The organism is Rhodosalinus halophilus (genome assembly GCF_003298775.1).
GTDB classification, from domain to species: domain Bacteria; phylum Pseudomonadota; class Alphaproteobacteria; order Rhodobacterales; family Rhodobacteraceae; genus Rhodosalinus; species Rhodosalinus halophilus.
The window spans coordinates 273,904-319,403 of sequence record NZ_QNTQ01000004.1 but is presented as its reverse complement, the minus strand read 5'-3'; the positions used below and the strand labels follow the sequence as shown (position 1 = coordinate 319,403).

Genomic DNA, 45,500 nt, shown 5'->3' with positions numbered 1-45,500 from the left:
TGCCGATCACGGTCATCCTGACGCTCTCGGCCTCGCTGGCGATGGCGCTGGTCTTCATCCCCGTCCTGGGCGGGGTGATCGGGCGCGCGCAGCCGCAGAGCGCGGCGGCCAAACGCCTGCTGCACGAATCCGAAGCGGGCGATCCCCGCCGCGCCGGCGGCTGGACGGGACGCTATGCGCAGGTCGTGCAATGGGCCGTGGTTCGGCCCTGGGCGGTGCTGGGCTTCGCGCTGGCGCTGCTGATCGGCTCCTTCGCGAGCTACGCCGAATACGGCCGCGGCGTGATCTTCTTTCCCGAGGTCGAGCCCGACTTCATGCAGGTGACGGTACGCGCGCGCGACAACTTTTCGATCCACGAGCAGGATACGCTCGTCCGCGAGGTCGAGCGGCGGCTCATGCGCTTCGAGGGGGTGGATTCGGTCTACGCCCGCACCGGCAACTCGCAGCGGCAGAACGAGGAGATCATCGGCACGCTGCAGCTCGAGCTCGCCCCCTGGGACACGCGCCGCACGGCCGAGCGGATCGGCGCGGACATCCGCGCCGAGATGGGGCAGATCCCGGGGATCGAGGTGCAGGTGCAGGCGCAGCAGCAGGGACCGACGCAGGGCAAGCCCGTGCAGCTCGAACTGCGCGCGCCCGGGGCCGAGACGCAGGCGCAGGCCGTCGAGACGGTCCTGGCCGAGATGGAGCGAGTGGGCGGCTTCACGGACATCACCGACACCCGGCCGCTGCCGGGCGTGGAGTGGAGCCTTCGGGTCGACCGGAGCCAGGCCGCGCGCTTCGGGGCCGACGTGACCCTGCTGGGGCAGGCGGTGCAGCTTCTCACCCGCGGCATCACGGTCGCCGACTACCGCCCCGATTACGCCGACGGTTCCGTGGACATCCGCGTGCGGTTCCCCTCCGAAAGCCGCAGTCTGGAGGAGTTGCGCAGCCTGCGCGTGCCCACGGCACAGGGGCTCGTGCCCATCGGCAACTTCGTCGCCTTCGAGCCGGTGCCGCGCACCGGCACGATCAACCGTATCGACCAGCGGCGCGTCGTCACCATCGCCGCCGACGTGGCGCCCGGGCTTCTGGTCAACGACCAGATCGCGGCGCTGCGCGGCGCGCTGGAGGAGGCGGATCTGCCCGACGGCGTGAGCTGGAGCTTCGCCGGCGAGGCCGAGGAGCAGCAGGCGGCGGCGCAATTCCTCTCTGTGGCCTTCGCTGTGGCCGTGGCGCTGATGTTCACGGTGCTGGTGCTGCAGTTCAACAGCTTCTTCCAGGCGCTGGTGGTGATGTCGGCGATCGTCTTTTCGGTGGCGGGGGTGCTGCTGGGCCTTCTCGTGACCGGCCGGCCCTTCGGCGTCGTCATGGGCGGGATCGGCGTGATCGCGCTCGCCGGGATCGTGGTGAACAACAACATCGTGCTCATCGACACCTACAACGCGCTCCGCCGCGAGGGGCAGACGCCCTTCGAGGCCGCGATGCGCGCGGGTGCGCAGCGTCTGCGGCCGGTGGTGCTGACCTCGGTGACGACGGCGCTGGGGCTCATGCCCATGGTGATCGGCGTTTCCATCGACTTCTTCCGGCGCGAGATCGTCTATGGCGCACCCTCCACCCAATGGTGGACGGAGTTGTCGTCCTCGATCGCGGGCGGCCTGATCGTGGCCACGGTGCTGACGCTGGTGGTGACGCCCGCGCTGCTGATGCTGGGCGAGAAGCGCGCAGACCGCCCGGCGCGTTCGGCGGTGCCCGCGCCCGCCTGAGCCTGCCCGCTCCTCCGGCCCTTGCGGGCCGTCCTCGCCGCGCCGCCGCGAAGAGGCCCGCAAGGGCCGATGAGCGCCGCCCGATCTAGCGGCGCTCTTGCCCGCCACCACAATGCTTTGCCCGAGTCACGAAAATATCGCTTTACAGCGCGGCCCCGGCACAGCACCATATCTTGTAAGGAGCGGGGCAACGACCCGCCGCTCCTTGAGCAGGCACCAAGCGCTTGGGGCGCGCTTTCGCCCCTCGCGCACAGGCAGAGAGGTGGCGCCAATGTCCCAATCCGAGCAGTATCTTGTGGACGACCTGCACCCGATCGACATCGTCGAGCATCTGGCCGAGCACAACGCGTGGGACTTCGACCGCGTGGGAGACGACCAGATCGCGATGGCCGTGGAGGGGCAGTGGCGCACCTACTCCCTCACGCTCGCATGGTCCGCGCATGACGAGACCCTGCGGCTGATCTGCACCTTCGAGATGGAGCCGCCGGCAGAGCGGGAGGCGGCGCTCGTCGCGGCGCTGAACGCGGTGAACGACCGCTGCTGGGCGGGTTGCTTCACCTGGTGGGCCGAGCAGAAGCTGATGATCTGGCGCTACGGCCTCGTGCTCGCAGGCGGGCAGGTGGCGATCCCCGAGCAGATCGACACGATGATCGCCGCCGCGGTGCTCTCGGCCGAGCGCTACTACCCGGCCTTCCAGCTCGTCGTCTGGGGCGACCGGACGCCCGAGGAGGCGCTGCAGGTCGCCATTGCGGAGGCCTACGGCCGCGCGTAACACTGGCGCCGATCGCGCACAGCGGGAGGGGCCATGCCATTCGACGACATCGCCCGGCGCGGGCTCGTGCTTCTGGGCTGCGGCAGGATGGGCTCGGCCATGCTCGAGGGCTGGCTCGCCCGCGGGCTGGCCCCGGGAGCGGTCTGGGTCACCGATCCCCAACCCTCCGACTGGCTCGCCGCGCAGGGTGTCCATCTCAATGCGGAGTTGCCTGCGCAGCCCGCCGTGGCGCTGATCGCCGTCAAGCCGCAGATGATGGCGGAGGCCTTGCCGCGACTCGCGGATTTCGCGGGCGGACGAACGCTGATGCTCTCCGTCGCCGCCGGCACGACGCTCGCCCGTTTCGAGGAGGCCTTCGGAACCGCCACGCCGGTGATCCGCGCCATGCCCAACACGCCCGCCGCGGTCGGCAGGGGGATCACCGCCATCGTCGGCAACGCGGCGGCGACGCAGGCGCATCTCGCGCTCGCCGAAGAGCTGCTCTCGGCCGTGGGGCAGGTCGTCCGGCTCGAGAGCGAGGACCAGATGGACGCGGTCACCGGCGTGTCGGGCTCCGGCCCGGCCTATGTGTTCCACATGATCGAGGCCCTGGCCGAGGCGGGCGAAGCCGAGGGGCTCTCCCCCGAGCTCGCCCTGCAACTCGCGCAGGCGACCGTTGCCGGCGCGGGGGCGCTGGCCGAAGCGGCGGACGAGAGCCCGGCGCAGCTCCGGCAGAACGTCACCAGCCCCAACGGCACGACGCAGGCGGGGCTCGAGGTGCTGATGGACGCGCAGAAGGGTCTGCGCCCGCTCATGCGCCGCACGGTGGCCGCGGCGGCCGGCCGCTCGCGGGAACTGCGCGATGGCTGAGATCGGCCTCGACGACTTCCTGCGGGTCGATATCCGCGTCGGCACAGTGGTGCGCGCCGAGGCCTATCCAGAGGCGCGCAAGCCCGCGATCAAGCTCTGGATCGACTTCGGCCCCGAGATCGGAGAGCGGAAGAGCTCGGCCCAGATCACGGCGCACTACGAGCCAGAGACGCTCAGGGGCCGGCAGGTGGCTGCGGTAGTCAATTTCCCGCCACGCCAGATCGGCAGGTTCGTCTCGGAGGTTCTGGTCCTTGGATTCGCCGACGAGAACGGCGAGATCGTCCTTGTCGGGCCGGACACCCGCGTGCCGGACGGGGAGCGCCTGAAATGACCCGCGTGCTGATCACCCGGCCGCTGCCCGAGAGCGTCGCAGAGCGCGCGCGGGCACATTTCGACGTGGAGCTGCGCGAGAGCACGCGGCCCATGAGCGTCTCCGAGATGCGCTCTGCGCTTGCGCTCTACGATGGTGTTCTGCCCACCCTCGGCGACCGCTTCTCCGAAGATGTCTTCGCCGAGTTCGAAGCTCCGCGCTGTGGCATCCTCGCCAATTTCGGGGTGGGCTACAATCACATCGACGTTCCGGCCGCGCGGGCCCGTGGAATCACGGTGACCAACACGCCCGGCGCCGTGACCGACGCGACGGCGGATATCGGCATGATGCTGATCCTCATGGCCTGCCGGCGCGCGTCGGAGGGCGAACGGCAGGTGCGCGCAGGCACCTGGGAGGGCTGGCACCCGACGCAACTGCTGGGCTTGCATGTGACGGGCAAGCGCGCCGGCCTCGTCGGCTTCGGACGAATAGGGCAGGCGATCGCCCGTCGCTGCCATTTCGGCTTCGGCATGGAGATCGGCTATTTCAACCGCAGCGCTAAGGAGGTTGACTTCCCCGCCACGCGGATGGAGCTTTCCGAGCTCGCGGCCTGGGCCGACGTGCTGGTCGTGGCGCTGCCGGGCGGCGCGGAGACGCGGCACATGATCGGCATGGAGGTTTTCTCTGCGATGCCGCGTCATGCCCGCTTCGTCAATGTCGCGCGCGGAGACATCGTGGACGAGACAGCGCTCATCGCCGCCCTGCGCACATCAGAAATCGCAGGGGCCGGACTCGACGTCTACGAGCACGAACCCGACGTTCCCCAAGCCCTGCGTGAGCTCGAGCAGGTCACGCTGTTGCCGCACCTGGGAACCGCGGCGCTCGAGGTGCGAGAGGCGATGGGACACATGGCCGTGGACAACCTCATCGCGTTCTTCGAGGGGAACGAGGTGCCAAACCCGGTCTGAACGGGCGAATTATCTTACGAAAATTCGCCCGGGCATGCGTGGCGCTCCGAAGAATTTTCGGACGAAAATCCTTCTCGCCGGTCACACCTCGGGGGAGTCGCGCGGCGGGACGTAGCCGTAGTCGCCGGGCTCCGCGTCCGGATCCCATTTCGGATCCTCCTTCTTGATCCGCTGCGAGATCACGTAGGCCACGGGCCAGGCCAGCACGAAGCCGACCACGGCGGAAATCGCGACGGCGACCCAAGTGTAATACCCGAGGCTGAAGGCACCGATGGCAAGGCCGCCGGTGAGAACGGCGCCGGTGAGAAGGCTGAGATAGAGGCTGAGCCGGTCCATGAACGTCCTCCTTGGCTTTAAGGGGCAACGTTCGCGCCCCAGGCGCGGTTCCCGCCTCAGCCAGGCGGCCGGTCTCCCATCTCCTCGCGCCAGTGACGTCGGCACAAGGAGACATAGGTCTCGTTGCCGCCGATCTGGACCTGCGCGCCCTCGCGCAGCGCCCGGCCGTCCGGGCCGCGGCGCACGACCATCGTGGCCTTCTTGCCGCAATGGCAGATGGTGCGCACCTCGCGCATCTCGTCCGCGAGCGCGAGCAGCGCGGCGGACCCGGGAAAGAGCGCCCCGCGGAAATCGACGCGCAGCCCGTAGCACATCACGGGCACGTTCAGATCGTCCACCACCCGCGTGAGCTGCCAGACCTGCTCGCCTGTCAGGAACTGCGCCTCGTCCACGAAGACGCAGGCGAGCGGCCCCTGTTTGACTCGCGCCTCGATCTTGCCGAAGACGTCTTCGCCGGCGGAGAAGCTTTCGGCCGCGGCGCCGATGCCGATGCGCGAGCCGATCCGCCCCGCACCCGCCCGCGTGTCGAGCGCGGCGGTGAGCAGATAGGTCGCCATGCCCTGTTCGCGGTAGTTGTGCGACGCCTGCAGCAGCAGCGTCGACTTGCCGGCGTTCATCGTGGAGTAGTGGAAGTAGAGCTTCGCCATGGCCGCTTCCTGACGCGGCGCGGTGGCGGGCGCAAGGGTCAGGCCCGGGCGCGGGCCTTGCGGCGCCGGTGCCAGCGGTAGATGGCAGGCGCGAGCGCGCGGTCGTAGATAACTGCAGCCAGCGGCCGGATACCTGGTAGGCCGACGACGCGGGCGAGCCAGCGATAGCGCGGCATCTCTCGCCACAGGACGAGGAAGCCGTCGATGCCGCCGTAGAGGGCGCCGTCCTTCTCGACGTAGAGCCGCCGGGCGGCCTCGTCCTCGGAAAAGCCCCAGCCGGTGCGGTCGGGGCCGTTGAGATCGTCGAAGCGGATGGGAAGGCCGCGGCGCTCGGCATAGGCCTTGTAGTGCCCGATCTCCGTGGAACAGATCGGGCATTCTCCGTTGTAGAGCACGCGGATCTCGTCGCTGGCCATGAGCCTTGATCTAGCCGTGCGCGCCGCCCGGTCCAGCGGCGCGCCGTCGCAGGCTCACAGGCGCGAATGCGTTCCGTCGCACATCGGCGAATTGCCGGTTGCCTTGCAGCCGCAGAAGAAGACCTTGCCGTCCCTTTCCGCCGTGTAGCGGATGGGTGCGAAGTCCGTGCCTTTGTGGCTGCCGTCGCAGAAGGGCTGCCTGGCCGAGCGTCCGCAGGCGCACCAGAAGTAATTCTTCCCTGCGGCCACCTCGACGGGGTAGGGGGCTTTCTGCGCGATCCGGGGGGCGTCGGACATCTGGCTCTCCTTTGCGATGGCTGGTCCACATGCAGAGGTAAGCGCCCCGCGCCGCGCGAAAAGGGTCAGACGCGCCGCCCCCAGAGGTCGTAGTCTCCGGCTTCGTCCACTTCGACGGTGACGATGTCGCCTGGCGTCAGACCCTCGTGGCCCCCGTCGATGAAGAGGCAGCCGTCGATCTCGGGCGCGTCGGCCTTCGTGCGGCATGTGGCGGCGTCTTCGTCCACCGCGTCCACGATGACCTCGAGCCGCGTGCCGACCTTTTCGGCGAGCTTCGCCTCGGAGATCGCCTGCGCCTTTTCCATGAAACGGTGCCAGCGCTCCTCCTTGATCTCCTCGGGCACGTGGTCGGGCAGGGCGTTGGAGCGCGCGCCGGCGACGTTCTCGTACTTGAAGCAGCCCACCCGATCGAGGCGCGCCTCCTCGAGCCAGTCGAGAAGCGTCTGGAACTCCTCTTCCGTCTCGCCGGGGTAGCCCACGATGAAGGTGGAGCGCAGCGCGATCTCCGGGCAGATTTTCCGCCAGGCCGCGATCTCGTCGAGCGTCTTCGCCGCCGCCGCGGGACGCGCCATGCGCCTGAGCGTGTCGGGGTGCGCGTGCTGGAAGGGAATGTCGAGGTAGGGCAGCACCAGTCCCTCCGCCATCAGCGGGATCAGCTGGCGGACATGCGGGTATGGATAGACGTAGTGCAGCCGCACCCAGGCGCCGAGGCCGCCCAGATCGCGGGCGAGCCGGGTGATCGGCGCCTCGTCACCCAGCCGCTCCCGATCGGTGAGATAGGCGGAAGTGTCCTGGCTGATGACGAGAAGCTCCCTGACGCCCGCCTCCACCAGCTTTTCCGCCTCGCGCATGACGGCGCGGTGCGGGCGGGAGGCGAGCTTTCCGCGCATGTCGGGGATGATGCAGAAGCGGCACTTGTGGTTACAGCCCTCGGAAATCTTGAGATAGCTGTAGTGCCGCGGCGTGAGTTTCACGCCCGACGCGGGCAGCAGGTCCACGAACGGGTCCGGCGCCGGCGGCACGGCAGCGTGCACGGCGTCGAGCACCTGTTCGTACTGGTGCGGGCCGGTGACGGCCAGCACCTTGGGGTGCGCGCCGGTGATGTAGTCGGGCTCGGCGCCGAGACAGCCCGTGACGATGACGCGGCCGTTCTCCTTCAGCGCCTCGCCGATGGCCTCCAGGCTTTCGGCCTTGGCGCTGTCGAGGAAACCGCAGGTGTTCACGATAACCGCGTCGGCCCCTGCGTAGTCGGGCGAGATGCCGTAGCCCTCGGCCCTGAGCCGGGTGAGGATGCGCTCGCTGTCCACGAGCGCCTTGGGGCAGCCGAGCGAGACCATCCCGATTGTGGGCTGGCCGGGGCGGCGCGCCTCGGTCAGCGCAGGGGCCGCGCGGTCGGGGCGCAGATCGGGCGGGTTCGCAGTCATGCTCGGCATATAGGCCGCGGAGGGCACGGCGCACAAGGCGGCCTGAAAGGCGCTTCCTCGCGCCTGGGCGCGAACTTCCGGTTCAGCCGCGCGCGACGGATCAGAAGACGGGGCCGTTGCCGAAGGGGGCCTGCAGCGCAACCTGCCGCTCGCCCCACGGCATCTACGCCACCCCCGGGTTCAGCCGCGGGTGGCCGCGTTCGTGGATCTCGGCGAGGAAGGCTCGGTGTCGGGCACCTGCCTGCGCAAGACGGCCCCGGGGACCGCGTCCCCGTGATGCTCGGAGACATGCAGCATGCATTCGCTGCGCCGCCGCGTCATTTAGAGCGGCATGCCCTCCGCGAAGCGGTGTTCGAAGCTCAGATCCCGCGCCTCCGCCTCGGAGGAATTGCGCGGGATCGGGCCCCAAAGGGCCTGTCACGCCCTCAGCGCCGGCGGTCGCGCCGCGAGCTCATCGGCTGGAAGGCCACGCCGACATGCGCCTCGCAATAGGGCTTTCCGGGCTGCACCGGCAGACCGCAGAACCAGAAATCCTCGGTCGCGGGGTCGCCGACGGGCCACTTGCAGGTTCGCTCGGTCAGCTCCATCAGCGTGAGCTTGCGGGCCTTTTTCTCGACCTCCGAGACCTTGGCGAGCGCCTCGGGGCTGATCTCGTTCGCCGAGGGCTGCGGGGGCAGCGGCTGACCGGCGGGCACGATGGTCTTGCGCGCCGGCGCGGTGGCAGGCTCGTCCATCTCCGCGGCCGGGGCCTCGGCCATGGCGGGCTCGGCCGGCTCCGCCGGTTCAGGCTGGGGTTCGGGGGCGGGCTGAGCCTCCGGGCGCGGCGCCTCCGCCGGCTTGGCGGGCTTTTCCTCGGACTTGGGCGCCGGGTTCCCTGCGGGCGTCGCCGCGCCGCGGTTGGACAGACCGAGGCGATGCACCTTGCCGATCACCGCGTTCCGGGTGACGCCGCCAAGCTCCTTGGCGATCTGCGAGGCGGATTGCCCCTCGTTCCACATCTTTTTCAAAAGCTCGACGCGTTCCTCGGTCCAGGACATGCAGCTTCCCACGTGTTCTTGAAAATCCCGCTTCGCGCGGGCATTGAGCGGCACACCGCGCGGCGCCCGCGTGGACATCTCTCAAGGTTTCATTCTAAGCACTCGCCCCGAAGGTCACAAGGCCGCGACTCGACTCCGTCGCGGCGCAAGGAGGCAGGCGATGGCGACAGGCGCGGGGCAGGGCATGGGCGTGCGCCGCTTCGGCCGGGTGAACTGGCTGGGGCTTCAGACGCTGATCGAGCGCGAGGTGATGCGCTTCGTGGCGGTCTGGACGCAGACGCTTCTGGCGCCGCTGGTGACGGCGGGGCTCTTCGTGGCGATCTTCACGCTGGCCATTGGGCCGCGGCGCGGCGACGTGATGGGCGTGGATTTCACCACTTTCATCGCGCCCGGCATCCTGATGATGATGGTGATCCAGAACGCCTTCGCCAATTCCTCCTCCTCGATCATGGTCTCCAAGGTGCAGGGCAACATCGTGGACACGCTCATGCCGCCGCTCTCGGCGGGCGAGCTGGTGATCGGCTACCTGGCCGGGGCGATCGCACGGGGCCTGTTCGTGGCACTGGGCATCGGCGTCGGCTTCCTGCTGGTGCTGGGCATCGGCGTGGCCCATCCGCTCTGGGCGCTGGTCTTCGTGCTTCTGGGGTCGGCCTTCCTCGGCGCGCTCGGCGTGATTGCGGGCATCTTCGCGCAGAAGTTCGACCAGATGGCCGCGATCACGAATTTCGTCATCACGCCGCTCAGCTTCCTCTCGGGCACCTTCTACTCCGTCGAGGCGCTGCCCGACGCGATGTGGACCGTCACCCACGTCAACCCTGTCTTCTACCTGATCGACGGGGTGCGCTTCGGTATTCTCGGCGTCTCCGACAGCTCGCCCTGGCTCGGGCTCGTCATCTGCACGGCCTCGACCGCGGCGGTGAGCCTCGTCTGCTGGGAGCTTTTCCGCAGAGGAACCCGGCTGAAGGCCTGAACCGACGTCAGCTGCGGGCGGGCAGAAGCTGCTGCGCCATCCCGGCGACGAGAAGGTAGATCGAGGCGAGGCCGAGCGCCCAGGTCGCGGCGATCCCGGCCTCGAACTGATGCCAGGCCGCCCAGAACACCAGCGCTGACCAGAGCACCGCCACCGGCAGCGACAGCGCCCGCCAGCGCGCCGTGCGCACCGGATGGATGAACTTCAGCGGCAGGAACATCGCCACGGCGAGCGCCGCTACGAGCCCCAGTATCAGCCAGAAATTGGGCTCCACCACGAAGAGCACGGGCACCACCATGTTCCAGCACCCGGGAAACCCGTTGAAGGACTTGTCCTCGGTCTTCATCCGCGTGTCGGCGAAATAGAGCGCCGAGGCGAAGGTGATCAGGATGATCGCCACCCAGCCCGTCCAGCCGGGCAGCAGGCCGGACTTGAAGAGCGCGAAGGCGGGAATGAAGACATAGGTGAGATAGTCGATGATGAGGTCGAGCAGATCGCCGTCGAAGCGGTCGCCGTGCGTCCGGACGTGGTAGCGGCGGGCGAGCGGGCCGTCCACGCCGTCCACCGCGAAGGCCACGATCAGCCAGAGCACCATCATCGGCCAGTCGCCGTCGGCCGCCGCCAGCATGGCCAGCATCGCGAAGACGGCGCCGGTCGCCGTGAAGAGGTGGACGAAGATCGCCTTCAGGGTCGGAGTCATGCCGCCCCTCTTGGCGGAAAGGCTGGCCCGGTTCAACCGGAACGGGCCGGCGCGCCCCCGAAGCGGCCCGGCCCCGCACTGCCCGTATCGCCGCCGGTCCCGCGCGGAGCGAACCGGTCTCTTCTCTTGCCCGAAATACCCCGGGGGAGTCGCCCGGAACGGGCGACGGGGGCAGCGCCCCCCTTTCGCGGCCGCCGCCCGCCCCGCGCGACGTCAGCCTGCGCGCCGTCCCGCCTTGGGATGCGCGGCCTCGTAGACCTCGAGCAGGCGCGTGGTGTCCACCGCCGTGTAGCCCTGCGTCGTCGAGAGCGAGGCATGGCCCAGCAGTTCCTGGATTGCACGGAGGTCGCCGCCGGCGGCGAGCAGATGCGTGGCGAAGCTGTGGCGCAGGGCGTGCGGCGTGGCGGAGGGCGGCAGGCCCAGCTGCGCGCGGGCGCGCGCGGTGGCCTTCTGCACGAGACGCGGGTTGAGCGGCCCGCCCCGCGCGCCGCGGAAGATGGGCGAATCGGCCGTTGCCGGATGGGGGCAGAGGTCGAGATAGGCCTCGACGGCCTGCCGCGCCGCCGGCAGGAGCGGCACGAGGCGCGTCTTGCCGCCCTTGCCCGCGATGCGCAGGGTCTCGCCCGCAGGCCAGTCGCGCAGCCGCAGCGCCAGCGCCTCGGAAATCCGCAGCCCGCAGCCGTAGAGAAGCGTCACCACGGCCGTGTCGCGCGCGGCGATCCAGGGCTCGGCGTGCTGGTGCCCGACGGTCTCGAGCATATCGCGCGCGGCGTCCTCGGCCAGCGGCCGCGGCAGGCGCGCGGCATGTCGCGGCGCGCGGGCGGCGAGAATGGCGGAGGCGTCGAAGCCGTCGGTCTCGGCCAGCCAGCGATAGAAGCTCTTCACCGCCGAGAGCCGCCGCGCGAGGGTGCGCGACCCCGCGCCCTCTGCGCGGCCCCGCGCGAGCCAGGCGCGGATGTCCGACAGCCCCGCCCGCGCCAGCGCCGTCCGCCCCTGCGGCCCGCCATGATGCTCGGCGAGAAAGCCCAGAAATCCCGCGACGTCGGCGCGATAGGCGGCCTCGGTATTGGGCGCAGCGCCGCGCAGCGCCCGCCGGGCGGCGAGCCACGCCTCGAGCGCCTCCGCCGCACCTGCCGAGATCACGCCAGCCAGCGCCGCATCGCGCGCTCGAAGACCCCGGCGAAGAAGGTCAGAAGATCGGTGCCGTGCTGCGGGCTGAACTGGTGCGGATCCTCCGCACCCATCAGCAGCAGTCCCGGCAGCCGCCCCGCGCCGAGATCGAGCCGCAGGCAAGCCTCCGAGCGGAGCTCGGCGGCGCGGTCGCCATAGATGCGGGGCTCTCCGGCGTCGATCTGGCGCAGCGTCACCGGCCGAACCGCCTCCTCGCCGGCGCGGGCGGAGACATGGCGGCGAACGAAGCCCGGCTCGACCACCCGAAGCACGCCGCCCAGCCGCTCCACCGCCGGATCCTGCTCGGCCTGCGCGGATTCCAGAACCAGGCGGATCGCGTCGACGCGCAGGATGGCCGCCACCTCGCCGTCGAGATCGTCGAGGAAGGTCTCGAATTCGACGGGATCGAGCATCCGCAGGATCGCGCGATGCACCTGGTTGGTGCCGGCGAGGTTCTCGTAAGCGGCGGCGATCACGCTGCGGTGCGTCTCTTCGAGCCGGTCGAGCCGGGCCTCGAGCCGTTCCATCGCGATGCCGCGCATATCCACGATGTTCGCGCCCATGGAGCGTTCGTTCGCCGCGACCAGGGCGCGCATGACCTCGGCATCCTCGAGGATCGACTCGGGTTCGGAGATGATGCGCGCCCGCAGGGACGCGTCGATCAGGGCGGTGCTGCTCATGCCTGTTGCCTCGGTGATTTTTTTGCGAGCCTAGCACGGGGTCAGAGAATTTTCTGCCCCGTTTTTTCCCAGTCGGCGAGGAAGGCGGCGAGGCCCTTGTCGGTCAGCGGGTGCGAGGCCATCGCCTTGATCACCGCAGGCGGCGCGGTGGCCACATCGGCGCCGATCTTGGCGCATTCGGTCATGTGGTTGACCGAGCGGATCGAGGCGGCCAGCACCTCGGTCTCGTAACCGTGCGCGTCGTAGATCTCGCGGATGTCGGCGATAAGCTGCAGACCGTCGAGGTTGATGTCGTCGAGCCGGCCGATGAAGGGCGAGATGAAGCTGGCGCCGGCCTTGGCCGCGAGCAGCGCCTGCGCGGCGGAGAAGCACAGCGTGACGTTGACCGTGCGGCCCTCGTCAGAGAGCGTCTTGCAGGCTTTCAGACCGTCCCAGGTGAGCGGCACCTTGATCGCGATGTTGTCCGCGATCTTCGCCAGTTCCCGGCCCTCGGCCACCATGCCGTCGGCGTCGAGCGCGACGGTCTCTGCGCTGACCGGGCCGTCCACCAGGGCGCAGATCTCGGCGGTGACCTCGCGGATGTCGCGGCCCGATTTCATGATGAGCGAGGGGTTGGTGGTGACGCCGTCCACGACGCCCAGTTCGTGGAGTTCGCGGATGGCCTCGATATCGGCGGTGTCGACGAAGAATTTCATGGGATCTCTTTCGGTGAGCGCGGTTGCGGCTTGGCCTCTGTCGCCCTCGCGTTTACTCCGGTTGCGGCCATGAGCAAAGCCCCGACCACGCGTTCCGATCCGCCCGCCTTCTACCCCGAGGGCGCTCGCGTCGCCGTGCTGACGACCCAGCCTCTGGGCCGGCCCTTCGACTATCGCGCGCCGGAGGGCGGCGTGCGCGCCGGCGCCTTCGTCGAGGTGCCGCTGGGGCCGCGCCGCGTCCTGGGCGTCGTCTGGGGCGACGGCAGCGGCGAGGTGCCGGAGGCGAAGCTGCGGCCGGTCTCGCGCGTGCTGGAGGCGCCGCCGATGCGGCCCGAGCTTCGGCTCTTCGTCGAGCGCGCGGCCGCCTACACCTTCACGGCGCTGCCCGCGATGCTGCGGCTCGCCACGCGGGCGCCGGGGCTGGGCGACCCGCCGTCGATGCGGCGGCTCTACCGGCGGGCGGACGCGGAGCCCACGCGCATGACGGAGGCGCGCGAGCGCGTTCTGGAGGTGCTGGAGGCCGCCGGGTCCGGTCTGACGCTGCGCGAGCTCACCGAGGAGGCGGGCGCGTCGGCCTCGGTGGTCAAGGGCCTCGTGGCGCAGGGCGCGGTGGCCGAGGTGGAGACGCCCCGCGACGCGCCCTTTCCGCGGCTCGACAACGAAGCCTCCGGCAAGCCGCTCACCGCGGATCAGGCCGAGGCCGCACGGCATCTCCGCGCGGGCCTGCAGTCCGGCAGCTACGGCACCACGCTGCTCAAGGGCGTGACCGGCTCGGGCAAGACCGAGGTCTATCTCGAGGCGGTGGCGGAATGCCTTTCGCAGGGGCGGCAGGCGCTGGTCCTCTTGCCCGAGATCGCGCTGACCGCCGAGTTCCTCGCTCGAGTCGAGGCGCGCTTCGGCGCGCGCCCGGCCGAATGGCACTCGGGCCTCACGATGACGGAGCGGCGCCGCGTCTGGCGCATGGCGGGCGAGAGCGGCGCACAGATGGTGGTGGGCGCGCGCTCCGCCCTCTTCCTGCCCTTCGCGGACCTCGGCCTGATCGTCGTCGATGAAGAGCACGACAGCTCCTACAAGCAGGAGGACGGGGTGCTCTACAATGCGCGCGACATGGCCGTGCTGCGCGGCTCGCTGGCCGGGGCGCAGGTGGTGCTGGCCTCGGCCACGCCCTCGCTCGAGAGCTGGGCCAACGCCGAGGCCGGAAAATACGCCCGGCTGGACCTGCCCGCCCGCTTCGGCGCGGTGCTGCCGGAGATGCGGGCCATCGACATGCGGGCAGAGGGGCTGCCTTCCGGGCGCTGGATTTCCGAGACGCTGGCGCGCGCCGTCGAGGCCCGCGTCGCGGCGGGGGAACAGGCCATGCTGTTCCTCAACCGTCGCGGTTACGCCCCGGTCACGCTCTGCCGCGCCTGCGGGCATCAGATCGGCTGCCCGCACTGCGACGCGCGGCTGGTCGAGCACCGGTTCCTCAAGCGCCTCGTCTGCCACCAGTGCGGCGAGTCGATCCCGGTGCCCGCCGCCTGCCCCGAGTGCGGCAAGGAGGACAGCCTCGCCGCCATCGGCCCCGGCGTCGAGCGCATGGCCGAGGAGGCGGCCGCGCGCTTCCCCGAGGCGCGGCTCGCGGTGCTCAGTTCCGACCTCTTCGCCTCGGCCCGTGCGCTCAAGGCGGAGATCGCGACCATCGCCGAAGGCGGGGCCGACATCGTGATCGGCACGCAGCTCGTGGCGAAGGGGCACAACTTCCCGCTCCTGACGCTCGTCGGCGTGATCGACGCCGACCTCGCGCTGCACGGCTCGGACCTGCGCGCGGCCGAGCGGACCTTTCAGCTGATGCGGCAGGTGGCGGGGCGCGCGGGACGGGCCGAGAAGCCCGGCGTCGCGATGCTGCAGACTCACCAGCCCGAGCATCCGGTGATCCGCGCCATCCTCGCCGGCGACGAGGAAGGGTTCTGGCGCGCCGAGGCCGCGGCGCGGCAGGCGGCCGGCATGCCGCCCTACGGCCGGCTCGCCGGGATCATCCTGTCAGGCCCCGATCCACAGCCGGTCTTCGATCTGGGGCAGGCGCTCGCCCGCGCGGATGCGCCGCTCACCCGGATCGGGGCGCAGGTCTGGGGCCCGGCGCCCGCGCCCATCGCCCGCATCCGCGGCCGTCACCGGGTGCGCCTGCTGGTCAAGGCCGCCAAGGGCGCGCCGCTGCAGGGCGCGCTTTCGGAGTGGCTCGCGCAGGTCGAGGTGAAGCCGCCCCTGCGCCTCGCCGTGGACATCGACCCGCAGAGCTTCCTCTAGGTCCTTCAATGGTCCTGAAATACCCAAGCCCGTCCCGTGCCGCAGCGCTGGTGCCGGGGCCGGAGCGCAGAATGGGTATTTGTGGACCATTGAAAGGAGACGGTCAGGCCGCCTGCGCCGCCGCGCGCTGATCGACAAGGAGATCCGTGACCATCGCACCCACCCACATGCAGAAGAGCGCCATCAGCGCCGTGCCGGCGAAGATCGACCCGCCGGTGACGCCCGCGCCGATCGCGCAGCCGCCGGCGAGCATGCCGCCGAAGCCCATCATCGCCGCGCCGATCATCGCCTTGCGCATGTTGACCTCGCTCTCGAAGCCCTGGAATTTCAGCTCGCGGCTCCACCAGGCGGCGAGGAAGGCGCCGAGGAAGACGCCCGGCACCAACCCGATGTCGAAATCGAGAATCGCGGCCCTGTCGAGCGTGAACATCAGCGTGCCGGCGGAGGGGCCGGTGAAAGTGACGCTCTCGATGGTCACCGGGTCGAAGGCCACCTGCGCCAGCGTGAAGGTCAGGTAGTAGCCGACGGCCACGGAGAAGCCCACGCCGGAGGCGAAGATCAGCCGCGCGGGGCCGATCCGGTTGCGTCGGGACAGCTCGAGCGCGAGCACGGCGATTCCGAGACCCAGCGCGAGACCGCCCCACTGCGGCAGGCCGGCCCAGGTCAGCAGGTTCAGGTTCTGCCCGCCTTCGGTGACCCATAGCCCCGCGAGCCGGTCGCGGGCGGGCGCGAGCCAGCCGGCCAGCGCCATCTGGGCGACCACGGCGAAGATCAGGCCCGAGACCACCGAGCGCAGGTTGCCGGTCGCCGCCAGCACCAGCAGGCGGCCCGAGCAGCCCCGCGCCAGCACCATGCCCGCGCCGAACATCAGCCCGCCGATGATCGCGCCCGACCAGCTGCCGGGCACCGCCATCATGCGCGCGTCGTCGGGGCGCATCAGCCCCGTCAGCGCGGCCGCCTGCACCCAGACCAGCGCCGTGGAGAAGGTGAGCAGCCAGACCGCGACCTTGTCGCCCATCCGGCCGCGCGCGAATTCCACCGTCGCCGCGCGCAGACAGAAGCGCGACCGCTGCGCCGCCACGCCGAAGACCAGGCCGGTCAGAACGCCGAAGAGCGCCGCCGCGGGCGCCTCGCCGATCCGCTCCAGCAGGGGGATGATGTCCATGTCGCCGCCTCCCTCGCACAGGGTCGGACAAGCGGCTCACTGCCACGGCCGTCGGTGCCGCGCCTTGATGCAGATCACGTCGCGCGAAAACGACCCGGAGCGTGTCGCGCGCAGGCGCGAGCCCGCTCGCGCGCGGCCCTATCTGCATGCCAGCCCGCGGATCAGGAGCGCCGCCATGACCGATATCACCGACTGCGACCCCGCCACGCTGTGCATGGCACACCCCGAAAGTCTCCATCTCGCGCCCGTGGTCGTGGATGCCACGCAGGTCGCGCTTGAGGGCGGCGCCGATCCGGCCTTCGGCACGGTGCGCTGGCGCACGCTGATCTGCGCCGACCGCACGCCCACGAGCGACATGGTGCTCGGGGTGGCCGAGTTCGGCCCAGGCGACCGGCTGGAGCCGCATCGCCACGCGCCCTCGGAGTTCTACTTCGGCCTCTCCGGAGACGGCACAGTGACGGTGGAGGGCGTCGCGCACCGTATCGCGCCCGGCGTCGCGATCTTCATCCCGTCGGAGGCCGAGCACGAGGTCGAGGCCGGCGCCTTCGGCCTGAGCTTCGCCTACGGTTTCCCGCGCGGCCGCTTCGCCGAGGTGGACTACCGCTTTCGCGTGGCGAGCTGAGCCGGCCGCGCCCTTGCGCTGCAGATCGCGCGAATAGCATGAAAGGCAGCGATCGAAAACGCATCTGACGGGCGGATGCTCTCCCGTTCCCGCATGGCTGATTTCTTTGCGAGCCTGCTCCTTGGCATCGTGACGGTTTCGGTGGCCGGTTCGGCCGTCTCCTGGGTGCGGGAGCGGCGCATCCGCAGAGTCCGCCGCGCGCAGCGGATCACGGATAGGCTTGAAAGAAGGAGCCAGGTCGGAAACCCGCGCGGGAGGCATCGCTGACCGCGGAGGGTCTCCGGCACGGTCCGACCGGCCTCCACCGAGCACCGTGCATGCCGTGAGGCGCATGATCCGACCCGACGCCTGTCTGCCAGCTTGACGCCCCCCGCCGTCGCTGCCACGACCCGCGATAACCCCAAGGAGTGCGCCGATGCCCACCTTTACCGCCCTGACCACGCTGAAGGGCCGCGATGCCGCCGAGGCGCTCGGCGAGGCGATGGAGGCGCTGGAGCCCGCGCCCACCGGCGTCGGCGTCTTCGAGATCGAGGACGGCTCGGGCCTGTGGGAGGTTGGCGCCTATTTCGACGAAGGCCCGGACGAGGTGGCGCTGGCGCTGCTGGCCGCGGCGCACGGCGCGGCGCGCTTCACGGTCTCGGTGCTGCCCAAAACCGACTGGGTCGCGCATGTCCGGCGCGAACTCGCGCCGGTGGAAGCGGGGCGCTTCTTCGTGCACGGTGCGCATGACGCGGATCGCGTCCCCGAAGGGGCCGAGGCGCTTCTGATCGAGGCCAGCATGGCCTTCGGCACCGGGCATCACGGCACGACGCAGGGCTGCCTGCGGGCGCTCGACCGGCTGGCGGACGAGGGGATCGCGCCCCGCAGCGTCGCGGACATCGGCTGCGGCACTGCGGTGCTTGCCATGGCTGCGGCCCGGCTCTGGCCCTCCGCGACGATCCTCGCCTCCGACAACGATCCCGTGGCGGTCGAGGTGGCCATGGCGAACCTCGCCGCGAACGGGTTGCTGGGCCGGATCGACTGCGTGGTGGCCGAGGGCTTCGATCATCCGGATATTGCAACTGCGGCGCCGTTCGGTCTGATCGTCGCGAATATTCTCAAGGGACCGCTGATCGCCCTCGCCCCGGAGATGGCGACGCATTGCACGCCGGGGGGACGACTGATTCTGTCTGGAATACTCGCGGAACAAGGCGAAGATGTGGCGGCGCATTATGCACGCCACGGCTTCAATTTGGTCCGTGAAGAGAGGATTGTCGATTGGCTGACCCTTGAATTCCGGAAGATGCCATAATTGCCCCCTTATTTTCAGGGCTTTCTGCGGAATTGCCCCATTCTTGCCACATTTCTGGCCAAACTGTGCGTCATATCGGTGGGGGCCGATATGCGGAGGCTGCCATGGCCTTTCTCGAGTTCGACAAGCGCGTGCGCCGGATTGAGCGCAAGCATCGAAAGATGGCACGCGGCGGCGTGCCATTCATCGATCGCACCGGCCTCGTTTCGATGCGACCCCGGCGGGCGCGGATTCGCGTGCCGCTGCGAGGGCTTTTGCTGCTGGCCGCCGGCTTCATCGCCTTCAAGGGGCTCGTGCTCGCAGATCTCGGCGGCGAACTCTACGCGGAGCGTCTGGAGACCCTGAGCAACGGTACGGTGGTCGAGCAGGCAGGCGCCTGGATCATGCAGGCGGATCCGGCGTCGAAATGGGTCGCCGCGCGCCTCTGGCCGCTGCTGAACTGAGCCAACGCGGCGCCGCCGCCCGGCCGAACGAGAAAGACCCGGCCGTGACGGCCGGGCCTTGCATTTTCAGCTTTCGTCCTGCTTCAGCCGATCCGGTCGATGTCGCTGCGCGTCAGGCCGATATCCTCGAGCTCGCGGTCGCTGAGCTTCGAGAGAGCCTTGCGGGTGACGCGTGCGTCGTTCCATGCCGCGAGGGCGCCAAGCATCCCCGGGAATCCGAACGACATGCGGCCGGGCACGGCCGGTTTGCCGTAGGACGTACGGGTGGTGTCGAATACAGCCATTTCCAGCCTCCTGTGCCTGCCTGGAGCGAAGCCGCTCCTGTGTCTGACACGCAGCACCTAGGCGGGTTCGAAGCCCCGCACAATGACCAAGAATGCATGGGTCACATGCAGCGGCGACATGCCTCTTGACAGGTGGCAATGATCTGAAATTGAAACAAAAATCGGGCGCCGGATTGTCGCGCGGAGACCTCTGGATGTCGCTTTCGGATCAGGGGTGGCCTGTCCGCGACACAGGTGTCGCTTTCTGACCACGTGCCGCTTTCCCATTGGCGGTTGTTCGCCTTTCGTGCTAGTGCGTCGGAAAAGCAACAGGCAGGGGCAGTCATGCGGGTTCTCGGGATCGATCCGGGCTTGCGCACCCTCGGATGGGGGGTGATCGAGGCCGATGGGGGCCGACTCTCCCATCTCGCCAACGGGCATTGCCTGTCCGGCGAGGGCGGTCTCGCGGAGCGGCTGCTGTCGCTGCACCGGCAGCTGACCGATATCGTCGCGCGTTATGGCCCGGACTGCGCGGCGGTCGAGCAGACCTTCGTCAACAAGGACGCGGCCGGGACGCTCAAGCTGGGCCAGGCCCGCGGCATCGCGCTGCTGGTGCCGGCGCAGGCGGGCCTCCCGGTCGACGAATACGCCCCGAACCAGGTGAAGAAGACGGTGGTGGGCGTGGGCCACGCCGCGAAGGAGCAGATCCAGCACATGGTGCGGATGCAGCTGCCCGGCGTGCAGCTGGCGGGGCCGGACGCGGCGGACGCGCTGGCGGTGGCGATCTGTCATGCGCACCATTCTCGCGGCCGGCGGCTGCATGCGCTTGCGGGGGCCGCGCGATGATCGGGCGGCTCGCCGGGCGGATCGAATATCGCGCCGAGGATCATGTGCTCATCGACGTGCGCGGCGTGGGCTACGTGGTGCACTGCTCCGATCGCACCCTGGGCGCGCTGCCGGGGCCGGGCGAGCCGGTGGCGCTCTGGACCGACCTGCTGGTGCGCGAGGACCTGCTGCAGCTCTACGGTTTTCTCACGCTGGGCGAGCGGGAGTGGCACCGCCTGCTGATGCGGGTGCAGGGGGTCGGGGCCAAGGCCTCGCTCGCGATCCTCGGCGCGCTGGGCGCGGACGGTGTGAGCCGCGCAGTCGCGCTGGGCGACTGGTCGGCGATCAAGGCGGCGAAAGGCGTGGGGCCCAAGACCGCGCAGCGCGTCGTCAACGAGCTGCGCGACAAGGCGCCGAGCGTCATGGCGCTCGACCATGCCGGTGCGTCGGTGCCTCTGGCAGATGCGCCGGAGCCGGCCGCGGCAGACGCGGAGGCGCCTGAGCCTGCGCCACGCCCCGCTGCCGCGGCGCCCGCGCGCGCCGAGGCGCTTTCGGCTCTCGGCAACCTGGGCTACGCCCCGGGCGAGGCGGCGGCGGCCGTCGCCGAGGCGCAGCACGAGACGCCCGAGGCCGACACCGCAACGCTGATCCGCGCGGCGCTCCGGCGCCTGGCGCCGAAGGGGTAGGAGAGATGCGCGCTCATCGGTCCCTGACGGTCCCTCTTCGCGATGACAGCCCGCACGGGCTGGAAGAGCGATGACCGCCGGCCCCGACCCCACCCTGCGCCCCGAACGACAATCGGGCGACGCGGACCGCGCGCTGCGCCCGCTGGCGCTCTCGGAGTTCATCGGGCAGGCCGAGGCACGCGCCAACCTGCGCGTCTTCCTCGACTCCGCGCGGCACCGCGGCGAGGCGATGGATCACACGCTGTTCTTCGGCCCGCCCGGCCTCGGCAAGACGACGCTGGCGCAGATCGTCGCGCGCGAACTCGGCGTGAACTTTCGCATGACGAGCGGCCCCGTGCTCGCCAAGGCCGGAGATCTCGCCGCGATCCTCACCAATCTCGAGCCGCGCGACGTGCTCTTCATCGACGAGATCCACCGCCTCAACCCGGTGGTCGAGGAGATTCTCTATCCGGCGATGGAGGACTTCGAGCTCGACCTCGTGATCGGCGAGGGGCCCGCGGCGCGCACCGTGCGGATCGAGCTGCAACCCTTCACGCTGGTGGGCGCTACGACGCGGCTGGGGCTCTTGACCACGCCGCTGCGCGACCGTTTCGGCATCCCCGTGCGGCTGGAGTTCTACGAGGTGGCCGAACTGACCGAGATCGTGGCGCGCAATGCCGCGAAGCTCGGGATCTCGGCCGAGCCCGCCGGCGCCGCGGAGATCGCGCGCCGCGCCCGCGGCACCCCGCGGATCGCCGGGCGGCTGTTGCGCCGGGTGGTCGATTTCGCCGTCGTCGAGGGCGACGGGCAGGTGACGCGCGATCTCGCGGACGGCGCGCTCACGCGGCTGGGCGTCGACGGGATCGGGCTGGACGCGGCGGACAGGCGCTATCTGCGCCTCATCGCCGAGAGCTACATGGGGGGCCCGGTGGGGATCGAGACGATCTCGGCCGCGCTGTCGGAAAGCCGCGACGCACTGGAAGAGGTGATCGAGCCCTACCTGCTGCAACAGGGGCTGATCCAGCGCACGCCGCGCGGCCGGATGCTCGCCCCGCGGGGCTGGTCGCACCTGGGCCTCGCGCCCCCCGCCCCGCCGGGCCAGCCTGGGCTTTTCGAGGATTGAGGGCAGGAGAAGGGGGGCTGTCTGCCCCCCTCTGCCGCTGACGCGGCATTCACCCCCCGAGGATATTTGACCCCAAGAAGAAGGACCGGGCGTCGGCGCCTTGCGGTGGGTCAGAAGACGGCGTCGACGGCGCGGCCCAGCTTCTCCACCAGTTCGCCGATCTGGTCGTCGGTCAGGGTGAACGGCGGAGCGAGCAGCACGTGGTCGCCCTGGCGGCCGTCGATGGTGCCGCCCATTGGGTAGCAGATCAGCCCGGCCTCGAAGGCGGCGGCCTTGAGGTGCTTGTGCAGGGCTCGAGAGGGATCGAAGGGCGCCTTGGTTTCGCGGTCCTCGACGAACTCGAGCCCCAGAAACATGCCGCGCCCGCGGATGTCGCCCACATGCGGGTGCTGGCCGAAGGCGTCCTCGAGCGCCGTGCGAAGCTTCGCCCCGGTCGCGGCGGCGCGCGCGACCATGCCGCCCTCGGTGAGTTTCGCCACAACGGCGTCGGCGGCCGCGCAGGCGACCGGGTGGCCGATGTAGGTGTGCCCGTGCTGGAAGAAGCCCGAGCCCGCCTCGATCGCGGCATAGATCGCGCCCGAGCACAGCATGGCGCCCACCGGTTGGTAGCCCGCGCCGAGGCCCTTGGCGATGGTGACGATGTCGGGGGCGATGCCGTCCTGTTCGCAGGCGAAGAGCGTGCCGGTCCGGCCCATGCCGCACATCACCTCGTCGAGGATCAGCAACACGCCGTATCGGTCGCAGATCTCGCGGATGCGGGCGAAATAGCCCGGCACCGGCGGCACGGCGCCGGCCGTCGCGCCAACGACGGGTTCGGCGATGAAGGCGGCCACCGTCTCGGGGCCGAGGCGCAGGATCTCGGATTCGAGTTCCTGGGCAACCCGGCTGCCGTAGTCCTCGGCGCTCTCGCCGGGCGCGCGGCCCCTGTATTCGTAGCAGGGGGCGACATGGGTCGTTTCCATCAGGAGCGGCGCGAAAGGTTCGCGGCGCCAGGCGTTGCCGCCTGCGGCGAGCGCGCCCAGCGTGTTGCCGTGGTAGCTCTGCCGTCGCGCGATGATGCGGTGGCGGTCCGGCTGGCCGATCTCGAGGAAATATTGCCGTGCGAGCTTCAGCGCCGCCTCGACGGCCTCGGAGCCGCCGGAGACGAGGTAGACGCGCTCGATCCCCGCGGGGGCCTGTGCGATCAGGCGGTCCGCGAGACGCTCGGCGGGTTCGGAGGTGAAAAAACCCGTATGCGCGAAGGCGAGCGTGCCGGCCTGTTCGCGGATCGCCGCGATCACCTCCGGGTCGGAATGGCCGAGGCAGGAGACTGCGGCGCCGCCCGAGCCATCCAGCCAGCGCCGTCCGTCGGCGCCGATGATGTAGCAGCCCTCGCCGCGCACCGCGACGGGCGGGCGCGATCCGGTGTGGCGGGGAAAGACGCGGGAGGAGGTGACGGTCATGCGCAGGGCGCTCCGGGCGCTGGAGCTTCGCCGGAAGCGAAACACATGACTCATTTCTTGACAAGAGCTGAAACGGAGTGAAACGGTTGACGCAAGGGGGAATGACGTGGCCGGATCGCTCGACCGGAAGCTCGCGGAAACCTACGGGACGCTGAGCGCGCGGCTGCGCCAGGCAGCGGATTACGTCGCGCAGCATCCGCTGGACGTGACGACGCGCAGCCTGCGCGCCGTGGCCGAGGACAGCGGTCTGCCGCCGGCGACCTTCTCGCGCATGGCGCGCCGGGTGGGCTACGAGAGTTTCGCGGCGCTGCGCGAGGACGTGCGCCAGGGCATCGACCGCCGCATCGGCAGTTTCCACGAACGCGCGGAGCGGCTTCGGGCGCGGCATCGCGCCGGCGAGGAGAGCTTTCTCGCGGTGCATTCGGCGGACTGCGTCGCGAACATCGAGCGCGTTTCCAGAGGGCTCGATCCCGCCCGGCTCGAAGCCGTGGCAGAGCGGCTTGGCGCGGCGCGCCGCGTTGTGCTCGTCGGCGCGCTGGGATCGGCCGGGATCCTCGAGCATGTCGGCTATGCCGCCAGTTTCCTCGCCTCGGACTGGCAGGTGGCCGGGGAGGGGGGCGTCTCGCTCGGCGCTGCCCTGGCGGGCCTTGGGCCGCAGGACGCGGTCCTGGTGCTGACCAAGCCGCCCTTCGCGCGGCGCTCGATCCGGGCGGCCGAACTCGCGCGGGAGGCGGGCGCCTTCACGGTGGTGCTGACCGACACCCACGCCTGTCCCGCGCTCGCCGTCGCGCACGAGAGCTTCATCGTGCCGAGCCGGAGCGCGCATTTCTTCTCCTCCTACACCGCGACGCTGTTTCTTCTCGAGACGATCCTCGGCATGATCGCCGGACGCGCAGGCGATGCCGCCCGCGAGCGCGTCGCGGAGGTGGAGGCGATGACCCGCCGCCTGGACGAGGTCCGGGACGGCTGACCGACGACCCGCAACCAGAAAGGGAGAGTGCAATGTTCCATAAAGCCAGACTGACCGTCGCCGGGGCGGTGGCCGCCACGCTGATGGCGCCTGCGGCCTTCGCGCAGGATTTCATCACGATCGGCACCGGGGGCGTCACCGGCGTCTATTACCCCACCGGCGGCGCGATCTGCCGCCTAGTGAACCGCGATCGGAAGGATCACGGGATCCGCTGCTCGGTCGAATCGACCGGCGGTTCGATCTACAACATCAACACCATCCGCGCGGGCGAGCTCGAGTTCGGCGTGGCGCAGTCCGACTGGCAGTATCACGCCTACAACGGCACGTCCCGCTTCGAGGAGGACGGCGCCTTCGAGGATCTGCGCGCGGTCTTCTCCGTGCACCCCGAGCCCTTCACCGTGGTGGCGCGCGCCGATGCCGGCATCGAGACCTTCGGGGATCTCAAGGGCAAGCGCGTGAACATCGGCAACCCCGGCTCGGGCCAGCGCGGCACCATGGAAGTCGTGATGGAGGCGATGGGCTGGACCACGGACGACTTCGAGCTCGCCACCGAGCTCAAGGCGGCCGAGCAGTCCGCGGCGCTCTGCGACAACCAGATCGACGCGATGGTCTATACCGTCGGCCACCCCTCTGGCTCGATCCAGGAAGCGACGACCGCCTGCGATTCGGTGCTGGTCGAGGTGGACAACGAGACGATCCGCCAGCTGGTGGAGGACCGTCCCTACTACCGCATGGCGACCATCCCGGGCGGCATGTATCGCGGCAATGACGAGGACACCACGACCTTCGGCGTGGGCGCGACCTTCGTCACCTCGGCCAACGTCTCGGAGGACGCGGTCTATACGGTGGTGAAGGCGGTCTTCGAGAACTTCGACGACTTCCAGCAGCTGCACCCGGCCTTCGCCGTGCTGAAGAAGGAAGAGATGGTCTCCGACGGTCTCTCTGCGCCGCTGCATCCGGGCGCGGAGAAATACTACCGCGAGGCCGGCCTGATCGAGTGACGGTCTGACAGGGCGGGGCGCGCGGGCGCCCCGCCGCTTTCCGAGACGGGCGAGGCGGAGGCCGGCACATGAGCGATCAGAATACCAACCGCGCGGGGCTTACCGAGGAGGAGCTTCAGGAACTGGTCGCCTCTTCGGACGCCGGCGCGCGCGATCCGGGCGGCGCCGTCGCGCTTCTGATCGCCGCCGTCGCGGTCGCCTGGTCGGTTTTCCAGGTTCTGCTTGCCTCGCCGCTCGCCAACTACATCTTTCCCGGCGACATCATCAACAACTCGCGCCAGATCCACCTGGCCTTCGCGATCTTCCTGGCCTTCCTGGCCTATCCCGCCTTCCGCTCGAGCCCGCGAAAATTCGTGCCGATCCATGACTGGGTCATGGCGCTCCTGGGGGCGTTCATCGCGCTCTACGGGCTCTTCTTCTACGAAAAGATCGTGCAGTCGGGGGGGCTGGCCGACGACACCGACAAGTGGTTCGCGCTGGCCGGTCTGATCCTGCTTTTCGAGGGCGCCCGCCGGGCGCTGGGGCCGGCGATGGCGATCATCGCCACGATCTTTTTGATGTATGTTTTCTTCGGCTCGGGCAACTGGGTGCCCGAGGTGATCCGCTGGAAGGGGGCCTCGCTCCAGAAGGCGATGAGCCACATGTGGATCACCTCCGAAGGCGTCTTCGGCATCGCGCTCGGCGTCTCCACCAAGTTCGTCTTTCTCTTCGTGCTCTTCGGTGCGCTGCTGGAGAAGGCGGGCGCCGGCAACTACTTCATCAAGATGGCCTTCGGCGCGCTCGGCCACCTGCGGGGCGGGCCGGCCAAGGCCGCGGTGCTGGGGTCGGCGGCCACGGGCCTGATCTCGGGCTCTTCCATCGCGAACGTCGTGACCACCGGCACCTTCACCATTCCGCTGATGAAGCGGGTGGGCTTCACCAGCGAAAAGGCCGGCGCGGTCGAGGTCGCCAGTTCCGTCAACGGGCAGATCATGCCGCCCGTGATGGGCGCGGCGGCCTTCCTGATGGTGGAATATGTGGGCATCTCCTACGTCGAGGTCATCACCCACGCCTTCCTGCCGGCGGCGATCAGCTACATCGCGCTGGTCTATATCGTGCACCTCGAGGCGGTGAAGCAGAACATGCCGACGCTGGGCGACCGGGTCGTCAGCCTGGGCCGGACGATCGGCGGCATGGCGGCCTTCTTCATCGGCTTCGCCGCGCTCTGCTACGGCATCCAGTATCCGGTGGGCTGGATCACCGCGCTGGTTCCCGAAGGCGCGGGCTGGATCCTCTCGGCGCTGCTGATCCTCGCCTATCTCGCGCTATTGTGGTTCGCGGCGCAGGCCCCCGACCTGCAGCCCGACGATCCCAATTCGGAAGACGTCCGGCTGCCCGAGATCGGCGAGATCTATCGCACCGGGCTCTATTTCCTGCTGCCCATCGTGGTGCTCGTCTACTTCCTGATGATCGAGCAGAAGTCGCCCGGGCTTTCGGCCTTCTGGGCCACCATGCTGCTTTTCGTGATCCTGCTGACGCAGCGGCCGCTCAAGGCCATGTTCCGCGGCGAGAGCGACCTGGCCTCCCGCGTCAAATGGGGGGTCATGGACCTGATCCAGGGCCTGATCGACGGCGCGCGCAACATGATCGGCATCGGCCTCGCCACGGCGACGGCCGGGGTGATCGTGGGCACCGTGACGCTGACGGGGGTGGGGCAGGTGATGGCCGATCTCGTCGAGTTCCTGTCGGGCGGCAACCTGATCCTGATGCTGATCATGGTGGGGGTGCTCAGCCTGATCCTCGGCATGGGGCTGCCCACGACGGCCAACTACATCGTCGTGAGTTCCCTGATGGCCGCGGTGGTCGTCGAGCTTGGCGCGCAGTCGGGGCTGATCGTGCCGCTGATCGCGGTGCATCTTTTCGTCTTTTACTTCGGGATCATGGCCGACGTGACGCCGCCCGTGGGGCTGGCGAGCTTCGCGGCCGCCGCCGTCTCGGGGGGCGACGCGATCCGCACGGGCTTCACGGCGTTCTTCTACTCGCTGCGCACGGTCGTGCTGCCCTTCTTCTTCATCTTCAACACCAACCTGCTGCTGATCGACGTGACCTGGGTGCAGGGGATCGTGACCTTCGTGGTGGCGACGGCGGCGATCCTGATCTTCACCGCCGGCACCATGGGCTGGTTCGTGACGAAGAACCGGATCTACGAGAGCATGGCGCTGATCCTCATCGCCTTCGCGCTCTTCCGCCCCGGCTTCTTCATGGACCAGATCCAGCCGCCCTTCCGCATGATCGAGCCGGCCAACCTCGCGCAGGCGCTGGAAGAGGCGAGCCCGGGCGAGGAGCTCCGCATCGTCGTCTCCGGCCCGGACTTCGACACCGGCGAGATCACCGAAACCACGCTTGTCCTGCCGGTGGAGCGCGACGCGCCCGGCGAGGAGCTTCTGGACGAGTTCGGCCTCACGCTGGTGCCGCTCGAGACCGGCGAGGTCAGCTTCGAGGAACCGATGTTCGGCACGCCCTTCTCCGAGACCTTCCTGAACTTCGACTTCTACGCCGACCGGCCGATGACCATCGACAGCGTCAAGGCGCCGGCCGACCAGCTGCCCAAGGAGCTGATGTTCATTCCCGCGCTGCTGTTGCTGGGGTTGGTGGCGCTCCTGCAGCGCGCCCGGCTGCCCCGGCGCCCCGACGAGACGGAGGTGCCCGCATGACCGGCCCGGTTCTCTGCGCCGTCGACATCTCGAACGAGAATCGCGACATCCACGTGCTGGAAGAGGCGGCGCGGCTCGCCGGGCTCTACGGCGCGCAGCTCGACGTCATCACCGTGGTCCCCGACTACGGCATGAGCGTGGTGAGCAATTTCTTCGACAAGTCCTACCACGACAAGGCCGTCGAGGAGGCCCGGCGCAGGCTCAACGACCTGGTCGAGCGCGCGCTGGGCAAGGAGGCCAACGCGAAGGTCCGCCACATCGTCGCCACCGGCAACGCCTACGAGGAGATCCTGCATGTCGCCGAGACCGACGGGGCGCAGCTGATCGTGGTGGGCGCGCACAAGCCCGACTTCAAGGACTATCTGCTCGGCCCCAACGCGGCGCGGATCGTGCGGCACTCGAACTGCTCGGTGCACGTGGTGCGCTGAGCCCGGCGCCGCGCCGATCTGCAACCCGGGCAAGGGGGGCTGTCTGCCCCCCTCTGCCGCTCGCGCGGCATTCACCCCCCGAGGATATTTCGATCCAAGAAGAAGGATGAGGTTGGCGGCGTTCGATCGGGTGGGGCGGACGCCCGGGGGGCTTGCGTCGGCCGACCGGAGACGCCCGGTCGGTGGGCAAAGCCCCGGCCTATCTCTGCGCGGTGCGCCAGTCGGGGTGACTCCAGGGGCGCAGGTTCGAGGGTGGCAGGCGGCGGCCGAGGATGTGGTCGGCGGCCTTCTCGCCCGTCATGATCGAGGGGGCGTTGAGGTTGCCGTTGGTGATGCGCGGGAAGATCGAGCTGTCGGCGACGCGCAGGGCTTCCACGCCGATCACGCGGCAGTCGGGGTCCACCACGGTGTGGTGGTCGTCCGCCCGGCCCATGCGGCAGGTGCCGCAGGGGTGATAGGCGCTTTCGGCGTGCTCGCGCACGAAGGCGTCGAGCGCCGCGTCGTCCTGTGCCGTTTCGCCGGGCTGGATCTCTGCACCGCGGAAGGGGTCGAAGGCGGGCTGCGCCACGATCTCGCGGGTGAGGCGCAAGGCGCGGCGGAACTCCTCCCAGTCGTCCGGGTGGCTCATGTAGTTGAAGCGGATCGCAGGCGGCGCGGCGGGGTCGGGGGCGCGGAGCCGCACCGTGCCGCGCGATTTCGAGCGCATCGGGCCGGTGTGGATCTGGAAGCCGTGGCCTTCGGCGGCGACCGTGCCGTCGTAGCGCACCGCGATGGGCAGGAAGTGGAACATGATGTCGGGATACGCCACCCCGGCGCGCGAGCGGATGAAGCCCGCCGCCTCGAACTGGTTCGAGGCGCCCGGGCCGCGGCGCGTGAAGAGCCAGCGCGCGCCGACCCAGGCCTTTCCGGGCAGGTTCCAGTAGCGGTAGAGGCTGATCGGCTGGGTCGAGGCGTATTGCACGTAGACCTCGAGGTGGTCCTGCAGGTTCGCCCCGACGCCTGGGCGGTCGGCGATCACCGGCAGGCCGTGTTGGCGGAGGTGGTCGGCCGGGCCTATCCCTGAGAGCATCAGCAGCTTGGGCGAGTTTATCGCGGAGGCGGCGAGGATCACCTCGGCGCGGGCGCGGATGGTCTCGACCTGGCCGCGGCGGGTGATCTCGACGCCCGTGGCGCGGCCCGCTTCGATGGTGACGCGGCGGGCGAGCGCGCGCACGAGGGTGCAGTTCGGGCGTTTCAGCGCGGGCCGGAGATAGGCCGATGCCGCGGACCAGCGGCGCCCCTGCCAGATGGTCGCGTCCTTGGGGCCGAAGCCTTCCTGCCTTTCGCCGTTGTAATCGGGCGTGTAGCCGTAGCCCGCCTGCCGCGCGGCCTCGACGAAGGCCTGCACGAAGGGATGGTCGCCCGGGCCGCGGCTGACGTGCAGCGGGCCGTGCCGCCCGCGCCAGGCCGGGTCGCCGCCGCGCCCGCCGTCGTGCCAGTTCTCCATCCGCTGGTAGTAGGGCAGCACGTCGGCAAAGGCCCAGCCGGTCGCGCCCGCCTCGGCCCAGTGGTCGAAGTCGCGGGCGTGGCCGCGGACGTAGACCATGCCGTTGATCGAGGACGAGCCGCCGATCACCTTGCCGCGCGGGCAGGCGAGGCGGCGGCCGCCAAGGTGCGGCTCGGGCTCGGTGGCGTAGCCCCAGTCGTAGCGGCGCATGTTCATCGGGTAGGAGAGCGCGCCGGGCATCTGGATGAAGGGGCCGGCATCCGTGCCGCCGTGCTCGATCACGATGACCGAGCGGCCGGCTTCCGACAGCCTGAAGGCCAGCGCGCAGCCGGCGCTGCCGGCGCCCACGATGACGTAGTCGGCCTGCATCACGCCGCTCTTGGTGATGGGTGTGCCGGCGCCGCCATCAGAAGGGCGCCTCGCAGGGGCCGTTGGCCACGTAGACGGACTTGAGCTCGGAGTAGAACTCGATCGCCGCCTTGCCGTTCTCGCGCCCCACGCCCGACGTCTTCGAGCCGCCGAAGGGGGCCTCCACCGGCGTGAGGTTGTAGGTGTTGATGTAGGTGGCGCCGGCCTGGAAGCCGGCCGCCATGCGGTGGGCGCGGGCCATGTCGCGGGTGAAGACGCCGGCGGCCAGGCCATAGGGCGTGGCGTTCGCGCGCGCCAGCGCCTCTTCCTCGGTGTCGAAGTCGAGCACCGAGAGGACGGGGCCGAAGATCTCCTCGCGCGCGATGGTCATCCCGTCCGTCACGTCGGCGAAGAGGGCGGGCTCGATGAAGAATCCTTCGTTGCCGGTGCGGTGGCCGCCCTTGACGAGCGTCGCGCCTTCTTCGACGCCCTTGGCGATGTAGTCCTCGACGATCGCGCGTTGCCGTGCGCTCACCATCGGGCCGATGGTGGTGGCCGCATCCATCGGGTCGCCGATCACGGCGTCGTCCATCCGCGCGGTCACGCGGTCGAGGAAGGCCTCGCGGATGCCGCGCTGCACGAAGACCCGCGTGCCGTTCGAGCAGACCTGTCCGGTGGAGTAGAAGTTCGCCATGATCGCGCCCGAGACCGCGTCCTCGAGCTCCGCGTCCTCGAAGACCACCAGCGGCGACTTGCCGCCCAGTTCCATCGTGACGTGCTTCATGCCCTCGGCGGCGGCGGCGTAGACGCGCTGCCCGGTAGGGACCGAGCCGGTGAGCGAGACCTTGGCCACGCGGGGGTCGGCGACGAGCGCCCGCCCGACCTCGCCCGCGCCCTGCACCACGTTGAAGAGGCCCGGCGGCGCGCCCGCCTCGACCAGGATCTCGGCGAGCTTCAGCGCGCAGAGCGGCGTCTCTTCGGAGGGCTTGAACACCATGGCGTTGCCGCAGGCGAGCGCGGGGGCGGCCTTCCACGCCGCGATCTGGGTGGGGTAGTTCCAGGCGCCGAGGCCCACGCAGACGCCGAGGGGCTCGCGGCGGGTATAGACGAAATCGCCGCCGGACAGCGGAATGTGTTCGCCCGAGAGGGTGGGAGCGAGGCAGCCGAACCATTCCAGCGCGTCGGCCGCAGAGGTCGCGTCGGCGACGGTGGTCTCCGAGATCGGCTTGCCGGTGTCGTGGGTCTCGAGCACCGAAAGGTCCTGGTTGCGCGCGCGGATGATCTCGGCGGCGCGGCGCAGCACGCGCCCCCGTTCGGCGCCGGTGCGCGCGGCCCATTCGGCCTGTGCGCGCTTTGCGGCGGCGAGCGCGCGGTCGAGGATGGCCGGCGTCGCTGTGTGCAGCCGCGCGATCTCGGCGCCGGTGGCCGGATAGATCACGGGCAGAAGATCGCCCGAGGCGTCCTCGGCATAGGCGCCGTCGATGAAGTGGCTCGCCTCCGGTTGCAGGCTTTCGGGCATCCGCGTTCCTCCCTGTCGCGGGAAGGGCCTAGCCCGCGCTTGCCTGCGGTCCTTGGCATTTCACGTCAGAAATGGCGAAAAAAGTCAGGTTGCGCCCGTGGCACTGGCGGACACCGAGCGCAGGGCCTGCGGGGCCGCTCCGGCGGCCGTCTGCATCGCGCCACATTTCGAGAGGAGAGTGGTGGGCGACCCTGGAATCGAACCAGGCATGGGTCTCCCCGGCGGATTTACAGTCCGCTGCCGCACCTTGCAGCTCGTCGCCCGACCGGCAGGCCTCGGCCCGCGTCGTGCGCCGCTGATTATCCCCCGCCCGGGGATGCGTCAACGGGAAAATCCCTTGCGGCGGGGCGGTGCGGCGCCCATTGTCCCGGCGCTTGCGCTTGGGGAGCGGAGATGGCGAAGAAGCCGGCATGGGTGATCGAGAAGGAGCGCGCGAAGCGCGCCGCCGCGGCGGAGACCGTCTGGCTCTTCGGGCTGCACGCGGTGCGCGATGCGCTGATGAACCCGCGCCGCGACCGTCTCCGCCTGATCGTGACGCCCAACGCCCGCGACAAGCTGGCCGAGGCGATCGCGGCCTCCGCGATGACGCCCGAGACGAGCGACCCGCGCCGCTTCGCCGCGCCGCTCGATCCCGGCTCGGTGCACCAGGGCGCGGCGCTCGAGGTGCGGCCGCTCGACTGGGGGCCGCTCGCCGAGGTCGCCATGGCGGGGCCTGCGCCGCTCAGGGTGGTGGCGCTCGACAGGGTGACGGATCCGCACAACGTCGGCGCCGTCCTGCGCTCGGCCGAGGTCTTCGGGGCCGCGGCGGTGATCGCGCCGCGTCACCACTCCGCGCCCGAGACCGGCGCGCTGGCCAAGACGGCTTCGGGTGCGCTTGAGCGTCAGCCCTACCTGCGGGTGCGCAATCTGGCGGATGCGCTGGCGGACCTGAAGGGGCTCGGCTTTCACGTGCTGGGCCTCGACGGTGCGGCGGAGACGACGCTGGACGCGTCGCTCGCGCCGCACCTCGACCGGCCGCTCGCGCTGGTCCTGGGCGCGGAGGGGCCGGGACTGCGCCCGCGCACGCGCGAGACCTGCGACAGCCTCGCCCGGATCGCGCCCTCGGGGCGCTTCGGGTCGCTCAACGTCTCCAATGCGGCCGCCGTCGCCCTATATGCATCGCGACGCGACTGACGGAGGGCCGATGCCCCACGGCACCAAGATCGCCACCTGCACCTATTGCGGCACGCGCGCCGCGCTGACCCTGGATGGCGGGCGGCACGAACTGGTCTGTGCGGCCTGCGGCGCGCCCCTGCACGATCTCAAGATGCTGCGCGCCGACAGGGTGGACCCGGAGGCGCATCGCGCGCCGGTCCCGGGGGCGAAGGGCCGCCGCCGCGCGCGCGTCGCGCCGAAGCCGCCGCCGGAAGTGCGCGGGCCCGACCCGCGCTGGGCCCCCCCGAAGAAGCGCGGCAAGAAGCGGAAGAAGCGCAAGTCGCTCTTCCGCAAGGCGCTGTCCGAAGCCTTCGACGCGATCGAGGACATTTTCGACTGATCCCCGTCGCGACGGCGACGCGGCATGCGCGCGCGGCGTGCAGCCGCTTGTGGCGACGTTGCGTCCCTGCCCTTCGGCGGGCCGGCCTCTGGCCAAACCCGCGCCTCTGGTCTAGATGCGCCACCAAGCAAGGGAAGGCCTGCGCATGACCTACGAACGTCCCGGCCCCGTCGAGGAGAACTGGAAGGACGCCATCTCTTCGATCGAGGAGATCCTCGAGGATGCGCGCAACGGGCGCATGTTCATCCTCGTCGATCACGAGGACCGGGAGAACGAGGGCGACCTCGTGATCCCCGCCCAGATGGCGACGCCCGACGCGATCAACTTCATGGCGCTGCACGGTCGCGGGCTGATCTGTCTCGCCCTGCCGGCCGAGCGGGTGGACGCCCTGGGCCTTCAGCTCATGGCGCAGCAGAACTCCTCGCGCCACGAGACCGCCTTCACCGTGTCGATCGAGGCGCGCGAGGGCGTGACCACGGGCATCTCGGCGGCGGACCGGGCGCGCACCGTCGCCGTGGCGATCGATTCGGCGAAGGGACCGCAGGACATCGCCACGCCCGGCCATGTCTTTCCGCTGCGCGCGCGCGACGGCGGCGTGCTGGTCCGCGCGGGGCATACCGAGGCCGCGGTGGACGTGGCGCGGCTCGCTGGCCTCAACCCGTCCGGCGTGATCTGCGAGATCATGAACGAGGACGGCACCATGGCGCGGCTGCCCGAGCTGGTGTCTTTCGCGCAGAAGCATGGCCTCAAGATCGGCACGATCAGCGATCTGATCGCCTACAGGCGCAGGCACGACAATCTCGTGCAGGTGGTCCGCGAGGACACGATCACCTCCGAGTTCGGCGGCGAGTGGCGGCGGCGTATCTATACCGACACCGCGCATGGCGACGAGCACATCGTGCTTACCAAGGGGGCGATCCCTGGCGAGGGGCCGGTGCTGGTGCGCATGCACGCCCTCGATCCGATGCTCGACGTGGTGGGAACCGGGCCGGAGGGTCGTGTGCGCGAGTTCGGGCTCGCCATGGAGCAGGTGGCGCGCGAGGGCCGTGGCGTCGTGGTGCTCCTGCGCGACACCGAGATGAAGATGACGCAGCCGGGCGAGAGCTCGCCCAAGACGCTGCGGCAATACGGGCTGGGCGCGCAGATCCTGTCCTCGCTGGGTCTGTCGAAGATGATCCTGCTGACCAATTCGCCGCAGCCGCGGGTCGTGGGGCTCGAGGCCTATGGCCTCGAGATCGTTGGCACGCGGCGGATCGAGGGGATGGGCTGATGGCGGGACAGGAAACGCATTACACGCTGCCGCGCCCGGAGTTCGACAAGCCGGTGAAGCTGCTCCTCGTCGTCGCGCCCTATTACCGCGACATCGCCGACGATCTGATCGCCGGCGCCGTGGCCGAGATCGAGGCGGTCGGCGCCGGCCACGATCTGGTGGAGGTGCCCGGCGCGCTGGAGATCCCGCCCGCCGTCGGCATGGCCGAGCGGCTGTCGAATTTCGACGCCTACGTCGCGCTGGGCTGCGTGATCCGGGGCGAGACCAAGCATTACGAGACCGTCTGCAACGACAGCTCGCGCGGCCTGATGCTGCTGGGGCTGCAGGGGCTCTGCATCGGCAACGGCATCCTCACGGTGGAGAACCGCGACCAGGCCGTGGTCCGCGCCGATCCCGGGCAGCAGAACAAGGGCGGCGGCGCGGCTGCGGCGGCCTTGCATCTGCTGGCGCTGGCGCGTAGGTGGGGCGGCCGGCAGAAACCCGTCGGCTTCGTGCCCGCGACCGAGGAATACCGACTCGCCGCAGGGCGCGACGATCCCTCCACCGCATGAGTCGCTCACCATGACTTCCGACACCGTTCCGCGCCCGAGAACCGCGCGGCAGATGAAATCGGCGGCCCGCCTCTATGCCGTGCAGGCGCTGTTCCAGATGGAGGCGTCGGACCAGGGGACCGAGGGCGTGATCCGCGAATTCCTCGATCACCGCTTCGGGGCGAGCTATGACGGCGACGAGATGGCGGAGGGCGACCCCGACCACTTCCGCGAGGTGGTCGAGCAGGCTGTGAACTGGCAGGCGCGGATCGACCAGATGACCGACCGCGCGCTCGTGGCGAAATGGCCGATCGCGCGCCTCGATCCCACCTTGCGGGCGCTCTTTCGCGCCTGCGGCGCCGAACTGGTGGCGCTCGACACGCCGCCGCGGGTGGCGATCAGCGAATACGTCGAGATCGCGCGCGCCTTTTTCCCCGAGGGCCGCGAGGCGGGCTTCGTCAACGCGGTGCTCGACCACATGGCACGCGAGGCGCGGCCCGAGGCCTTCTGAGCGGCGGGAAGACGCGCGCTGCGCGCCACGGGGGTTTTTCTTCGCGCCCGAGCCGCTACATTGGATGGCAAGGCAAAGGGGGAAGCGTGATGCCCGATCTTATCCGTCTCTACATCCGCCAGGTGGCCATCGGCTTCGTGATCTCTGCGGCCTTCGTCGCGATGATCCTGTGGTTCAACGTCGCCAATCTCTGGCATCTGGTCACCCATGATCCCGCCGGCCCGCTCGCGGTGGGACTTCTGTGGATGTTCAACGGCATCGTGTTCTCGGGCGTGCAGTTCGGGATTTCGATCATGCGCATGGCCGAGAAGGACGACGGCGACGGCGGGACGCATGCGCCGGAAGCGGTCGAGTACGCGACGATCCCGGCCCGCGCCGACGACGCGCCGCGGCGTCGGATCTGACCGTCCGCACCGACCGAATCGAAAGGCCGCGCCCGGGATCGGGCGCGGCCTTTTCGTGTCGGCGTGACGGGACCGCCGCAACCGTCGGGTTATCTCATTCCCGAGGACCTGTATGTACAGGTGGGCGCCGGGTAACCGGACCAGGGCCCGGACAGAGCCAGCTCCCTCGGAATTGCTTAAGGCCACCGGAATGCAACCGTTGACGAGAAGGGCAGTGCCCGTCACAGCCTAGAGCTAGGGCCGCGGTCCGCGCCGGGCAAGAGGGATCACGCCCCCCACGCGTCGGTAACCAGACGGAATTGCATCAACTCCTCGGGTGTCAGCAGGTAGATGTCCTCGGGCGGGGTCAGAAGCGCGACGCGCATCAGTTCCGGCTCGACCCCCATCGCGATCAGGTAGCCCATCACCTCGCCCTGCCCGCGCTGGATGTCCTCGACGGCGATGAAGGCCGGCAACAGCGTGTTCTCGCCGAAATAGTGCTGGTGGACGCCGACCAGCGCGCGCGGATGCGCGCGGCGCTCCACGCCCGCGGCCAGCAGGTAGGGACAGGCGGACATGCAGATCGCGTCGGCCCCCACTTCGGTCGCGACGCCGAGTGCGCGCAGGCGTTCGCCGATGGCGAGCGCGTCGGCGACCGAGCCGCCCGGGCTGTCGAGCGCGATGACCTCCGGCACCGGGTCGAGCGCCGCGAGGCGCCGCGCGATCAGGTCGGCATCTCCGGCCGCGATCTCGCCGCGCAGGAGCGCGCGGCCCTCGCCGTCGGGCTCCAGCGTCAGTCGCACGGGCATCGGGGGGCCGTCGGTCCGCGCCGGCCGCGTCTCCGGCGCGAAGCGGCGCGTCTGGTCGCCGGGACGGGTGGGCTGATCGAGGCCCGGCGCGTCGCGGCCGGGCGCGGGCAGGGTGAAGCCCTGGCCGAGATCGCCCAGGACCAGAAGCCCGGCGAGGCCCAACTGGAAGATCAGCACCGCCACCAGCGCCTTGCGGATCGGTGCCGGGCTGCCCTGCGTCTCTTCGCCTGCGCTCATCGGCTGCGCGGCACCGGCGCGACGCGCGGTGCCTCCTCCGCCGGGTCGGCGCGGGGCGCCTCGTGATCATGGGCATGCTGCGGCAGCGCGTCCGAGGCTGTTTCCACCTCCTTGAGCGCGCCCAGCGCCGCGCGCAACTCGGCCAGCGTCAGCGTGTCCTCCACGCGCGCACCCTCGCGGCCCTGCCGGATCGCGCCCTGCGTGATCGCGAGGATGAAGACGAGCACTGCGGGCAAGAGGTCGATGGCGATGGCCCCGGCCCAGGAGGGCACGAAGCTCGAGGCATAGAGGATCACCGCGTCGGCGGCGGAAATCGGCGTATAGCGCGTCTCGGGCGGGGGCGGCATGGCGATGACGGCCGCCGCGGCCGCCTCCAGCGTCTCGGCGCGTTGCGCCAACACCTCGAGAACCGCCTCGATCGTGGCGGCCTGGTCGCCCCGCACCGCCTCTGTCCGGCCGTCGAGTTCGGGCAGCACGGCCGAGGCGGACAGGTCCTGCGCCGCGCGCTGGACAAGCGGTGCGACCGACAGTTGCCGCAGCGTCGTGACGATGCCGGCCAGCCGCACCGCCTGTTCCGAGAACTCGACCGAGCGCGCCTCGACCGGGCCGGGCTCGACCGTCAGCGCGCGCATCCGGCTCAGGATCGCGTTGCCCTCGTCGAAGGCGGCCTCGACCTGGGCGGACTGTGCGGCGATCTGCGACTCCAGCGCGCCCAGTTCCGTCGCCTTCTGCCGCAGCAGCGAATAGACCGAGCCGCGCCCGGCGAGCCCCGAGAGCCCGCCCTCGGCCTCCTGTGCCGAGAGATCCTCGAAGCTCTGGCGCACGCGCGCCACGTCCTGTTCCAGCGCCTGGGCCGAGACCGCGATCTCGTGCGCCCGCTCCAGCGACTGCTGATAGTCCTGCACGGTGTTGGCAAGGTGCTGCTCCACCGCCGCCGAGCCCGCCAGCGCCGCGGCGTTCAGCCAGCTCGACATCGCCACGATGGCGAGGCTGCCAAGGCCCATCGCGCCCAGAAGCCCCATCCGCGCCCGCGTCGAGCGCATCGCCGGGAAGAGGCGCAGCATGTAGGACCAGAAGACGAAGATGCCCACGGAGACGGCGACCGAATAGGCGATCGCGGCGAAGGCCGACATCGCGCCGGTGTCATCGAGCAGGGACTGCACGCCGAGGTAGGTGTAGATGCCCGAGGCGGTCGCCAGCACCCCCAGCGCCGCGCCGGTGAAGCTGTCGAGCCAGCCCAGGTGCCCCTCGAGTTCGCGTGCCGCGCGCAACTGCGAAGGGGACGGCTGAGGATCGGTCTGCGTCATGGGCGGCTCCGGCGCTTCGTGCGCTCCATATAGCAGCCGCCCGGTCGGGGTGCGATATCCGCCGCTGTCCGACGGGCCGGGGTTGCGACTTGTTCACGTATTGTTCATAATTTCAGCCATGCCCGCAGGACTCTCTCCCCCCGAGTTGATGCCCGGACAACTCATCGCCCGCGGCGTAGCGCGTCACCTCGCCGCGCTGGGCTTCGCCTGTGTCGAGGAATTCGTCCCGGCGCGCGGTCTCAGGCTCGATCTTCTCGCGCTTGGGCCGAAGGGCGAGCTCTGGGTGGTCGAATGCAAGTCCTGCCGGGCCGATTTCACATCGGACCGCAAGTGGCATCACTACCTTGAATGGGGCGATCGGTTCTTCTGGGCCGTGGATTCGACCTTCCCCACCGAGCTGCTGCCCGCCGAGACAGGGTTGATCGTGGCCGACGGCTACTGGGCCGAAATCCTGCGGATGCCGGCGGAATCGCGGCTCGCCGGCGCGCGGCGCACCGCCGTCACGCGCCGCTTCGCCGCCCATGCGGCACGGCGCCTGCAGGCGCTGCGCGATCCGGGCGCCGCGCTCGGAGACAGCTAGCGTTTCCTGGGCTTGCCCTTTCGCCCGCCCGCGCCGCGCGCGGCCTCTGCCGCCGCGCGGATTTCCTCGGCGATCTCTTCGGCTTCATCGGGGTCGAAGTCCATCGGGATCTCCGCGCCATCCTCGGTTGACACGAAGATGCGCACGAAGCCCCGGTCCGTCGGTCCGATCTGAAGATTCGCGGCGATGTCGCGCTCGTCGTTGATGCCCATAGGGTGACCCGTACGCCCAAGCGGCCCTTGCGGGCCCGATTGCGTGGGCCTAGCCTCAGCGCGGGGACAAGGCAAGCCGGAGCTCGCGTGCGGGGCATTGCTTTCCGCGACTTCGCGCCTGGCGATGGCGCATGGATCAGGGCGCGGCACGCGGCCCTCTATGCCGAAGCGGACGGGTTCGACGCGCAGTTCGGCGCGGCCGTGGCCGAGGTTCTCTCGCAATTCGAAGCGACCCGCGACCCGTGCTGCGAGCGCGCCTTCATACCGCTGCGCGACGGCCAACCCCGCGGCAGCCTGTTCTGCACCCGCGAAGATGCCCAGACAGCCCGGCTGCGGCTCTTTCTGCTGGAGCCGGAGGAGCGGGGGCAGGGGCTCGGGCGGCACATGCTCGGACGCTGCGTCGCCTTCGCGCGGGAGGCGGGGTATGCGCGCATTGTCCTCTCGACGCACGAGAGCCACCGTGCTGCCTGCGCGCTTTACGCACGCAGCGGGTGGCGGCTCGTGGCGAGCCATCCCGTGCGCAGCTACGGGCGCGATCTGGTGCGGCAGGACTGGGAAATGCCGCTCTGAGGGCTTGCATTGCGCGTCGTGCGCGGCTACCTCCCCGCCACGTGCCGCCTTAGCTCAGTTGGTTAGAGCGCTGGATTGTGGATCCAGAGGTCCCCCGTTCGAGCCGGGGAGGCGGTACCATCTCTGTCAGATGACGCTTGATCCGACCCTGTGCGGCGCGGACCCTCCGAGGTGGCGTGCGCGTTGCGCGCGCAGGAGGTGAGGCATGCCCGACTACACGCTGCACTATTGGCCCGCGCCGTTTCGGGGGCAGTTCCCGCGGGCGGTTCTGGCTCATGCCGGCGCCGACTGGGCCGAGGCCGGAATGGAGGCGACCGCCGAGGCGATGGAGGCGCGGGTGCCCGAGCAGGCGGTGCCGCACATGGCACCGCCCATGCTGGTCGATCACCGCCGCGAGGCGGCGGTCGCGCAGATGCCGGCGATCATGGCCTATCTCGGCGCGCAGTTCGGCCTCATGCCGGGCGATCCGGGGCGCGACGCGCTGGCGCTGAAGGTCGTGCTGGATGCCAACGACATTCTCGACGAGATCACGCTCGATGGCGGCCGCGAGATGTGGGACGCGCAGACCTGGGCGGACTTCCGGCCGCGGCTAGCGCGCTGGATGGCGATCTTCGAGGAGACGGGCGCGCGGCACGGGCTGACGGCCGGGGGCGGATGGATGCTCGGCACCGGCAGGGCGGGGCTCGCCGATCTGGCGGCCTGGGCGCTCTGGTGTCCGATGACAGACAGGCTGCCCCCGCTCGGCGCGATGCTGACGGAAGAGGCACCGCGGGTCGCGGCGCTGGTGGACCGGCTTTCGGGCACGCCGGCCCTTTCGAAGCTGCGCCGGCAATCGGACGAGGCCTGGGGCGAGGTCTATTGCGGCGGCCGGATCGAGCGGTCGCTGCGCGCCGTTTTCGCATGACTCATGCGTAGGTGCGGTCCTCGATCGGCGTGGCCTCGATCGTCTCGAGCAACCTGGAAAGAAAGAGCGCCTCGGCCCGGTTCATCCGCGTCTTGGGGTTCCAGACCACATGCACGTCGATCGCCGGCAACTCCGAGTAGGGCGGCAAGCGCCAGAGCAGCCCGTCGCTGATGTCACGAGCCGCCACGTGCAGCGGCAGCGCGCCGATGCCGATGCCGGCCACGATCATGCGCCGCACCTCCTCGAGGTGGCTGGAGATGCCGGTCACGCGCTCGTCCATCTCGGCCTGCGCGCGCATCAGGGTGACGGGGTGCAGCACGTCGCCGAGGCGGTCGGTCTCGAAGCCCACGGCGCTGTGCCCGGCGAGGTCGCGTAGCTCCAGCCCCTCGCGGGCGAAAAGCGGATGCGGCGGGCCGCAGAAGAGGCCGAAGAACTCGCGATAGAGCCGGCGGTATTCCAGCCGCGGGTTGCGGTCGCGGACGAGGCAGACGGCGAGCGAGGCGCTCTTCATCGTCACCTGCGCTATGGCGTCGGCGCTGGAGTAGACTTCGAGCGACATGGTCGCGCGAGGGTGAGCGGCATGGAACTCGGCCAGCACCCGGTCGAAGAGCGGGCAGACCACATGGCTGGCAAGCGCGATGCGCAGATGGCCGCGCACCTCGTCGGTCACCTCGCGCATCAGGGTCGAGATGCGCAGGATCGACCCCTGGATCTCCACTGCCTCGCGGCGCAGCTTCTCGCCCGCTTCGGTCAGGCGGAAGTGCCCCGGTCCGCGGTCGATCAGCCGCTTGCCCAGCCGCTCCTCGAGCCGCTTGAGCGCGGCGGAGACCGACGGCTGCGCCAGATGCAGGCGCTGCGCGGCCTCCGTGACCGATCCCGCCTCTGCCAGCACGACGAAGGTGCGCAGCAGGTTCCAGTCCAGTTCGCGCATGAAACGTTCGGGGGCGGTGCGGTCGGGGAGCTCGCTCATAGATCATTTCAATAGTCGAGATTTTGACTATCTATTTGATCTATGTGCGCGCCTCGCGTCAACCTTGGGTCCGACTCGATGTTCCGCGAGGGAAGCACGCATGTCGGTCGAGGCCCGCGAGGCGCGACAACCCTGGATCCTGCTTTCGCCCGCGCTGACGGCGGTGACCTTCCTGCTGTTCGTGCCGCTGCTCTTCATCGTGGTCTATTCGTTCTGGCTGAGCTCGGCCACGGGCGCGGACATTCCCGCCTTCTCCTTCGAGAACTGGGAAGAGGCGCTGACCGACCCTTTCTACCGCGACATCCTGCTCAACACGCTGAAGATCGCCGGCATCACCACGATCGTCTGCGCGCTGATGGGCTATCCGGCCGCCTATTTCATCGCGCGCGCCAGGGGCAACAAGGCCTTCCTGCTGCTCTTGCTGATCCTGCCCTTCTGGATCAGCTACATCATCCGCACGATGAGCTGGATCAACATCCTGGGCGTCTCGGGCGCGGTGAACTGGCTGCTGGTGAACCTCGGGCTGACGGAAGAGCCGATCCAGATGCTTTACAACGAGACCACCGTGATCCTTGGCCTCGTGCATTTCCTGCTGCCTTTCATGGTGCTCAACGTCTTCGTCAGCCTCGACGGCATCGACACCAACCTCGAGGACGCGGCGACCTCGCTGGGCGCGACGAAATGGCAGGCCTTCCTGCAGGTGACGCTGCCGCTTTCGCTGCCCGGTCTCGCGGCGGGCGGCCTGCTCTGCTTCGTGCTCGGCGCTGGCACCTACATCACGCCCATGGTGCTGGGCGGGCCGCGCGACGCCATGTTCGCCAACCTCGTCTACGAGGCGATCATCACGCAGCTCAACTGGCCGCTGGGCTCGGCGCTGTCGCTCATGCTGCTAATCGTGCTCGGCGCGCTGGTTCTGATCTACAACCGCTATCTCGGGATGGCCCAGCTGGTGAAGGGGCTGGGCTGATGGGATGGCATCTGATCAGGCTCTGGACGCTGTTGGTCTACGGCTTCATGTTCCTGCCGGTCGCGGTGGTGGTGCTGCTGTCGTTCAACGCGAGCCAGTTCGGCAGCTTCCCCATGACCGGCTTTTCCTTCCGCTGGTTCGTGGAGCTGGCGCAGAACGACGCGATCCTGCGGGCCTTCCGCACCTCGCTGATCCTGGGGGCGCTCACGGCGCTCATCTCGACCACGCTGGGCGTTCTGGCCTCGCTCGCGCTGGTGCGCTACCGGGTGCCCGCCGCCAACATGATCACCACGCTTCTGATCGCGCCGATCCTGGTGCCGGAGGTGGTGCTGGCGGTGGCGCTGCTGCTGTTTCTGAACTTCCTCGACCTGCCCAAGAGCTTTCCCATGCTGCTTCTGGGGCACGTGATCTTCACGCTGCCTTTCGTGATCCTCGTGGTGCAGGCCCGGCTGGTGTCGATCCGGCGCGACGTGGAGGAGGCGGCGCTGAGCCTCGGCGCCTCGCCGGTGCAGACCTTCTTCCAGATCACGCTGCCGCTGATGCTGCCGGCGGTGCTGGCGGGTGCGCTCTTCGCCTTCACGATCAGCTTCGACGACATCACCGGCACGCTTTTCTGGAAGCCCGGCGGGGTCGAGACGGTGCCGACGCAGATCTTCTCGATGCTGCGCAACTCCATCTCGCCCGAGATCAACGCGCTCGGCACCGTGATGATCCTGCTCACCGTGGGCGTGCCGCTGTTGGGCCTCGCGCTCGCGCGGGCGCTCGCGACAAGGAGCGGCGGATGAAACCGCCGCCGATCACCCAAACGAAACAAGGAGTATGACGATGACGCGAAAGATCGACGACACCACCCGCTACGAGCGGCTTCTCGAACGCTATCGCAACGGCGATCTCGACCGCCGCAGCTTTCTGGGGCTGATCGGGGCGGCCGGCGTGGCCTATGGCCTGCAGACGCCCTTCGCGAAATACGCCCACGCCCAGGACGTGAGCCAGATCCGCTTCGACGGCTGGGGCGGCGTGGTGTCCGAGGCGTTCCGCGAATACGCCTTCGACCCCTACACCGAGAAGACCGGGATCGAGGTGGTGGACGGCACCTTCTCGGGCGGGGACGAATACCTCGCGCAAGTCCGCGCGAGCCAGCCCGGCGAATACAACATCGCGCATCTGTCGGGCGTCTTCGACTATGCGCGCTACAAGAACTTCGACCTGACCACCCAGCTCAACCTCGACAACATCCCGAACTTCGAGCTGGTGATGGATCGGCTCGTCGAGCCCTACCGCGCGATCACGCCCGACGCGCTTTCGGCGGTGCCCTACAACTACGGCACCACGGGCCTCGCCTACAATCGTGCCTACATCTCCGACGAGGAGATGAAGGAGAAGGGCGCGCGCAGTCTGATAGACCCGGCCTACGAGGGCAAGATCGGCGGCTGGTCCGACTGGCGCACGCGGATCTGGTACGGGGCGCTCGCCACCGATCAGGACCCCAACGACATCCAGGACATGGAGGCCGTCTGGGACGCCATCCGCCAGCATCGCGACCTCGCGTTGAAATACTGGGGCTCGGGCGCGGAGCTCATGAGCCTGCTGGCCGAGGAAGAGATCTACGTCACCGAGGGCTGGTCGGGCCGTATCGCCGCGCTGCAGGAGCAGGGCCACGACATCGGCTACTACGATCCGCCCAACGGCTTCGGCTGGCAGGAATGCCTCTTCGTCATCAAGGGCTCGCCGGTGGCGGCCTGCGAGGAGCTGCTGAATTTCATGCTGGCGCCCGAGACCTCGATCGCTGTGGCCGAGGGGCAGAACTACCCGCCCGCGCTCGACGGCACCAAGGTGGACCTCGGCGACAAGATCCCGACGCTGCCCGCCTACGACCCGACGGGCACGCTCTCGGGGCTCACCTTCGCCGATCCGGAATACTGGAACGGCAACGAGGCCGAGTGGTCCAAGGAGTTCAGCCGCGTCCAGCGCGGATATTGAGGCAAGCGGGCGGTCCCGGCGACGGGGCCGCCCCGCGCGGGAGGAGCGCGATGAAGGGCAGGACCGACGGAGTTTCGCGCCCGCGGAAGGGCAGCGCCCGACCGCGGGTGGACGCCAAAGCGCCCGCCCGGGGGGGCGGTCGGGCGCTGCCCGGGCCGCTGGCCCGGGCGGGTGAGCGGATTGGCAGCTTCGCGCGCGTGCACCAGACCAGCCTCGAGAACCAGGGGGCCACCTTCGCAACCCCCCCTCTCCACTCGGGTTGCGGTCCAGCCCGCCATGGCCCGGCGGAACCGCCGGGCCGCGCCCGACCCTCCCCCCGGGAGGGCGCACGGAGGCTCGGACGCGCTGCCCGGTCCGATCCAAAAGGGGCATGGCCGCGCACAGCCTCGCCGTCGCGGCCGCCATCCGAGGGTCGGGCGCGGCCCTCCCCGTGCGGCTCCGCGACAAGGAGGCCCGCGGCATGAGCTCCGTCCACCTCAAGGACATCGTCAAGCGCTTCGGCAGCTTCACGGCCGTCCATCAGACCAACCTCGAGATCGAGGAGGGGGCCTTCGTCACGCTCCTCGGCCCTTCGGGCTGCGGCAAGACCACCAACCTGCGCATGATCGCCGGCCTGCTCGATCCCACCGAGGGCGAGATCCTGATCGGCGGGCGGCGGATGAACGACGTGCCGATTCACAAGCGCAACCTGGGCCTCGTCTTCCAGAACTACGCGCTCTTCCCGCACAAGACCGTGGCGGAGAACGTGGCCTTCGGGCTGAAATACCGCGACGTGCCGAAATCCGACATCCCCGGAAAGGTGCAGCGCGCGCTCGACCTCGTGCAGCTGCCCGACGTGGGCGAGCGCTATCCCAAGGCGCTCTCCGGCGGGCAGCAGCAGCGCATCGCGCTTGCCCGCGCCATCGTGATCGAGCCCGACGTGCTGCTTCTGGACGAGCCGCTCTCGGCGCTCGACGCCAACCTGCGCGAGGACATGCGCGTGGAACTCAAGCGCATCCAGGATCAGATCGGCGTGACCACCGTCTTTGTCACGCACGACCAATCCGAGGCGCTGGCCATGTCCGATCGGATCGTCGTGATGTCGAACGGTCGGGTCGAGCAGGTGGGCAGCCCCGAAGAGGTCTACAACACGCCCAGCTCCGAATTCGTCGCG

Annotated in this window: 49 protein-coding genes, 2 tRNA genes and 1 other RNA gene (1 of these 52 running past the window's edge); 31 read left to right on the top strand and 21 right to left on the bottom strand. The window is 69.7% G+C overall.

Annotated features, from left to right (window positions below):
• The 5 genes from DRV85_RS05160 to DRV85_RS05140 all read left to right on the top strand — a co-directional run.
• Positions 1 to 1,745, top strand: a 1,745-nt coding sequence (locus tag DRV85_RS05160) for an efflux RND transporter permease subunit (protein WP_147238810.1), incomplete at its 5' end; no start/stop codon positions are given.
• Positions 1,746 to 2,016: 271 nt separating this feature from the next.
• On the top strand, positions 2,017 to 2,517 hold the full coding sequence (locus tag DRV85_RS05155; protein ID WP_113288352.1) for a type III secretion system chaperone family protein: 501 nt from the start codon (positions 2,017 to 2,019) through the stop codon (positions 2,515 to 2,517).
• A 33-nt stretch (positions 2,518 to 2,550) separates the two neighbouring features.
• Positions 2,551 to 3,366 carry a pyrroline-5-carboxylate reductase gene (gene proC, locus DRV85_RS05150; RefSeq protein WP_113288351.1) on the top strand — a complete coding sequence of 272 codons (816 nt, stop codon included), beginning with the start codon at positions 2,551 to 2,553 and terminating at the stop codon, positions 3,364 to 3,366.
• Positions 3,359 to 3,697, top strand: a complete 339-nt coding sequence (locus DRV85_RS05145; RefSeq protein ID WP_113288350.1) for a tRNA-binding protein — start codon at positions 3,359 to 3,361, stop codon at positions 3,695 to 3,697. The genes proC and DRV85_RS05145 overlap by 8 nt, the downstream gene beginning before the upstream one ends.
• The gene (locus tag DRV85_RS05140; RefSeq protein WP_113288349.1) at positions 3,694 to 4,644 is read left to right on the top strand and encodes a 2-hydroxyacid dehydrogenase; all 951 of its coding nucleotides are present in this window, start codon (positions 3,694 to 3,696) and stop codon (positions 4,642 to 4,644) included. The genes DRV85_RS05145 and DRV85_RS05140 overlap by 4 nt, the downstream gene beginning before the upstream one ends.
• Before the next feature lie 81 nt (positions 4,645 to 4,725).
• Here the strand turns inward: DRV85_RS05140 and DRV85_RS05135 are convergent, their stop codons facing one another.
• From DRV85_RS05135 to DRV85_RS05110, 6 genes are all read right to left on the bottom strand, one after another.
• Positions 4,726 to 4,980, bottom strand: a complete 255-nt coding sequence (locus tag DRV85_RS05135; protein WP_113288348.1) for a hypothetical protein — start codon at positions 4,978 to 4,980, stop codon at positions 4,726 to 4,728.
• Between the two features lie 56 nt (positions 4,981 to 5,036).
• The gene (locus DRV85_RS05130; protein ID WP_113288347.1) at positions 5,037 to 5,627 is read right to left on the bottom strand and encodes a thymidine kinase; all 591 of its coding nucleotides are present in this window, start codon (positions 5,625 to 5,627) and stop codon (positions 5,037 to 5,039) included.
• A 38-nt stretch (positions 5,628 to 5,665) separates the two neighbouring features.
• Positions 5,666 to 6,043, bottom strand: a complete 378-nt coding sequence (locus DRV85_RS05125; RefSeq protein WP_113288346.1) for a thiol-disulfide oxidoreductase DCC family protein — start codon at positions 6,041 to 6,043, stop codon at positions 5,666 to 5,668.
• A gap of 54 nt (positions 6,044 to 6,097) precedes the next feature.
• Complete coding sequence (locus tag DRV85_RS05120) at positions 6,098 to 6,340, bottom strand: CDGSH iron-sulfur domain-containing protein (RefSeq protein WP_113288345.1); 243 nt, start codon at positions 6,338 to 6,340, stop codon at positions 6,098 to 6,100.
• A gap of 65 nt (positions 6,341 to 6,405) precedes the next feature.
• The gene (gene rimO, locus DRV85_RS05115) at positions 6,406 to 7,773 is read right to left on the bottom strand and encodes a 30S ribosomal protein S12 methylthiotransferase RimO (protein WP_113288385.1); all 1,368 of its coding nucleotides are present in this window, start codon (positions 7,771 to 7,773) and stop codon (positions 6,406 to 6,408) included.
• Positions 7,774 to 8,189: 416 nt separating this feature from the next.
• Entirely contained in the window at positions 8,190 to 8,801 is a 612-nt protein-coding gene (locus tag DRV85_RS05110) for a GcrA family cell cycle regulator (RefSeq protein ID WP_113288384.1), read from the bottom strand.
• 160 nt (positions 8,802 to 8,961) lie between these two features.
• Between DRV85_RS05110 and DRV85_RS05105 the strand changes: the two genes are divergently transcribed.
• Positions 8,962 to 9,771: an ABC transporter permease gene (locus tag DRV85_RS05105; RefSeq protein ID WP_233495401.1), complete on the top strand. Its 810-nt coding sequence runs from the start codon at positions 8,962 to 8,964 to the stop codon at positions 9,769 to 9,771.
• A 7-nt stretch (positions 9,772 to 9,778) separates the two neighbouring features.
• Here DRV85_RS05105 and DRV85_RS05100 read toward each other — a convergent pair whose 3' ends face one another.
• The 4 genes from DRV85_RS05100 to fsa form a co-directional block, all read right to left on the bottom strand.
• On the bottom strand, positions 9,779 to 10,471 hold the full coding sequence (locus tag DRV85_RS05100) for a CDP-alcohol phosphatidyltransferase family protein (protein WP_113288344.1): 693 nt from the start codon (positions 10,469 to 10,471) through the stop codon (positions 9,779 to 9,781).
• 213 nt (positions 10,472 to 10,684) lie between these two features.
• On the bottom strand, positions 10,685 to 11,623 hold the full coding sequence (locus DRV85_RS05095) for a tyrosine recombinase XerC (protein ID WP_113288382.1): 939 nt from the start codon (positions 11,621 to 11,623) through the stop codon (positions 10,685 to 10,687).
• Positions 11,611 to 12,321, bottom strand: coding sequence for a DUF484 family protein (locus DRV85_RS05090; RefSeq protein ID WP_113288343.1), 711 nt, complete (start codon positions 12,319 to 12,321; stop codon positions 11,611 to 11,613). The genes DRV85_RS05095 and DRV85_RS05090 overlap by 13 nt, the downstream gene beginning before the upstream one ends.
• 41 nt (positions 12,322 to 12,362) lie before the next feature.
• Positions 12,363 to 13,016 (bottom strand): fructose-6-phosphate aldolase, encoded by a 654-nt coding sequence (gene fsa, locus DRV85_RS05085; protein ID WP_113288342.1) that lies wholly within the window; start codon positions 13,014 to 13,016, stop codon positions 12,363 to 12,365.
• A 69-nt stretch (positions 13,017 to 13,085) separates the two neighbouring features.
• On the opposite strand from fsa, the gene DRV85_RS05080 reads away from it, so the two are divergent.
• Positions 13,086 to 15,299 carry a primosomal protein N' gene (locus DRV85_RS05080; protein ID WP_113288341.1) on the top strand — a complete coding sequence of 738 codons (2,214 nt, stop codon included), beginning with the start codon at positions 13,086 to 13,088 and terminating at the stop codon, positions 15,297 to 15,299.
• Between the two features lie 103 nt (positions 15,300 to 15,402).
• Here DRV85_RS05080 and DRV85_RS05075 read toward each other — a convergent pair whose 3' ends face one another.
• Positions 15,403 to 16,464, bottom strand: a complete 1,062-nt coding sequence (locus tag DRV85_RS05075) for a YeeE/YedE family protein (RefSeq protein ID WP_113288340.1) — start codon at positions 16,462 to 16,464, stop codon at positions 15,403 to 15,405.
• Between the two features lie 175 nt (positions 16,465 to 16,639).
• Between DRV85_RS05075 and DRV85_RS05070 the strand changes: the two genes are divergently transcribed.
• From DRV85_RS05070 to DRV85_RS05060, 3 genes are all read left to right on the top strand, one after another.
• Complete coding sequence (locus tag DRV85_RS05070) at positions 16,640 to 17,086, top strand: cupin domain-containing protein (protein WP_113288381.1); 447 nt, start codon at positions 16,640 to 16,642, stop codon at positions 17,084 to 17,086.
• Positions 17,087 to 17,501: 415 nt separating this feature from the next.
• Positions 17,502 to 18,377, top strand: coding sequence for a 50S ribosomal protein L11 methyltransferase (locus tag DRV85_RS05065; protein WP_113288339.1), 876 nt, complete (start codon positions 17,502 to 17,504; stop codon positions 18,375 to 18,377).
• A 104-nt stretch (positions 18,378 to 18,481) separates the two neighbouring features.
• Entirely contained in the window at positions 18,482 to 18,820 is a 339-nt protein-coding gene (locus tag DRV85_RS05060; RefSeq protein WP_113288338.1) for a hypothetical protein, read from the top strand.
• Between the two features lie 83 nt (positions 18,821 to 18,903).
• Here DRV85_RS05060 and DRV85_RS05055 read toward each other — a convergent pair whose 3' ends face one another.
• Entirely contained in the window at positions 18,904 to 19,104 is a 201-nt protein-coding gene (locus DRV85_RS05055; RefSeq protein WP_113288337.1) for a DUF1127 domain-containing protein, read from the bottom strand.
• 324 nt (positions 19,105 to 19,428) lie between these two features.
• Between DRV85_RS05055 and ruvC the strand changes: the two genes are divergently transcribed.
• The 3 genes from ruvC (at position 19,429) to ruvB (ending at position 21,696) form a co-directional block, all read left to right on the top strand.
• Complete coding sequence (gene ruvC, locus DRV85_RS05050; protein WP_113288336.1) at positions 19,429 to 19,929, top strand: crossover junction endodeoxyribonuclease RuvC; 501 nt, start codon at positions 19,429 to 19,431, stop codon at positions 19,927 to 19,929.
• Positions 19,926 to 20,594 carry a Holliday junction branch migration protein RuvA gene (ruvA, locus tag DRV85_RS05045; protein WP_113288335.1) on the top strand — a complete coding sequence of 223 codons (669 nt, stop codon included), beginning with the start codon at positions 19,926 to 19,928 and terminating at the stop codon, positions 20,592 to 20,594. The genes ruvC and ruvA overlap by 4 nt, the downstream gene beginning before the upstream one ends.
• A gap of 70 nt (positions 20,595 to 20,664) precedes the next feature.
• A complete protein-coding gene (gene ruvB, locus DRV85_RS05040) occupies positions 20,665 to 21,696 on the top strand; it encodes a Holliday junction branch migration DNA helicase RuvB (RefSeq protein ID WP_113288334.1) in 1,032 nt (343 codons plus the stop codon).
• Positions 21,697 to 21,806: 110 nt separating this feature from the next.
• Here the strand turns inward: ruvB and DRV85_RS05035 are convergent, their stop codons facing one another.
• The gene (locus DRV85_RS05035) at positions 21,807 to 23,138 is read right to left on the bottom strand and encodes an aspartate aminotransferase family protein (protein ID WP_113288333.1); all 1,332 of its coding nucleotides are present in this window, start codon (positions 23,136 to 23,138) and stop codon (positions 21,807 to 21,809) included.
• A 106-nt stretch (positions 23,139 to 23,244) separates the two neighbouring features.
• Between DRV85_RS05035 and DRV85_RS05030 the strand changes: the two genes are divergently transcribed.
• The 4 genes from DRV85_RS05030 to DRV85_RS05015 all read left to right on the top strand — a co-directional run bounded on the left by DRV85_RS05030 (position 23,245) and on the right by DRV85_RS05015 (position 28,230).
• The gene (locus DRV85_RS05030; RefSeq protein ID WP_233495400.1) at positions 23,245 to 24,108 is read left to right on the top strand and encodes a MurR/RpiR family transcriptional regulator; all 864 of its coding nucleotides are present in this window, start codon (positions 23,245 to 23,247) and stop codon (positions 24,106 to 24,108) included.
• A 32-nt stretch (positions 24,109 to 24,140) separates the two neighbouring features.
• Complete coding sequence (locus DRV85_RS05025) at positions 24,141 to 25,109, top strand: TAXI family TRAP transporter solute-binding subunit (protein ID WP_113288332.1); 969 nt, start codon at positions 24,141 to 24,143, stop codon at positions 25,107 to 25,109.
• Positions 25,110 to 25,177: 68 nt separating this feature from the next.
• Positions 25,178 to 27,802, top strand: coding sequence for a TRAP transporter permease (locus tag DRV85_RS05020; RefSeq protein ID WP_113288331.1), 2,625 nt, complete (start codon positions 25,178 to 25,180; stop codon positions 27,800 to 27,802).
• Positions 27,799 to 28,230, top strand: coding sequence for a universal stress protein (locus DRV85_RS05015; RefSeq protein WP_113288330.1), 432 nt, complete (start codon positions 27,799 to 27,801; stop codon positions 28,228 to 28,230). Before DRV85_RS05020 ends, DRV85_RS05015 begins: the two co-directional genes overlap by 4 nt.
• 199 nt (positions 28,231 to 28,429) lie before the next feature.
• Here DRV85_RS05015 and betA read toward each other — a convergent pair whose 3' ends face one another.
• The 3 genes from betA to DRV85_RS19130 form a co-directional block, all read right to left on the bottom strand.
• On the bottom strand, positions 28,430 to 30,085 hold the full coding sequence (gene betA / locus DRV85_RS05010) for a choline dehydrogenase (protein ID WP_113288329.1): 1,656 nt from the start codon (positions 30,083 to 30,085) through the stop codon (positions 28,430 to 28,432).
• 37 nt (positions 30,086 to 30,122) lie between these two features.
• Positions 30,123 to 31,583 (bottom strand): betaine-aldehyde dehydrogenase, encoded by a 1,461-nt coding sequence (gene betB, locus DRV85_RS05005; protein WP_113288328.1) that lies wholly within the window; start codon positions 31,581 to 31,583, stop codon positions 30,123 to 30,125.
• A 179-nt stretch (positions 31,584 to 31,762) separates the two neighbouring features.
• Positions 31,763 to 31,846: transfer RNA gene (locus DRV85_RS19130), tRNA-Tyr, on the bottom strand.
• Positions 31,847 to 31,976: 130 nt separating this feature from the next.
• On the opposite strand from DRV85_RS19130, the gene DRV85_RS05000 reads away from it, so the two are divergent.
• The 6 genes from DRV85_RS05000 (at position 31,977) to DRV85_RS04975 (ending at position 35,832) form a co-directional block, all read left to right on the top strand.
• Positions 31,977 to 32,756 carry a TrmH family RNA methyltransferase gene (locus tag DRV85_RS05000; RefSeq protein ID WP_113288327.1) on the top strand — a complete coding sequence of 260 codons (780 nt, stop codon included), beginning with the start codon at positions 31,977 to 31,979 and terminating at the stop codon, positions 32,754 to 32,756.
• Positions 32,757 to 32,766: 10 nt separating this feature from the next.
• Positions 32,767 to 33,117 (top strand): hypothetical protein, encoded by a 351-nt coding sequence (locus DRV85_RS04995; RefSeq protein ID WP_113288326.1) that lies wholly within the window; start codon positions 32,767 to 32,769, stop codon positions 33,115 to 33,117.
• A gap of 145 nt (positions 33,118 to 33,262) precedes the next feature.
• The gene (gene ribB, locus DRV85_RS04990; RefSeq protein ID WP_113288325.1) at positions 33,263 to 34,387 is read left to right on the top strand and encodes a 3,4-dihydroxy-2-butanone-4-phosphate synthase; all 1,125 of its coding nucleotides are present in this window, start codon (positions 33,263 to 33,265) and stop codon (positions 34,385 to 34,387) included.
• A complete protein-coding gene (locus DRV85_RS04985) occupies positions 34,387 to 34,938 on the top strand; it encodes a 6,7-dimethyl-8-ribityllumazine synthase (RefSeq protein ID WP_113288324.1) in 552 nt (183 codons plus the stop codon). The genes ribB and DRV85_RS04985 overlap by 1 nt, the downstream gene beginning before the upstream one ends.
• 10 nt (positions 34,939 to 34,948) lie before the next feature.
• Entirely contained in the window at positions 34,949 to 35,428 is a 480-nt protein-coding gene (gene nusB, locus DRV85_RS04980; RefSeq protein WP_113288323.1) for a transcription antitermination factor NusB, read from the top strand.
• Between the two features lie 89 nt (positions 35,429 to 35,517).
• Positions 35,518 to 35,832: a hypothetical protein gene (locus DRV85_RS04975; protein WP_113288322.1), complete on the top strand. Its 315-nt coding sequence runs from the start codon at positions 35,518 to 35,520 to the stop codon at positions 35,830 to 35,832.
• 65 nt (positions 35,833 to 35,897) lie between these two features.
• Here the strand turns inward: DRV85_RS04975 and ssrS are convergent.
• The 3 genes from ssrS to DRV85_RS04960 form a co-directional block, all read right to left on the bottom strand.
• Positions 35,898 to 36,053, bottom strand: a non-coding RNA gene (gene ssrS, locus DRV85_RS04970) — 6S RNA.
• A 45-nt stretch (positions 36,054 to 36,098) separates the two neighbouring features.
• Positions 36,099 to 36,857, bottom strand: coding sequence for a COG3904 family protein (locus DRV85_RS04965; RefSeq protein WP_113288321.1), 759 nt, complete (start codon positions 36,855 to 36,857; stop codon positions 36,099 to 36,101).
• Entirely contained in the window at positions 36,854 to 38,164 is a 1,311-nt protein-coding gene (locus DRV85_RS04960; protein WP_113288320.1) for a hypothetical protein, read from the bottom strand. The genes DRV85_RS04965 and DRV85_RS04960 overlap by 4 nt, the downstream gene beginning before the upstream one ends.
• A gap of 148 nt (positions 38,165 to 38,312) precedes the next feature.
• Between DRV85_RS04960 and DRV85_RS04955 the strand changes: the two genes are divergently transcribed.
• Complete coding sequence (locus DRV85_RS04955; protein WP_113288319.1) at positions 38,313 to 38,744, top strand: MmcB family DNA repair protein; 432 nt, start codon at positions 38,313 to 38,315, stop codon at positions 38,742 to 38,744.
• On the opposite strand, the gene DRV85_RS04950 is transcribed toward DRV85_RS04955, so the two are convergent.
• Positions 38,741 to 38,956: a DUF6324 family protein gene (locus tag DRV85_RS04950; protein ID WP_113288318.1), complete on the bottom strand. Its 216-nt coding sequence runs from the start codon at positions 38,954 to 38,956 to the stop codon at positions 38,741 to 38,743. The genes DRV85_RS04955 and DRV85_RS04950 overlap by 4 nt on opposite strands.
• 87 nt (positions 38,957 to 39,043) lie before the next feature.
• Here DRV85_RS04950 and DRV85_RS04945 point away from each other — a divergent pair, with 87 nt between their 5' ends.
• The 3 genes from DRV85_RS04945 to DRV85_RS04935 all read left to right on the top strand — a co-directional run bounded on the left by DRV85_RS04945 (position 39,044) and on the right by DRV85_RS04935 (position 40,430).
• Positions 39,044 to 39,526 carry a GNAT family N-acetyltransferase gene (locus tag DRV85_RS04945; RefSeq protein WP_113288317.1) on the top strand — a complete coding sequence of 161 codons (483 nt, stop codon included), beginning with the start codon at positions 39,044 to 39,046 and terminating at the stop codon, positions 39,524 to 39,526.
• Between the two features lie 43 nt (positions 39,527 to 39,569).
• Positions 39,570 to 39,646: transfer RNA gene (locus DRV85_RS04940), tRNA-His, on the top strand.
• A gap of 85 nt (positions 39,647 to 39,731) precedes the next feature.
• Positions 39,732 to 40,430 (top strand): glutathione S-transferase, encoded by a 699-nt coding sequence (locus DRV85_RS04935; RefSeq protein WP_113288316.1) that lies wholly within the window; start codon positions 39,732 to 39,734, stop codon positions 40,428 to 40,430.
• A gap of 1 nt (position 40,431) precedes the next feature.
• On the opposite strand, the gene DRV85_RS04930 is transcribed toward DRV85_RS04935, so the two are convergent.
• Complete coding sequence (locus tag DRV85_RS04930; RefSeq protein WP_113288315.1) at positions 40,432 to 41,400, bottom strand: LysR family transcriptional regulator; 969 nt, start codon at positions 41,398 to 41,400, stop codon at positions 40,432 to 40,434.
• A 100-nt stretch (positions 41,401 to 41,500) separates the two neighbouring features.
• Here DRV85_RS04930 and DRV85_RS04925 point away from each other — a divergent pair, with 100 nt between their 5' ends.
• The 4 genes from DRV85_RS04925 to DRV85_RS04910 form a co-directional block, all read left to right on the top strand.
• Positions 41,501 to 42,367 (top strand): ABC transporter permease, encoded by an 867-nt coding sequence (locus tag DRV85_RS04925; RefSeq protein ID WP_113288314.1) that lies wholly within the window; start codon positions 41,501 to 41,503, stop codon positions 42,365 to 42,367.
• The gene (locus tag DRV85_RS04920; protein ID WP_113288313.1) at positions 42,367 to 43,152 is read left to right on the top strand and encodes an ABC transporter permease; all 786 of its coding nucleotides are present in this window, start codon (positions 42,367 to 42,369) and stop codon (positions 43,150 to 43,152) included. Before DRV85_RS04925 ends, DRV85_RS04920 begins: the two co-directional genes overlap by 1 nt.
• Positions 43,153 to 43,204: 52 nt before the next feature.
• The gene (locus DRV85_RS04915; protein ID WP_113288379.1) at positions 43,205 to 44,347 is read left to right on the top strand and encodes an ABC transporter substrate-binding protein; all 1,143 of its coding nucleotides are present in this window, start codon (positions 43,205 to 43,207) and stop codon (positions 44,345 to 44,347) included.
• A 460-nt stretch (positions 44,348 to 44,807) separates the two neighbouring features.
• A protein-coding gene (locus tag DRV85_RS04910; RefSeq protein ID WP_113288378.1) for an ABC transporter ATP-binding protein crosses the window boundary here: on the top strand, positions 44,808 to 45,500 show its 5' portion. 390 nt of this gene lie beyond the right edge of the window; the window shows 693 of its 1,083 coding nt (coding positions 1–693); it begins with the start codon at positions 44,808 to 44,810; its stop codon lies off the right edge, out of view.

Excerpts from the sequence above, each read along its gene's own strand:
- DRV85_RS04995 (WP_113288326.1), top strand. The coding sequence starts at position 32,767 with ATGCCCCACGGCACCAAGATCGCCACCTGCACCTATTGCGGCACGCGC.
- DRV85_RS04985 (WP_113288324.1), top strand. The coding sequence starts at position 34,387 with ATGGCGGGACAGGAAACGCATTACACGCTGCCGCGCCCGGAGTTCGAC.
- DRV85_RS04975 (WP_113288322.1), top strand. The coding sequence starts at position 35,518 with ATGCCCGATCTTATCCGTCTCTACATCCGCCAGGTGGCCATCGGCTTC.
- DRV85_RS04955 (WP_113288319.1), top strand. The coding sequence starts at position 38,313 with ATGCCCGGACAACTCATCGCCCGCGGCGTAGCGCGTCACCTCGCCGCG.
- DRV85_RS04925 (WP_113288314.1), top strand. The coding sequence starts at position 41,501 with ATGTCGGTCGAGGCCCGCGAGGCGCGACAACCCTGGATCCTGCTTTCG.
- DRV85_RS05035 (WP_113288333.1), bottom strand. The coding sequence starts at position 23,138 with ATGACCGTCACCTCCTCCCGCGTCTTTCCCCGCCACACCGGATCGCGC.
- DRV85_RS05075 (WP_113288340.1), bottom strand. The coding sequence starts at position 16,464 with ATGGACATCATCCCCCTGCTGGAGCGGATCGGCGAGGCGCCCGCGGCG.
- DRV85_RS05000 (WP_113288327.1), top strand. The coding sequence starts at position 31,977 with ATGGCGAAGAAGCCGGCATGGGTGATCGAGAAGGAGCGCGCGAAGCGC.
- DRV85_RS05100 (WP_113288344.1), bottom strand. The coding sequence starts at position 10,471 with ATGACTCCGACCCTGAAGGCGATCTTCGTCCACCTCTTCACGGCGACC.
- ruvA (WP_113288335.1), top strand. The coding sequence starts at position 19,926 with ATGATCGGGCGGCTCGCCGGGCGGATCGAATATCGCGCCGAGGATCAT.
- DRV85_RS04950 (WP_113288318.1), bottom strand. The coding sequence starts at position 38,956 with ATGGGCATCAACGACGAGCGCGACATCGCCGCGAATCTTCAGATCGGA.
- nusB (WP_113288323.1), top strand. The coding sequence starts at position 34,949 with ATGACTTCCGACACCGTTCCGCGCCCGAGAACCGCGCGGCAGATGAAA.
- ribB (WP_113288325.1), top strand. The coding sequence starts at position 33,263 with ATGACCTACGAACGTCCCGGCCCCGTCGAGGAGAACTGGAAGGACGCC.
- DRV85_RS04935 (WP_113288316.1), top strand. The coding sequence starts at position 39,732 with ATGCCCGACTACACGCTGCACTATTGGCCCGCGCCGTTTCGGGGGCAG.
- betA (WP_113288329.1), bottom strand. The coding sequence starts at position 30,085 with ATGCAGGCCGACTACGTCATCGTGGGCGCCGGCAGCGCCGGCTGCGCG.
- DRV85_RS05130 (WP_113288347.1), bottom strand. The coding sequence starts at position 5,627 with ATGGCGAAGCTCTACTTCCACTACTCCACGATGAACGCCGGCAAGTCG.
- ruvC (WP_113288336.1), top strand. The coding sequence starts at position 19,429 with ATGCGGGTTCTCGGGATCGATCCGGGCTTGCGCACCCTCGGATGGGGG.
- DRV85_RS05015 (WP_113288330.1), top strand. The coding sequence starts at position 27,799 with ATGACCGGCCCGGTTCTCTGCGCCGTCGACATCTCGAACGAGAATCGC.
- proC (WP_113288351.1), top strand. The coding sequence starts at position 2,551 with ATGCCATTCGACGACATCGCCCGGCGCGGGCTCGTGCTTCTGGGCTGC.
- ruvB (WP_113288334.1), top strand. The coding sequence starts at position 20,665 with ATGACCGCCGGCCCCGACCCCACCCTGCGCCCCGAACGACAATCGGGC.
- fsa (WP_113288342.1), bottom strand. The coding sequence starts at position 13,016 with ATGAAATTCTTCGTCGACACCGCCGATATCGAGGCCATCCGCGAACTC.
- rimO (WP_113288385.1), bottom strand. The coding sequence starts at position 7,773 with ATGCCGAGCATGACTGCGAACCCGCCCGATCTGCGCCCCGACCGCGCG.
- DRV85_RS05060 (WP_113288338.1), top strand. The coding sequence starts at position 18,482 with ATGGCCTTTCTCGAGTTCGACAAGCGCGTGCGCCGGATTGAGCGCAAG.
- DRV85_RS05135 (WP_113288348.1), bottom strand. The coding sequence starts at position 4,980 with ATGGACCGGCTCAGCCTCTATCTCAGCCTTCTCACCGGCGCCGTTCTC.
- DRV85_RS04930 (WP_113288315.1), bottom strand. The coding sequence starts at position 41,400 with ATGAGCGAGCTCCCCGACCGCACCGCCCCCGAACGTTTCATGCGCGAA.
- DRV85_RS05090 (WP_113288343.1), bottom strand. The coding sequence starts at position 12,321 with ATGAGCAGCACCGCCCTGATCGACGCGTCCCTGCGGGCGCGCATCATC.
- DRV85_RS05120 (WP_113288345.1), bottom strand. The coding sequence starts at position 6,340 with ATGTCCGACGCCCCCCGGATCGCGCAGAAAGCCCCCTACCCCGTCGAG.
- DRV85_RS05065 (WP_113288339.1), top strand. The coding sequence starts at position 17,502 with ATGCCCACCTTTACCGCCCTGACCACGCTGAAGGGCCGCGATGCCGCC.
- DRV85_RS05080 (WP_113288341.1), top strand. The coding sequence starts at position 13,086 with ATGAGCAAAGCCCCGACCACGCGTTCCGATCCGCCCGCCTTCTACCCC.
- betB (WP_113288328.1), bottom strand. The coding sequence starts at position 31,583 with ATGCCCGAAAGCCTGCAACCGGAGGCGAGCCACTTCATCGACGGCGCC.
- DRV85_RS05105 (WP_233495401.1), top strand. The coding sequence starts at position 8,962 with ATGGCGACAGGCGCGGGGCAGGGCATGGGCGTGCGCCGCTTCGGCCGG.
- DRV85_RS05055 (WP_113288337.1), bottom strand. The coding sequence starts at position 19,104 with ATGGCTGTATTCGACACCACCCGTACGTCCTACGGCAAACCGGCCGTG.
- DRV85_RS05025 (WP_113288332.1), top strand. The coding sequence starts at position 24,141 with ATGTTCCATAAAGCCAGACTGACCGTCGCCGGGGCGGTGGCCGCCACG.
- DRV85_RS05110 (WP_113288384.1), bottom strand. The coding sequence starts at position 8,801 with ATGTCCTGGACCGAGGAACGCGTCGAGCTTTTGAAAAAGATGTGGAAC.
- DRV85_RS04960 (WP_113288320.1), bottom strand. The coding sequence starts at position 38,164 with ATGACGCAGACCGATCCTCAGCCGTCCCCTTCGCAGTTGCGCGCGGCA.
- DRV85_RS05125 (WP_113288346.1), bottom strand. The coding sequence starts at position 6,043 with ATGGCCAGCGACGAGATCCGCGTGCTCTACAACGGAGAATGCCCGATC.
- DRV85_RS05155 (WP_113288352.1), top strand. The coding sequence starts at position 2,017 with ATGTCCCAATCCGAGCAGTATCTTGTGGACGACCTGCACCCGATCGAC.
- DRV85_RS05070 (WP_113288381.1), top strand. The coding sequence starts at position 16,640 with ATGACCGATATCACCGACTGCGACCCCGCCACGCTGTGCATGGCACAC.
- DRV85_RS05145 (WP_113288350.1), top strand. The coding sequence starts at position 3,359 with ATGGCTGAGATCGGCCTCGACGACTTCCTGCGGGTCGATATCCGCGTC.
- DRV85_RS05140 (WP_113288349.1), top strand. The coding sequence starts at position 3,694 with ATGACCCGCGTGCTGATCACCCGGCCGCTGCCCGAGAGCGTCGCAGAG.
- DRV85_RS05020 (WP_113288331.1), top strand. The coding sequence starts at position 25,178 with ATGAGCGATCAGAATACCAACCGCGCGGGGCTTACCGAGGAGGAGCTT.
- DRV85_RS04920 (WP_113288313.1), top strand. The coding sequence starts at position 42,367 with ATGGGATGGCATCTGATCAGGCTCTGGACGCTGTTGGTCTACGGCTTC.
- DRV85_RS04965 (WP_113288321.1), bottom strand. The coding sequence starts at position 36,857 with ATGAGCGCAGGCGAAGAGACGCAGGGCAGCCCGGCACCGATCCGCAAG.